We start from the raw sequence: 57,671 nt of genomic DNA, 5'->3' as shown, positions 1-57,671 counted from the left end.
GGAGTCGGGCGGTGAAGTGCAAGGCCTGCCGGCGCACACCTTCCCCACCGATGACGGTGGCGTGGACATGAAGTGCCCGACCGAGATCGCCATTTCCGACCGCCGCGAGGCGGAGCTGGCGAAGAACGGCTTCATGCCATTGCTGCACAAGAAGAACACCGACTTCGCCGCGTTCATCGGCGCCCAGTCGCTGCAAAAACCGGCTGAGTACGACGACCCGGACGCCACCGCCAACGCCAACCTGGCCGCCCGCCTGCCGTACCTGTTCGCCACCTGCCGCTTCGCCCATTACCTGAAGTGCATCGTTCGCGACAAGATCGGCTCGTTCAAGGAAAAGGACGAGATGCAGCGCTGGCTGCAGGACTGGATCCTGAACTACGTCGACGGTGACCCGGCGCACTCCAGCGAGACCACCAAGGCCCAACATCCGCTGGCTGCGGCCGAAGTGGTGGTGGAGGAAGTCGAGGGCAACCCTGGCTACTACAACTCGCGCTTCTACCTGCGCCCGCACTACCAGCTCGAAGGGCTGACCGTGTCGTTGCGCCTGGTCTCGAAGCTGCCTTCGGCCAAAGGGGCCTGAGCCTGAACCGGGGCCGCTGCGCGCCCCGCGATGGGCTGCGCAGCAGCCCCGATAGAACCGCCAACCGACGCGAAATACCGAGGACATCATGGCTGTAGATATTTTCATCAAGATCGGCGACATCAAGGGCGAGTCCGCGGACAAGGCCCACAAGGACGAAATCGACGTGCTGAACTGGAGCTGGGGCATGTCCCAGTCCGGCAACATGCACATGGGCGGGGGCGGCGGCTCCGGTAAGGTCAACATCCAGGACCTGTCGATCACCAAGTACGTGGACAAGTCCAGCCCCAACCTGATGGCCCACTGCTCCAGCGGCAAGCACATCGACAAGGTCAAGCTGACCGTGCGCAAGGCCGGTGGCGAGAGCCAGGTCGAGTACCTGATCATCAACCTCGAAGAGGTGATCATCAGCTCGCTGAGCACCGGCGGCTCGGGCAGCGATGACCGCCTCACCGAGAACGTCACCCTGAACTTCGCCAAGGTCACCGTGGACTATCAGCCGCAGAAGGCCGACGGCACCAAGGATGGCGGCGCGATCAAGTACGGCTGGAACGTGCGCCAGAACGTCAAGATCTGATAGCGGCGTCGACTGCTTCGCGGGCAATTCCGCTCCTCGTTTGTAGGAGCGGCGGTTCGCCGCTGCGACTTGCCCGCGAAGCAGTCGACACGATCCCGAATCCTTGAAGGAATCCATCCGTGGTAGCCGACATCGCCGCCCGTGACCGCCTGCAACCCTCGCTGCTGGATCGTCTGACCGACGACGACCCCGGCAACCCGCAGGAGGCCCCGGACAAGCGCGTGCTGTCGCTACAACAGCTCAAGGCTTCGGTGCTGCGCGACCTGGCCTGGCTGCTCAATACCACATCGCTGCTCGACAGCACCCGCACCCTGGATACCCCCGCAGGCACCTCGGTGATCAACTACGGCCTGCCCGCCCTGGCCGGCAACTGCGCGTCGAACATCGACCTGCTGGCCCTGGAGCGCATCATTCACCAGGCCATCGCCACCTACGAACCACGCATCCTCGCCCACACTCTCAAGGTGCGGGCCCTGGTCGCGCCCGGCGAAATGAACGCCAACGCCCTGAGCTTCGAGATCGAAGGCGATCTCTGGGCCCAGCCTGCGGCCTTGCCATTGCTGCTGCAGACCGACCTGGACCTGGAGTCCGGCCAAGTGCACGTGGCCCCCGCCGATCGCCGGAGACGCGCATGAACCCGCGCCTGCTCGAGCTGTACAACCAGGAACTGCGGCACATCCGCGAGAGTGCAGCGGAGTTCTCCCGCGAGTACCCGAAGATCGCCGGACGCCTCACACTGTCCGGCATCGATTGCGCCGACCCGTATGTCGAGCGCCTGCTCGAAGGCTTCGCGTACCTCACTGCACGCGTGCAGCTCAAGCTCGACGCCGAGTACCCGACCTTCACCCACAACCTGCTGGAAATCGCCTACCCGCACTATCTGGCACCGACGCCCTCGATGACCGTGGTGCAGTTGCAGACCGACCCCGACGAGGGCTCGCTCAGTGCCGGCTTCCCGCTGCCACGTGGCAGCGTGCTGCGGGCCAACCTTGGCCGCGACTCGCAGACTCCCTGCGAGTTTCGCAGCACCCAGGACGTGACCCTGTGGCCGCTGCAGGTGGCCCGCGCCGAATATTTCGGCAACCCCGGCACCGTGCTCGGCCGCCTCGCCGCCAGCGAACCCAAGGCCCGCGCCGCGCTGCGCCTGACCCTGCGCAGCGGTGCCGAGATCCCGCTGTGCAGCCTGCCGCTGACGCACTTGCCGCTGTACCTCAACGGCGCCGACGAAACGCCCTACCGTCTCTACGAACAACTGCTGGGCAGCGCCTGCGCCGTGTTCGCCCGCCAGCCCGGCGCTGATTGGGTCGAGCGCATCCCGCTGGAGCAGGCCCTGCGCCCCTGTGGTTTCGATGACAGTGAAGCCGCATTGCCAGTGGTGCCGCAGGCGTTTCAGGGCTACCGGCTGCTGCAGGAATACTTTGCCCTGCCGCAGCGCTTTCTATTTGTCGATTTCGCGGGCCTGGAACGGGCGGTCAAGCGCTGCAACGGGCAGGAGCTGGAGCTGCTGGTACTGTTCGAGCGCTTCGACTCGACACTGGAAAGCAGCGTCGGCGCCGAGCGCCTGGTGCCCTTCTGCACCCCGGCGATCAACCTATTCCCGCGCCGTGTCGACCGCATTCACTTGACCGACAAGGTCAACGAACACCATGTAATCGCCGACCGTACCCGCCCCACCGATTTCGAGATCCACTCGCTGCAGCACGTCACCGGCCACGGCACCGGTGCCGACCAGGAGTTCCTGCCCTTCTACGCCGTGCGCGACCCCTCGCGCTATGGCCGCGACCAGGCCTACTACATCGTGCGCCGCGAGCAACGGGTGCTGTCGAGCGAACAACGGCGCAACGGCACGCGCTCGAGCTACATGGGCAGCGAAACCTTCATCAGCCTGGTCGATGGCCAACAGGCGCCGCACCGCCACGACCTGCGCCAGCTGGGTATCAGCGCGCTGTGCAGCAACCGCGACCTGCCGCTGTTCATGAGCGTGGGCGACGGGCGCAGCGACTTCAGCCTCGCCGACAGCGCGCCCGTGTCTGCCGTACGTTGCCTGGCCGGCCCCAGCCGCCCCAAGGCCAGCCATGCCCATGACAACCGCGCGTGGCGCCTGATCAGCCAACTGTCGCTGAACTACCTGTCGCTGACCGAGCAAGGCCAGGGCGCAGCCGCCCTGCGCGAACTGCTGCGTCTGTACGGCGATAGCCAGGACAGCGCGCTGCACCTGCAGATCGACGGCCTGCGCGAAGTCAGCAGCAAGCCCTGCACCCGGCGCCTGCCCATGCCCGGCCCGATCGTCTTCGGCCGCGGCCTGGAAATCACCCTGGAGTTCGACGAAAACGCGTTCCGCGGCACCGGTGTGTTCCTGCTCGGCGCGGTGTTCGAACGCTTCCTGACCCGCTACGTGTCCATCAACAGCTTTACCGAAACCGTTCTGCGCACCCGCGAACGCGGCGAGATCATGCGATGGAAAGCCAAGCCCGGACGCAGGCCGACCCTGTGAACACACTCGAGGCCATGCAGGCCGAACCCTGGGCGTTCGACTTCTTCCAGGCGCTGCGTCGCCTGGAGGCCGAGCACCCCGAGCTGCCGCGCTTCGGCCACGCCCAGCGTTTGGCCGACGAACCGGTGCGCCTGGGCCAGCGCCTGGACTGCAGCTTCGCCCCGGCCACGCTGGCGTCGGTGACGCAAAACGACGAAGGCCCGGCACGCCTGGAGCAGTTCTTCTTCGGCCTCGGTGGCCCCAACGGCCCCTTGCCGCTGCACCTGACCGAGTACCTGCGTGAGCGCCAGCGCAACCACGCCGACCACACCAGCAAACGCTTTCTCGACATCTTCCATCACCGCCTGCTGAGCCTGTTCTACCGAGCCTGGGCCGAAGCACGACCGACTGTCAGCCACGACCGCCCCGGCGATGACTACTGGGCCGCACGCCTGGCTGCCCTGAGCGGTCGCGGCCAACCCGAGCTGCAGGCTCAAGGCCCGCTGCCGCATACCGCCAAGTTGCACTACTCCGGCCACCTCGCCGCGCAGACCCGCTACCCCGATGGCCTGTGCAGCATCCTGTCGGGCTACTTCGGCGTGCCGGTGCATGTCGAGGAGTACGTCGGACAGTGGCTTGAGTTGCCCGAGCGCAGTCGCCTCGGCGTGGACGCCAATCGCCTGGGTGTGGACCTGTGCCTGGGCCGCTACGTCTGGGATCGCCAGCACAAGTTCCGCCTGTGCCTCGGCCCGCTGACGCTGGAGCAGTACCACGCCCTGCTGCCCGGCGGGCAGGCCTTCATGGAACTGGCGGCCTGGGTCGCCGAGTACCTGGGCCACGAGCTGGACTGGGACCTGAACCTCATTCTCGCGCGCGAGCACGTGCCCGCGCTGGGACTCGATGCCGGCAGGCGCCTGGGTTTCGACACCTGGCTCGGCCGTCCACAACACGATGCCAACGACCTCAAGCTCGCTCGCTACTACGCCGCGCAGCCGGTCCAACCGCCATGCACAAGGAGTCAGGAACATGGGTGAAATCAGCCGCGCCGCGCTGTTCGGCAAACTCAACAGCGTCGCCTACAAGGCCATCGAGGCCGCCACGGTGTTCTGCAAGCTGCGCGGCAATCCCTACGTGGAGCTGGTGCACTGGCTGCACCAACTGCTGCAGTTGCAGGACAGCGACCTGCATCGCATCGTGCGCCAGTTCAATGTCGAGCCGGCACGCCTGGCCCGCGATCTGACCGACGCCCTCGATCGCCTGCCACGGGGCTCGACTTCGATCACCGACCTGTCCTCGCAGGTCGAAGAGGCAGTGGAACGCGGTTGGGTCTACGGCAGCCTGATGTTCGGCGAAAACCAGGTGCGCACCGGCTACCTGCTGGTCGGCATCCTCAAGACCCCGAGCCTGCGCAATGCCCTGCTGGGTCTGTCGAGCGAGTTCGCCAAGCTCAAGGTCGAGGCCCTGAGCGAGCGTTTCGACGAGTACGTCGGCGACTCCCCCGAGAACAATCTGGCCGCCAGCGACGGCTTCACCGCGGCAGCGCCGGGCGAAGCCAGCGGCGCCGTGGCCCCCGCGGCGATGGGCAAGCAGGAGGCACTCAAGCGCTTCACCGTGGACCTGACCGAGCAGGCACGCAGCGGCAAGCTCGACCCGATCGTCGGCCGCGACGAAGAGATCCGCCAACTGGTCGATATCCTCATGCGTCGCCGCCAGAACAACCCGATCCTCACCGGCGAAGCGGGCGTGGGCAAAACTGCCGTCGTCGAGGGCTTCGCCTTGCGCATCGTTGCCGGCGATGTACCGCCCGCGCTCAAGGATGTCGAGCTGCGCAGCCTGGATGTCGGCCTGCTGCAGGCTGGCGCCAGCATGAAGGGTGAGTTCGAGCAGCGTCTGCGCCAGGTCATCGAGGACGTCCAGGCCTCGCCCAAACCCATCATCCTGTTCATCGACGAAGCCCACACCCTGGTCGGTGCCGGTGGGGCGGCCGGGACCGGCGATGCCGCCAACCTGCTCAAGCCAGCACTGGCCCGTGGCAGCCTGCGCACCGTGGCAGCGACCACCTGGGCCGAGTACAAGAAACACATCGAGAAGGATCCGGCACTGACCCGCCGCTTCCAGGTGGTGCAGGTCGATGAGCCGAGCGAACCAAAGGCGCTGCTGATGATGCGCGGCGTGGCCTCGACCATGGAGAAGCACCATCAGGTGCAGATCCTCGACGAAGCCCTGGAGGCGGCAGTCAAGCTGTCGCACCGCTACATCCCCGCCCGGCAATTGCCCGACAAGTCGGTGAGCCTGCTCGATACCGCCTGCGCACGCGTGGCCATCAGCCTGCATGCAGTGCCCGCAGAGGTCGATGACAGCCGTCGGCGTATCGAGGCGCTGGAAGTCGAACTGCAGATCATCGCCCGCGAAGCGGCCATTGGTGTCGCCACCGAGCAACGCCAAGCCCAGGCCGACACCCTGCTGACCGAAGAGCGTCAGCGCCTGCTGGAGCTGGAAAACCGCTGGGCCGAAGAGAAAGCCCTGGTCGATCAGTTGCTGGCCACCCGCGCCCAGTTGCGTGAGCAGGTCGGGGTGGTCGATCAGGAGGTCGATGCCCAAGGCAGCCATGCGCTGCGCGAACAACTCATCGACTTGCAGCAGTGCCTGGGCACCCTGCAGGGCGAAAGCCCGCTGATCCTGCCGACCGTCGACTACCAGGCCGTGGCTTCGGTGGTTGCCGACTGGACCGGTATCCCGGTAGGGCGCATGGCACGCAACGAGATCGAGACGGTGCTCAACCTCGACAGCCACCTGGGCAAGCGCATCATCGGCCAGGACCACGCCCTGAAGATGATCGCCAAGCGTATCCAGACCTCCCGCGCCGGCCTCGACAACCCCAACAAACCCATTGGCGTGTTCATGCTTGCCGGCACCTCGGGCGTGGGCAAGACCGAGACCGCCCTGGCGCTGGCCGAGGCCATGTATGGCGGCGAGCAGAACCTGATCACCATCAACATGAGCGAGTTCCAGGAAGCGCACACCGTCTCCACCCTCAAGGGCGCGCCGCCCGGCTATGTCGGCTACGGCGAAGGCGGCGTACTGACCGAGGCCGTGCGCCGCCGCCCCTACAGCGTGGTGCTGCTCGACGAGGTGGAAAAGGCCCACCCCGACGTGCACGAGATCTTCTTCCAGGTGTTCGACAAGGGCGTGATGGAAGATGGCGAAGGGCGCCAGATCGATTTTCGCAACACCCTGATCCTGCTCACCACCAACGCCGGCACCGAGCTGATTGCCGATATCTGCAAGGACCCGCAGACCCTGCCCGAACCGGATGCGGTCGCCACCATGCTGCGCAAGCCGCTGCTGGAGATCTTCCCGCCCGCGCTGCTCGGGCGCCTGGTGACCATCCCCTACTACCCGCTCAGCGACGCCATGCTCAAGGCCATCACCCGTCTGCAACTGGAGCGCATCCGCAAACGTGTCGAGGCCACGCACAAGGTCGGCTTCGCCTACGACGACGCGGTGGTCGAGCTGATCGTCTCGCGCTGCACCGAGACCGAGAGCGGCGGGCGAATGATCGACGCGATCCTGACCAACGGCCTGCTGCCGGACATGAGCCGCGAGTTCCTCACCCGTCTGCTCGAAGGCAAGCCGCTGGCCAGCGTCAGTATCGGCGCGCGTGACAACGAACTGCACTATGACTTCAGCGCGGCCGGTTGAGCGCCGCGCAAACAGGATCACCCATGCTGTTCACGCAACTGACGCGCCTAGCGCAGATCAACAGCCCCCTGGGGCCGAACGTGCTGATCCTCAGCGAGATGGGCGGCAGCGAAGAGCTCGGCCGCCTGTTCGACTACGAGCTGCAGTTGACCAGCGACGACGCGGCCATCGACCTCAACCAGCTGCTGGGCAAACCCATGAGTCTGTCGCTGCAGATGAGCGGCGGGGGCTCGCGCCACTTTCATGGCATCGTCGCGCGCTGCAGCCAATCGGTCGATCGCGGGCAGTTCGCCAGCTACCGCGTCACCCTGCGGCCCTGGCTGTGGCTGCTGACACGCACCAGCGACTGCCGGATCTTCCAGCACCTGAGCGCACCGCAGATCATCAAGCAGGTGTTCCGCGACCTGGGGTTCTCGGACTTCGAGGACGCCCTGAGCCGCAGCTATCGCGAGCGCGAGTACTGCGTGCAATACCGCGAGACCAGCTTCGACTTCGTCAGCCGGCTGATGGAAGAAGAAGGCATCTACTACTTCTTCCGTCATGAACAAGAACGCCACGTCCTGGTGATGGCCGACGCCTATGGCGCGCACCAGAAGGCGCAGGGCTACGAGTCGGTGCCGTTCTATCCGCCCGACGGCCAGCACCGCGAGCGCGACCACATCAACGACTGGCACCTGGCGCAGGAGGTTCAGCCCGGCTCGCTGGAACTCAACGACTACGATTTCCAGCGCCCCAGCGCACGGATCGACGTGCGCTCGGCCATGCCACGCCCGCACCAGGCCGGCGACTACCCGCTGTACGACTACCCCGGCGCCTATGAGCAGACCCAGGATGGCGAGCACTATGCGCGCACCCGTCTCGAGTCGCTGCAGAGCCTGCATGAACGCGTGGAGCTGCGCGGCAACGCCCGTGGTCTTGGCAGTGGTCATCTGTTCAGCCTCAGCGGCTTCTCCCGCCAGGATCAGAACCGCGAGTACCTGATCGTCGCGGCCCGCTACTACGTGGTGCAAGAGCGCCTCGAAACCGGCGGCGGCAGCGGCTCGGCGCAGTTCGAGAGCAACCTGAGCTGCATCGACGCCCAGCAGAGCTACCGGCCGGTATCGAGCACCCTGCGCCCGCTGGTCAAGGGCCCGCAGACTGCCGTGGTGGTTGGCCCGGCCGGCGAGGAGATCTGGACCGACCAGTACGGTCGGGTGAAGGTGCACTTCCACTGGGACCGCCACGACCAGTCCAACGAGAACAGCTCGTGCTGGATCCGCGTATCCCAGGCCTGGGCCGGCAAGAACTGGGGCTCGATGCAGATCCCGCGGATCGGCCAGGAAGTGATCGTCAGCTTTCTCGAAGGCGACCCCGACCGGCCGATCATCACTGGCCGGGTGTACAACGCCGAGCAGGCGGTGCCCTACGACCTGCCCGGCAACGCCACCCAGAGCGGCATGAAGAGCCGTTCGAGCAAAGGCGGCAGCCCGGCCAACTTCAACGAGATCCGCATGGAGGACAAGCGCGGGCAGGAGCAGTTGTATGTGCATGCCGAGCGCAACATGGACACGGTGGTGGAGCAGAACGAAACGTTGTCGGTGGGCATAAGCCGGACCAAGAGCGTCGGAATGGTGGAGATGGTGACCATAGGCCAGGATCGAGTACGCGCAGTACGCCATCACGATACCTTGCTGGTTGGCGCCAGCAAGACCGACAGCATCAGCACCACCTACCTGATGGAGGCCGGGGAAAAGTTGCGTCTGGTGTGCGGCGACAGTGTGCTGGAGCTCAACGCCAACGGTCACATCAATCTCACAGGCGTACGCCTAAACATCAACGCCAGCGAACATGCACAGATCAATACCCCCAACGGCACGCTCGACCTGAACATCGGTGGAGCAGCAGGCACCACACCGGGCAGCCATGGTGACAAAGGCAGCATCGACGGTCGGGTCAGCGACAAATTCCCGCGCCAATGACGGACACCCGAATCATGAACTATCGCCTCAACGAATTTCGCTTCGACCTCCCAACCGATCAGGTGCGAGATACCAGCATCAACATCCTGCGTTTCGAGACACTGGGCACCTCACTGGTAGTCAGCCGCAGCCTGTTGAACGAAGGGGAAACGTTGCAAAGCAACTTCGACGACCAGATCCAGCGATTGCGCCAGCAGGTGCTGGATCTGCGCTTGCACACACCCCAGCCGGTGAAGCTGGGAGCAGATGGAAAACTGGAAGGCATCGAGTTGCAGAGCCAGTTCACCAAGGGCAAAGAGAAGGTTTACCAATATCAACTGGCGCTGTTGCTGCCGGGCTCGCGCAAGATGTTCGCCCTGAGCTACGTGAAGCCGCAGCCATTGGGTGAGGAGGAAGCGGCGCACTGGGCGGCTCTCAAACAGTCGCTCGACTTCGACAACCTCGGCTGAACGACAACCATGTCCGACGCACTCTGGGCTGCGCGCGAAGGCGACGCACTGATGCACACCTCGATGATGGCCGACATCGTCGGCGGTGTACTCGAAGTCGCCGCCACCATCGCCATCGGGGCCTTGGCCACGGCTGCGGTCGGGGCTGCGCTTGGCATCACTGCTGCTACCGGTGGTCTGGGCTGCGTTGTGCTGGGCGCGGTCGTGGGGGTGGTGGTCGGCGTGGCAATGGCCAGCACCGGAGCGGACACCGCACTGAGTCGGTTCTGCGAAGGTATAGGTAACGCGCTTTTTCCACCGACAGTGCAGGCCCACATTGCCAGTGGTTCGCAAAATACCTACATAAACTCAAAACCTGCAGCCCGGGCTGCAGGTGTGGTGTTGCCTCCTCCTGCCGCTGGCCAGGCTGATGAAGGAGAAGAAGAGCAAGAGCAAACCTTCCTCGACATGACGAAGGCGTTCTTCTCGCAAATGTGGCGGCCTACCGTAGCCTCGCCAGCCCCGAACACCGAACCTGCGGACGATGACAAGGTGCTGTGCACCAAGCATCCGGCGATGCCTCCCCAATATATCGCCGAGGGCTCTGGCAAGGTCAGCATCAATGGCCAACCAGCGGCGCGCAGTGGCGATCGCAGCACCTGCGACGCGGTGATCGTCGACTCCGGCCTGATATCGGACAACGTGCGCATTGGTGGCGAGAAAATCGTCGTACGAGAGATCCGCAGCGGTAAGACGCCAGGCATAGGCTTGGCCATCACCGCGCTGATGATGTTGCGTGGCCGTGGGGGCAAGTTCTACAGCAAGTTTGGCTGCATGCTGCTCGGTGGCGCCGCGAGTGTCGTCAGTAGCCAGGTGACGGGGGCACTCACACGTGCCATAACCGGTGCACCCAACCCGGTGCATGCAGCCACTGGCGCGAAAGTGTTGAGCGGCGAGCAGGAGCTGGACTTCACACTACCGGCGCTGATGCCACTGGTCTGGCAGCGCTTCTATAGCAGCCTGGACGAACGCCAGGACGGTTTGCTCGGCAGAGGTTGGAGCGTTCCCTACGAAGTCTGCGTGAACCTGATCGCCGATTCGGATGACGGAGAACGCCTGCTGTACACGGATGAGCAGGCGCGGATCATCGATATGGGCACGATCCCCCCCGGCGACGCAGTATTCAGTGCCGGCGAAGGTTTGAGCGTAAGACGCGCGGCTGATGGCGAGTTGTTGATCGAGGATATGGACGGCCTCTATCGATTATTCGAACCCTCCCCAATAGATCCCCAACGCCTGCGCCTGCGCCTGTTGGGTGACCGCAATGACAATCGGGTGCACCTTCGGTACGACGAGCATGGTCGCCTGATCGGGCTCGATGACACGTACGGCGCTACCAGAATGGAATTGCGCTATAGCTCCCGATGGCCCTCTCGCGTCTCCGAGATTGTTCGCGTGTACAGTGACGGGAGCAACGAACCGCTGGTTGTCTATGACTACGACGCGTTCGGGGAGCTGGCTGAAGTCAGGGATGGCAGCGGCCAAGTGCAGCGGCTTTTCGTCTATGGTGAACACCGACGGCTGATTGAACACCGGAACGCGTCGGGATTACGTTGTCACTATGAGTGGCAAGCCCTCGGCGATGAATGGCGCGTCTGTCGGCACTGGACTTCCGAGGGTGATCAATACCAGTTTTCCTACGACCTGATCGCCGGGCTGACCCATGTTACGGACAGCCTGCAACGCACTCATACGCATCGCTGGAACAACCAATATCAAGTCGTGGAACACACCGACGCCCTGGCGAACACCTGGCATTTCGAATGGAACGATGAACGTCAGCTGTTGGGCGCGGTAGACCCTCAAGGCGGACGCTGGCAATACTTCTATGATGAATCCGGCAACCTGACCGAAACGGTGGATCCGCTCGGGCGCAGCGAATCCACGTATTGGCTGGAACATTGGGCGCTACCCAGAGAGCAAGTCGACCGCGCTGGGAATCGCTGGAAATACCGCTATGACCCGCGTGGCAACTGCACCCGGGAAGAAGACCCTGAAGGACATCTGACGCGGTTTCGCCATGACCATCACGGCAGGATGGTCGAGATGGTCGACGCTGCGGGAAAAACAAGATCACAGCGGTGGAACGACCTGGATCAAGTCATCGAGACAGTCGATTGCACGGGTTCCGTTACTCATTACAGCTACGACCACCGCGGCCATCTAGCACAGGTGACGGATGCAGAGGGCTGCACGACTCGATACAGCCATGACGCACAAGGCAGGTTGCAGTCCATCACTCGGCCAGACGGTACGCACGAGCAGTACCAGCGTGCAGCCGATGGCGCCCTGATTGCCCATGTGAACGCGACTGGCCATACCACGCGCTACTCATACACAGCACGCGGACAGCTCAGCCGCCAAGTTGACGCGGCCGGCCGTAGCGTGCGTTTCGAGTACGATCACTACGGCCGACTGGTAGAGCTCGTCAACGAAAACGGCGAAGCTTATCGATTCTCCTGGGACGCGTGTGACCGCCTGGCAATGCAACGCGATCTGGGGGGTAGTCACAAGACCTATAGCTATGACGCTCTGGGCAATCTGATACGGCTGGTGTTCCACCCAGCGCCAGAGAGCCCCGATACTCCTGTCGCCCACCAGCTCGAACGCGATGCCATCGGTCGGCTCGTGGCCAAGATCACCTCCGATGGCCGCACGGAGTACCGGTTTGATGCCTTGGACCAGTTGCTCGCGGTGCAGACCATTGCCCTGGACGGTAACTCCCAGACGCTGAGCTATGCCTATGACAAGCTGGGGCATGTACTCGAGGAGCACACACCACAGGGCACACTTGGCTATTCCTACGACGAGCTGGGTAATCAGACCAGGCTCATCCTTCCCGATGGCCGTTCGATCAACCGCTTGATGTATGGCTCGGGTCATCTGCATCAACTGAACCTCGATGGGCACGTCATCGCCGACTTCGAGCGCGATCGGCTGCATCGAGAAATCAATCGTACCCAGGGACGCCTGCTGTACCGTAGCGATTACGACCAACTGGGTCGGCTTCGCAGCCGTGGCAATCACGCAAGCGATCCGACATCCGCCACTTTGGCTAACGCACGTCGGCACTACAGCTATGACGGCGCCGACAATCTGATCCAGGTGGAGGAGTTTCACGCCACAGGCAACACGCTTGAGACCATTGCCTACGACGTTACAGCCAGGGTGCGCTCAAGCTATGCCTCATCTGGTGGTCGTCAAGAACAGTTCAATTACGACCCCGCCGCAAACCTGCTCGACGGAATCAACAACTCTTCGGTTCAGTACAACCAACTGCTGAAGTATCAGGACAAGCGCTATCGCTACGACGGCTTCGGGCGCCTGATTGAAAAGGTCAGCAGCGCACGAGGCGTCCAACGCTTTCGCTACGACGCTGAGCACAGACTGGTGGAAGTCCACACCCTGCATGCCGGTCGAGAAACCTGCGTAAGGATGCACTACGACCCACTAGGCAGACGCGTTGCCAAGGAACAATACGATGTACGCGGCCTTCTGCTGGGAAGAACCGACTTCCTGTGGGATGGCCTGCGTCTGCTGCATGAGCGCCGCAACGGTCGAAACAGTCTGTACCTGTATGCAGACTCTGGCCACGAACCCCTTGCACGTGTCGATGGGAACGGCGCCCATCAACGCGTACTGCATTTTCACAACCACCTCAACGGGCTGCCATATCGTCAGACCGACGAAGACGGACAGACCCAATGGGAAGCTACCTATCGGGTGTGGGGCAACACTGCCGCCGAGCGCTGCAACCCAGACCAGGGCATGGAGCAGAACCTGAGGTTCCAAGGCCAGTACCTGGACCGTGAGACAGGACTGCATTACAACACCTTCAGATTCTATGATCCCGACATCGGACGCTTTACCCAGCCGGATCCGATAGGGTTGGCGGGGGGGTGGAACCTTTACCGCTATGCTCCCAATCCGTTTATGTGGATTGACCCGCTAGGGTGGGAGACTGTCCTCTACCGCTCCATGAGCATGGAAGAATATAACGGACTTATGCGAACCGGCACGTGGACAGCGAATGGCACCATGGAAGGAAAATGGTTTGCTGAGTCATACAAAGATGCTGTGACATGGGGTAAGACGATGGGCCACGGCGGAGACTTCAAAATCGTTCAGGTCAAGGTTCCTGACAAACTTGCCAATGCAGCGTTCTCCTCCAGCAATTTGGACAATATTGGCAAAGCCAGATACATAGAAATTGCAGATTTGAATCGTGCTCGCATCAAGCCACGTTGGACGCGGGGTATCTCTTGTGGAAAGTGATCAACCAATGAACAGACCTGTTCACGTAACCATATACTGGCGAAATGTAAGTGACGGCGGTAAGGCCCAGCTTCCCCTCAACCACCCCTACTACGTCATCACCGCTCCGATTGAAGGCCCTGACGGCTCACGGGCGGCCTGGAGTGTTGTACTTGAGGTCACGAAGAATCACCAATCACGTGACAGCAGAATAGGAACCGGAACCGCGCGCTTCCTTGCCCCCAATGCCCCCAGGGACCTGTTATGCCCTGGCAGTACGCTGGAAGTCTACGAGGGACGACGGGCCGTAGCGCGCCTCGAGTTTGACGCCAGGGGGACGCCCACCTGAACGTCCTCAAGTCGGCCAAGATCTATCTGCGCAATTCGGGCATCAGCAAGCTCAGTATCAGAAGATGTCGGTCGGGTACTCGACGAACATGGGAGCTTCGTTGCCGTCGTCGTTGTAGCGGTTCTGCCGTACCGCGTTGATTGCCCGAATTCCATGGGCATCCGATCTCGCAGGCAGACCACATGAGCTATCTGAAATAAAAATATGAACATCATCCAAACGATTGTGCAGCAACACGCACTGATGGCTCTGCGTATCCCTACCGGTTGGTCGATCTCGAAAAATGACTTCGTCGATATCGGCCCTGACATTCTGGAAACAATCGACGATGAGCATGTGCGCTTTCTGGTCACACAGAATTTTTTCGCCGATAACATATTCATGGCGAGCAGTGAGCGAACACTCGATAGCGGCGTCCCTATTTCCGCCACTTTGGACATCTGGTGCAGAGCACCGGATGAAGAACGCATGATCGAGTATCAGGCTTCGATAAATGTGTACAAAGGCAAGAAGTAAACGTCTATTTTCTCACTGACCTGCACCACTGAAAATCGTTATGAAGCACGAGAGATGATTGATCGCTGGGCCACCGCATTCACGTGGAAAGTCCTGTTTGAATTTGAAAGTGCAGGATTGCCGATCGAGCATTACTTTTCAGCCGAGCAACATCATTGAACAGGCCTGTTCATGTAATCATATACTGGCGAAATGTAAGTGACGGCGGTAAAACCCAGTTGCCCCTCAACCAACCCTGCTACGTCATCACCTCCCCGATTGAAGGTCCTGATGGCTCACAGGCCGCCTGGAGTGTTGTACTTGAGGTCACTGAAAATCACCAATCACGTGACAGCAGAATAGGAACTGGAACCGCGCGTTTTGCAGCGTTTCACCAATCAGGGTCTGGCGCCGAGCAGCTCGCGCTCGTCGGACTGGAGCTATCCGGTGGATTTCTGGACCGGGGCAAACGGCGTGGACGCCGACGCGATGAGATATTGGTTCGGCGACTATCCGCAACTGCTGGCGCAATAGCCTTGAAACAAAACAGCCCCGGCAAATGCCGGGGCTGTTTCGTTACGCCAGATCAGTATCAGAAGATGCTGATCGGGTACTCGACGAATACGCGAACTTCGTTGCCGTCGTCGTTGTAGCCGTTCTGCTGGACGGCGTTGTTGGTGCGAACCCACGAGCCGCGCAGCTTGACCGACAGGTCCTTGGCTGGACCTTCCTGAACCACGTAGCGCAGCTGGTTGAAGATTTCGCGCTCCTTGCCTTCGCCGAAGCCCTGAGGATTGCTCAGTTTGCGGGTGTTGATGTTGTCACCCACCACGTAAGCGATCTTGTAGGTCAGGCCCGGGATGCCGAAGGCACCGAAGTCCAGACCGTAGCCCAGTTGCCAGGAACGCTCGTCTTCGGCGTTGAAGTCAGACCAGTACGAGTTGGCCAGGTAGATGGTCGAACCGCCGTCACCCACGCCCCATGGCTGGTTCTTGTAACCGCCATAGTTGTAGCCGGTGCTGCCGGTGTTGCGCTGGTGCGCCAGGGTGATCGAGTGTGGGCCGAAGGCGTAGGTGGCCGCCAGGCTCCAGATGGTGTTGCTGTCGCCGTTCAGTTCGGCGCGCTGGACGAACTGCTTGTTCAGGCTCGACTTGTAGCCGTTGAAGTCCAGGGTCAGGGACTGGTCGGCCGCAATCGGGAAGACGTAGTTCAGACCCAGGTAATGCTTGCGCATCACGTCTTCGTTGTCGGCGGTGTACAGCGACGCGGTGAAGTTTTCGGTGAACTTGTAGCTACCACCGAAGACGTTGATCGACTTCAGTGCGCCGCTGTCACGGCCCTGGGCGCTCTTGCGCGCTTCCTGGGTGAAGCGACCTGCGTTCAGTTCCAGGCCCTTGATCTCCTTGGAGGTCAGCAGGGCGCCGGTGAAGCTTTCTGGCAGCAGACGCGAATCGTCGTACTGCAGAACCGGAAGAGCCGGCATCTGGTCACCGTACTTCAGCACGGTGTTGGAGATGCGGAACTTGATCGCCGCGCCGCCACGGGCCAGGTCGTTGGCTGCGGAGCTGCGGCCTTCAGCATCGACGGTGTTCTCACGCTTGAAGAAGTCGATACCGGCGCCGCCGTTACGACCCTTGCCACCATCCAGACGCACGGCGTACAGGCCGAAGGCGTCGACACCGACACCCACGGTGCCTTGAGTGAAGCCGGAGGAGAAGTTGGCGATCACGCCCTGGCCCCACTGAGACCGGTCGTTGGTGTTGTGCTTCTGGTCACGGTTGATGAAGGCGTTGCGCAGGAGGACGTTGGCGTGGCTGTCCTCGATGAAGCCCTTGCTTTCGGCCTGGTCGTTGGCCTGGGCCTGAGTGGCGGCGATGAGTGCCAGCGCTACCAGGCTGATCCTTGTATTCAACATGTTGTTTTCCTTATTACCGAATCAGAACGCTCTGCTACCTAAAACGCCAGGAACCAACGCCCCTTCGTAGGTTCGACGCTTGTATCCAAACTGAAAGCCCCGCTCCTTTTGCAGGTAGCGGGCTTCGTCCGGCGCTCGGCCAACTGATGGCCGGCAGGCGTAGAGGCCGAATCCTAGCCGCGTGTGCTTCTCAATGTCAAAAAAACGTGAAATGAAGGTTGATATAACCAAATTAAAGGCCAGAGCTGGTGCAAATCTGTGCTGAATCGCAGAACAGACAGTTATTCCCTCTCTTTTCTGTACTTTCGTACAGACAGCCTACTCTTGGTTGACTTGACAAAAACACGCGCATAAAAGCGAATAATTATCAGTTACAAATTGATACATTCGTAAATCTTCATCTTTACAAATAGGCAGGCAAGAGCAAATAGCAAGCATTAACATTCGCATCCTTTTCACAACAACCTCTGCTGGATGCCTGCCGATGCTTGCCCCCTGCCGCTTGTCTCCCCTGTCCCTGGGCCTGTCGCTGATGTTCAGCGTAGGCCTTGCCAGCGCTGCCACCACGACCCTGCCTGAGCTCTCGGTAACCGCCGAAAGCGAACGCGAGCGCGATAACCCGCGGGTCAAGGACGTCAGCACCGCCACCCGCACCTCGACCCCGGTGCGCTACGTCCCGCAGGCCATCGACACGGTGAAGACCGCCAACGTCCTGGACTACGGCACCAACAGCCTGGGCAAGGCACTGGAGGGCATCCCCAACGTCAGCAGCGGTGCCGACACTCGCTTCGACAGCCTGCGCATCCGCGGCTTCGACGCCAGCAACGACTTCTATCTGGACGGCGTGCGCGATGACAGCCAGTACGTGCGCGACCTGCACAACATCGAGCGCATCGAGGTCCTCAAGGGCCCGGCAGCGGTGCTCTATGGCCGCGGCAGCCAGGGTGGCATCGTCAACCGGGTGAGCAAGGCGCCGGAGCATGGCCGTCGCTCGACCCTCGAAGCCCAGGGCGGCAGCGAGGATCTGCGCAGCCTGTACGCCGACCTCAGTGCCGACCTCAACGACGACATCAGCGTGCGCCTGAACATGGGCAATCAGGACAACAACAGTTTCCGCGATGGGGTCGATGGCAACCGCCAACTGTTCGCCCCGTCGCTGAGCTGGCAACTGAGCCCCGACCTGAACTGGTTGGTGCAGTACGAATACAGCCGCTACAACCGCACCCCGGATCGCGGCATTCCGGGTGTCGGCGGCCGTCCGGCAGATGTCGGGCGCAGCACCACCTATGGCGACACGCAGCGCGACTTCATCGATGACAAGTCGCAGTCGCTGCGCTCGCGCCTGAACTACCAACTCAGCGACAACTGGCAACTGCGCCACACGCTGAGCCTGTTCAAGCTCGACAGCGATTTCGACAACACCTACCTCACCGGCTACACCCCGAGCACCAACCTGGTGACCCGCCAGCGCTGGCAGCAGGACTTGAACACCCGCAACCTGTTCAACAACCTCGAGGCCGAGGGTGATGTCAGCACCTGGGGTCTGGAGCACAAGCTGCTGCTGGGTCTGGAGTTCGGGAACCAGCGCCGCGACCCGCGCCTGTACACTGCCCTGGCGGCGAACGCCGGTGGCCAGGCAGTACCACCGCTGAACCTGAACAATCCCAACCGACGCCTGCAGCACAACGGCCCGATGGTGCCGTCGAGCTACAACCATACCGTGGTCGACAGCCGTGGCGTCTACCTGCAGGACCAGATCCGCCTCAACGACCAATGGCAGATCCTCGCGGGCGTGCGCTTCGACCAGTTCGAGGTGGAAACCACCAACAAGCTCCGAGGCATCTCGGAAAAACAGGACGACAACAGCACCAGCCCGCGCCTGGGCGTGGTCTATTCGCCCTGGCAGGAGCATTCGTTCTACGCCTCCTGGAGCAAGACCTATTCCCCGGTCGGCGGCGGCCTGATCGGCATCACCCCCGGCGCTGCCGGGAACACCAACGAAACCGCTCCGGAGAACACCCGCCAGAAGGAAATCGGGGTCAAGAGCGACTGGTTCGACGAGCGCCTGAGCACAACCCTTGCCGTCTACGAGCTGGAGCTCTACAACCGCCGCACCACCGATCCGGACAACCCAGGCATCACCATCCTCACCGGCCTGCAACGCTCGCGAGGCATCGAGCTGACGGCCCAGGGCAATGTGGTCGGCAACTGGTACGTGCGCGGCGGCATCGGCCTGCAGGATGCCATCATCGCCAAGGACAACGGCGGCCTGGAAGGCAACCGGGTAAACAACGTGGCGCGACGCAACGCCAGCCTGTTCGTGACCTGGAAGCCGGAGCTGGGCTGGTACGCCGAAACCGGCCTGACCCTGGTCGGCGACCGCTATGCCGACAACCAGAACACCACGGTGCTGCCAGGCTACGGTCGCTGGGATGCGCTGGCCGGGTTCCGCACCCACGACTGGGACGTTCGCGCTGCGCTGAACAACCTCACCGACAAGACCTACTACAGCTCGGCGACCAGCGCCGCGCAGATCCAGTTCGGCGATCCCCGCAGCCTGGTGGTGACAGGCACCTACAGCTTCTGACCGATGGGCTCTATCCAGAAGCGCGCCAACTAGGCTTCAATACGCGTTTTTTCGGACACCCCCAAGGATTCACCCATGGCCTCCAACACCAAGCAACAGAAACGCGCCAAGCGCGCCGCCTCCAAGGCCAAGCAGAACCGCATGGTCCGCGGCGGCCAGGCGGTCAAGGCCAGCGCGGGCGAGAGCACCAGCGTCGAGCAGGTGTACAGCAAGGCCATGGAATCCGGCAGCTATGACGCGCTGTTCAAGAAGATGAAGGAAGCCCAGGAAACCGGCCTGGTGGCGATGATCTCGGTGTTCCTGGTCGATCCGCTGCTGGCGCTGGTGCTCAAGGGGCACAAGGAAGAGCACGCCACCGACTACATCGTCCTGGTGTTTACCGCTTACCGCGCCTGGCTCGATGGCGCTGATGAAGCGGCCACCATGGCCTGGCTGGAAAGCGACGAGTTCCAGGACGCCTACGTGGCAGCGTCGGAGGCGGTGGCCAAGCAGCAGCAACAGCAGAAGCAGTTCGGCTGAAACTCGGCGTGCGCCCATAAAAAAACCCTCGGGTCGATCCCGAGGGTTTTTTTGTGTCGCGCGAAAACGATTACTGCAGGGAAGGCGCTTCGCCAGCTTCCTGCATGCGCTGCAGCTCCTGGGCATACAGGGCATCGAAGTTCACAGGCGACAGCATCAGCGCCGGGAACGAGCCGCGGGTGACCAGGCTGTCGAGGGTTTCACGCGCATACGGGAACAGGATGTTCGGGCAGAACGCCCCCAGGGTGTGGCTCATCGACGCCGCGTCCAGGCCCGAGATCAGGAAGATGCCTGCCTGCTGAACTTCAGCGATGAAGGCGACTTCTTCACCGTTCTTGACGGTAACCGACAGGGTCAGCACGACTTCGTGGAAGTCGCCTTCCAGGGCCTTCTGACGAGTGTTCAGGTCCAGCGCGACGCTCGGTTCCCACTGCTGGCGGAAGATCTGCGGGCTTTTCGGGGCTTCGAACGACAGGTCACGCACGTAGATGCGCTGCAGGGAGAATTGTGGATTGTTCTCTTCGGCGGCGCCGTTGTTCTGTTGGTCAGTCATGGCAGATCCTTTTCTGAAAATGGTTGAAAGAGGCGTGAATCAGGCCTCGAGCAGGGCGTCGAGCTTGCCCGAGCGCTCCAGCGCAAACAAGTCATCGCAACCGCCAACGTGGGTGCTGCCGATCCAGATCTGCGGCACCGAGGTACGCCCGGCCTTCTGCGCCATCTCGGCGCGCAGCTGCGGCTTGCCGTCGACGCGGATTTCCTCGAACGCCACCTGCTTGCTCGCCAGCAGCTGCTTGGCGCGCATGCAGTAGGGGCAGTAGTCGCTGGAGTAGACGATGACGGGCTTCATATCACTTCACCAGGGGCAGGTTATCGGCTTTCCAGCTGGACACGCCACCGCTGAGCTTGGCAGCGGTGAAGCCAGCCTTGAGCAGCTCACGGCAGACGGTGCCGGACTGCTGGCCCATCGCATCGACGATGATCAGGGTCTTTTCTTTGTGCTTTTCCAGCTCGGCAATGCGGCCGACGACTTTGTCCTGCGGAATGTTCAGCGCCCCGACGATGTGGCCGGCGGAGTATTCCTTGCTTGGACGGATATCGATCACCACGCCCTTCTCGGCGTTGACCAGCGCGGTCAGCTGGCCGTTGCTCAGGCTCTGGCCGCCGCGGCGGATTTCATTGACCAGCAGCAGGATCAGCAGGACGAAGAAGATCGCAACCAGGATGAAGTGATCTGTCGCGAATTGAATCAAGTGAGCAACCATCAGGGGTGTTCCAGGCGATTGAAAATGCCGGCCAGTATACACAGCCACCCATGCCCGCCAAAGCCCGCCGGGCCGGCTCGGAACCAGCCTTCATCTGCAACCCGTCGGGACGCTGGTCGTGCGAACCGACGAATATTCGCCGTCGCTGGCCGATTTGCCCTAAAATGCGTGTCTTTATCATCTTTGAACAACCGTGAGTTTGATTGATGACGAGCACGCCCAAGCCCCTGGTCCTGATCATCCTGGATGGTTTCGGTCACAGCGAAAGCCCCGAATACAATGCCATCTACGCCGCCAACACACCGGTCTATGACCGCCTGCGCGCCACCCAGCCGCATGGCCTGATCTCCGGTTCCGGCATGGATGTCGGCCTGCCGGACGGGCAGATGGGCAACTCCGAAGTCGGTCACATGAACCTCGGCGCCGGCCGTGTGGTGTACCAGGACTTCACCCGGGTCACCAAGGCCATCCGCGACGGCGAGTTCTTCGAAAACCCGGTGCTCACCGGCGCCGTGGACAAGGCAGTCGCCGCCGGCAAGGCCGTGCACCTGCTGGGCCTGCTCTCCGACGGCGGCGTGCACAGCCACCAGGACCACATCGTCGCCATGGCCGAACTGGCCGCGCAGCGTGGCGCCGAGAAAATCTACCTGCACGCCTTCCTCGACGGTCGCGACACCCCGCCGCGCAGCGCCCAGTCGTCCATCGAACTGCTCGATGCGACCTTCGCCAAGCTGGGCAAGGGCCGCATCGCCAGCCTGATCGGCCGCTACTACGCCATGGACCGTGACAACCGCTGGGACCGCGTCAGCGCCGCCTACAACCTGATCGTCGACAGCACCGCCGAGTACAGCGCCGACAGCGCCGTGGCTGGGCTGGAAGCAGCCTATGCACGCGATGAGAGCGACGAATTCGTCAAGGCCACCCGCATCGGCGAGGCGGTCAAGGTCGAAGACGGCGACGCGGTGATCTTCATGAACTTCCGCGCCGACCGCGCCCGCGAACTGTCGCGGGTGTTCGTCGAGGCCGACTTCAACGAGTTCCCGCGCGCGCGCCTGCCGAAGCTCGCGGCCTACATCGGCCTGACCCAGTATTCGGCGAAGATCCCCGCCCCTGCCGCCTTCGCCCCAGCCAGCCTGAACAATGTGCTGGGCGAGTACCTGGCCAAGAACGGCAAGACCCAGCTGCGCATCGCCGAGACCGAAAAGTACGCCCACGTGACCTTCTTCTTCTCCGGCGGGCGTGAAGAACCCTTCGAAGGCGAAGAGCGCATCCTCATTCCGTCGCCGAAAGTCGCCACCTACGACCTGCAGCCCGAAATGAGCGCACCGGAAGTGACCGACCGTATCGTCGAGGCCATCGAGCAACAGCGTTACGACGTGATCGTGGTCAACTACGCCAACGGCGACATGGTCGGGCACACCGGCGTGTTCAGTGCTGCGGTCAAGGCGGTCGAGGCGCTGGATGGCTGTGTCGGGCGCATCGTCCAGGCGCTGGACAAGGTGGGGGGCGAAGCGCTGATCACCGCCGACCACGGCAACGTCGAGCAGATGGAAGACGAGTCCACTGGCCAGGCGCACACTGCCCACACCACCGAGCCGGTGCCGTTCATCTATGTCGGCAAGCGCAGCGTCAAAGTCCGTGAGGGCGGCGTGCTGGCCGACGTGGCACCGACCATGCTCAAGCTGCTGGGCCTGGAAAAGCCGGCGGAGATGACCGGGACGTCGATTCTGCTCGACGCCTGAGCCCGCGCTGTAAAGAAAAGCCCGATGCCATGGCATCGGGCTTTTTCATTTTCGAAGGTTCTACCGGAAGTGGTAGCCGACGTTGACCATCATTGCATTGGTCCCCAGCAGCACCGCCTCCAGGCCGACAGGCCCCAGGCGCGTGCCCAGCGATGGAATGATCACGGGCGCGACACCGAAGCGATTGAGCGGAATCTTGTCCCGGTACTCCCCGCGATAGCCATGCAGCAGGCCCGCGCTGACCTTGGCATACACCGGCCAGTGGTCATGGTGCCAGGCCTTGCCGCCGTATGCGTACACCGAACGCTGCCGATACGAGTTGCGAAAGGTCGCCGCGCCGTACAACAGGCCATCGGCACGATTGCGTTCCAGGCCGATCAGTTCCTGACGCTCGCTGTGCTCGGGATTGGGATTGAAATGCCGGGTGTAGACGCTGGTCTGCAGGTACCAGCCATCCTCCTGCACCGCCAGCGCGGGCACCGATGTTGCGACCATGATCAGGACGGTGCCGCACAACAGCCAGCGGCGCGGGGGGGCGGAGCGTTTGGGCGTAGGCATGCTTGAGTCTCACACAACGATTGGCGGGCGGGCTTTGGGGGCGCCCAATCACAATGGTATCGAGCAAGACTCACGTAACCAGATACGTATGTTTCCCGTTTTTTCAGGGTTTAGTCCGATGCATCACCGGACTTTCCTGACAAACGCTTGCCTTGAGGCGCCGGGAGGCGTTTTTTTTGCGCGCCCGGGCGGGCATACTAGGCCAGTCTCCATCCCTGGTACGCCCGATTCCATGCGCCGCGCCCTCATACTCCTAGCCCTGTCATGCCTGCTCAGTCCGGCGTTCGCCGACGAGCGCGCGCAGACCCAGCAACAACTGGACGCCACGCGCCAGGACATCGCCGAGCTCAAGAAAATGCTGGGCAAGCTCCAGGAAGAGAAAGCCGGCGTGCAGAAAGACCTCAAGTCCACCGAGACCGATATCGGCAATCTCGAGAAACAGGTGGAGGGTCTGCAACAAGAGCTAAAAAAGACCGAGGGCGAGCTGGAGCGCCTTGACCACGAGAAAAAAAAACTCCAGAGCGCCCGCGTTGAACAACAACGACTGATCGCGATCCAGGCCCGTTCCGCTTACCAGAACGGTCGCGAGGAGTACCTCAAGCTGTTGCTCAACCAGCAGAATCCCGAGAAGTTCGCCCGCACCCTCACGTACTACGACTACCTGAGCAAGGCGCGCCTGGAGCAACTGCGCACCTTCAACGAAACCTTGCGCCAGTTGGCCAATGTCGAACTGGAAATTTCCGGCCAGCAGGAACAACTGATGGCCCAGCGCGCCGACCTCGACAGCCGCCGCCAGGCACTGGAGGCCGAGCGCAGCAAGCGCCAGCAGGTACTGGCCAAGCTCAACAGCGACGTCAAGGATCGCGACCAGAAGCTCCAGGCCCGCGAGCAGGACCAGGCCGACCTTGCCAAGGTGCTCAAGACCATCGAGGAAACCCTCGCCCGCCAAGCCCGCGAAGCCGAGGAAGCGCGGCAGAAGGCGCTGCTGGCCAAGCAGGAAGAAGAGAAGCGGCGCAAGGAGCAGGCCCTGGCCGACGCTCGCCGCGACGAGCAGCAAGAGCCACAAGCGCCACCGAAAAAGGCCCGCACCGTGCTCGGCCCGCTGGTGTCCAGCGATGGCGCCAACTACGGCGGTGCATTTTCTGCGGCCCGGGGAAAACTTCCATGGCCAGTCAATGGTCGATTGCTGGCACGCTTCGGCGACACGCGAGGCGGTGATGCCCGCGCCAAGTGGGACGGCGTGATGATCAGCGCCAGCGCCGGCACCCAGGTGCGCGCCGTACATGGCGGGCGCGTGGTGTTCGCCGACTGGTTGCGCGGCGCTGGACTTCTGGTCATTCTCGACCATGGTAATGGTTATCTCAGCCTGTACGGCCATAACCAGAGCCTGCTCAAGAGCGCCGGCGACATCGTCAAGGCCGGCGAAGCCATTTCCACCGTCGGCGACAGCGGTGGCCAGGACAGCGCAGGTCTGTACTTCGCGATTCGCCAGCAGGGGCGGCCTACCGACCCTGCGCAATGGTGCCGAGGCTAGGCACCGCAACATTTACGGTAAGGCCCGACAGCGGGCCGCACCGATGCTCCTCCGGGAGCGCCTACAGGATCAGGAGTTCGTTCGACATGCTGCACTCGTCTCGCCTCACCCCGCTGGCCCTGACCATCGCCCTGGTCGTCGGCGCGCCTCTGGCCAGTGCCGCAGAGCCGGTCAAGCCCGCCAAGGCGGCTGCCGTGCCGGCCACCGAGGTGACGGCCAAGGCGCCGCTGCCGCTGGACGAACTGCGCACCTTCGCCGAGGTCATGGACCGCATCAAGGCGGCCTACGTCGAGCCGGTGGACGACAAGACCCTGCTGGAAAACGCCATCAAGGGCATGCTCAGCAACCTCGACCCGCACTCGGCCTACCTCGGCCCTGAAGACTTCCAGGAGCTGCAGGAAAGCACCAGCGGCGAGTTCGGCGGCCTGGGCATCGAGGTTGGCATGGAGGACGGCTTCGTCAAGGTGGTCTCACCCATCGACGACACCCCGGCATCACGCGCCGGCATCGAGGCAGGCGACCTGATCGTCAAGATCAACGGCGCCCCGACCCGCGGCCAGACCATGACCGAAGCGGTCGACAAGATGCGCGGCAAGATCGGCCAGAAAATCACCCTGACCCTGGTACGCGATGGCGGAACACCATTCGATGTGACGCTGGCCCGCGCGGTCATCCAGGTCAAGAGCGTGAAGAGCCAGCTGCTCGAGAACGACTACGGCTATATCCGCATCACCCAGTTCCAGGTCAAGACCGGCGAAGAGGTCGGCAAGGCGTTGGCCAAGCTGCGCAAGGATAACGGCAAGAAGCTGCGCGGCCTGGTCCTGGACCTGCGTAACAACCCCGGCGGCGTCCTGCAGTCGGCCGTGGAAGTGGCCGACCACTTCCTCACCAAAGGCCTGATCGTCTACACCAAGGGCCGTATCGCCAACTCCGAGCTGCGCTTCTCCGCCGACCCGGCCGACGCCAGCGAGGGTGTACCGCTGGTGGTGCTGATCAACGGCGGCAGCGCCTCGGCTTCGGAGATCGTCGCCGGCGCCCTGCAGGATCAGAAACGCGGCGTGCTGATGGGCACCGACAGCTTCGGCAAGGGCTCGGTACAGACCGTGCTGCCACTGGCCAACGACCGTGCGCTGAAGCTCACCACCGCGCTGTACTTCACCCCCAACGGACGATCGATCCAGGCACAGGGTATCGTGCCGGACATCGAAGTACGCCAGGCCAAGCTCACGGCCGAAGCCGACACCGACAACTTCAAGGAAGCCGACCTGCAAGGGCACCTGGGCAACGGCAACGGCGGCGCCGACCGCCCGACCGGCAGCAGCAAGCGTACCGAGCGCCCGCAGGACAACGATTTCCAGCTCAGCCAGGCACTCAGCCTGCTCAAGGGCTTGAACATCACCAAGGGTGATTGATACCTGCATGCGTTTTCTGCTGTTCACGCTGTTCTGCCTCATGGCCGGTGTCGCACATGCGGCGCCGGCCTACATGAGCATCATCATCGACGACCTGGGCCAGAACAGCGAACGCGACAGCCGCACCCTCGCCCTGCCCGGGCCGGTCACCCTGGCGATCATGCCTGACACCCCGCACGCTACCGATTTCGCCCGCCAGGCCCACAAGGCCGGGCGTACGGTGATCCTGCACATGCCCATGGACCCGGCCACCGGCCCCTACGCCTGGCACCCGGGCCTGCCCATCGAAGAACTGGCCCGCAGGCTCGATGCAGCCCTGCTCAAGGTGCCGTTCGCCGCTGGCATCAACAACCACATGGGCAGCCGCATGACCGCACAGCGCGACGCCATGGCCTGGTTGATGGGCAACCTGCAGGAGCGCGAGCTGTTCTTCGTCGACAGCCGCACCAGCGCTGCCACGGTGGCGGCGGCCCAGGCCCAGGCGATCGGATTGGCGCATGTCTCGCGGGACGTATTCCTGGATGACGTGCGCACCCCCGAAGCCATCGCCGCTCAATTGCGCCAAGGCATCGAGCTTGCACGCAAGCAAGGCTCGGCGGTGCTGATCGGCCACCCCTACCCGCAAACCCTCGAAGTGCTCGAACGAGAGATGCCGGGGCTCAAGCGCCAGGGCATCGAGTTGATCGAACTGCGCCAGATGATCGCCGAGCGCAGCAACCAGGCCATGCCGGCGCACGGTCGCAACGGTCGATACAGCAACCGTTGATCCGCGCGCCGTTCAGAGCGCCTACAGGCTGTTGAAGGGAATGATGTCCTTGGCCTGGGCGTAGGTCAGGTTGCCCCGGTAGATGCTCAGCACCTGCCCCTCGCTCGCGGCCCTCATCTGCTCCCTATAGCCCATCTTGCGCTGGCTCCAGAGCTTCAGGTGGCCCTTGCCGAACGCGGTGGGCGCCGCCTGGGAGTCAGCGAAGTGGAAGTGCGCAGCCCACAGGGGTCGGCCCTTGCTGTCAGCGGACGACTTGAGCAGGTTGATGCGGTACTCATCCAGGAAACCATCCGAAACCGGCTTGCGCGGCCCCACGTACTCGACCGCGATCAAGCCTTGCTGATGGAGGAAGCTCAACCCATGGGCGCCGGGATAGCGCGTCTTGGTATAAAGCTCGACCAGGCATTCGCGCTTCTGCTCGCGTAACCGGATCACAGCGTCATCCAGGCGACCCAGCAGGCTGTCGGTGCTATCCACGTCCGCCAACTGTTCGCGCAAGTCCAGCACCTCGGCGATCTGCGCATCGAGCATCGAGATCAACCCGCTGTCCTGCGCGTCGTTGGCCACCAATGCCTTGGCCTGTTCGATGACGCTCTCGTTCTGCGCCAGTATGCCCTCAGCCAGTTCACGGCTTTTCCTCTCGGATTCCGGCGTCGAGGCCCGCGATTGCGGCTCAGGTGCTGTGCTCGCGACCTCTTCGAACCGTGCACCGCCTGTCTTGTGAAAACGGTGTTGGACCTGGGCGCTGAACGCGCCCTTGACCTGCAATTCCGACTTCCCATCGACCATGACCTCGGTACCCAGCACTGTCTGGCCTGCATGGGTGCGCGCCACTTGCAATGCACGCAGCGGATAAACCGCACGACGCGGCGCCTGGGCTTGCCCGGCTGCCTGCTCACGCATGGCTTCGACCAGCGACTCGCCTGCCATTGTCTTCAACAGCACCATCTGCTCTCTGTAGGATGCCAGGCGCTGGATATCGACCAAGCGTCTGCCCAGCTTGGTGATGCGGTCGCAGTTGAGGATCGCTGCCAGGTACTCATCCCAGGCACCTTGCAGCACCTCGATGCGCTCGGCGATCGGCAGCTCGCAGAACATCGAGAGATGGTGGGAGTTGGCGGCAACACGCAAACGGTAACTGGCGATCGCGTCACGGAAGATCGTGTAATGCTGGTTGGTGGCTCCTTCTTTCAAGCGAAGGGCCAGTTCGACCAGGCTCATGGCCTGGAAGAAGCGGATCATGACCGTAGACGTCTTGCGAGCGGCGATGACTTGCGCAACGGTGACACGGCCCCTGCTCGATTCGATCTCCATACCGATATCGCTGACCGCCAGCACACGATCCATCTGGCTGGAGACCTCCATGATCCTTGGCTGGTCCAGCACCAGCCCCTCAAGCAACTCCCGGCACCTGACATAGAGGGCTGCGCGGGCTTGCGGCGTGGCCCCGCTCAAACTGCTGGCAATCCGGTCATACTCATGGAAGTTACCCACCGCCACCGCTTCATCGAGGATGAACACGCCATAGCTGATCAGGTCTCGACGCACATTCGTGAGGGTTTGTCGCTGGTCCCTGTCGTGGGCGGTCGTGCGGGTATAGTTAGGGTTATCCAGCAGCGTGACAATGCTGTTCTCTGCGTTGACGTAGTGCTCGAACATGGAATACACCAGTTCGATACGCTGCCGGCGCAGGCCGTTCATCTCGCGCATCAGTGCATCGCGTTTTGCGGTGTACAGTTCGGTCAACGTGTTGAACCGGGAAAGGTTGTCCGGATCCGTGGGAGGCGGTTGGTCGAGTGTTTCTTTCACCTTGACGAGCTTGGTCCGCAGCTCCTCAAGCTTGGCGTTTTGCCTCCCCTGCATCAGGTCACGCGATATCTACCGCCCACACCCTCTCTTGTCGGAACAGGCTGCTGCGTGTCCCCACAACGGAGCCTACTGATGCCCTCACTATCTCCCTGGAGCCTCGCCGCCCTGCTCGGTGCATTAGCCCCTGCAGCCCTCATGGCAGAACCTGCAAGCACACCAAGCCCCGTGTTGAATGCCCAGGCGCAACATGCGCACTGGAGCGGAATCGGCCGATTGACCATGGACAACGGCAGACTGTGCATCGCCACCTTGATCGACAGCCGCGACAACCCGCCCACGACCGACAGCGGCCCCGCCTACATCCTGACCAGCGGCCACTGCGTGGACACGCGCAATGGCCGCATCGGCCAGGACCAGCCGACACACGGCAGCATCGCCTTCAACTACTTCATCGACACCCAGGAGCAGCGCAAGACCTTCGCTCTCAAGCGCAGCCTGTGGAACAGCATGCAGGGCACCGACCTGGCACTGCTTGAGCTGGACGCCACGCTCGATGAAGTCATGTCGCAAGGCATCATGCCGCTGCGCATGGGCAGCAACCCGGCCAAAGAAAAACCGGTTGTGGTCATTGGTGAACCCGGCAGCATCGGCAAGGGCCTGCGCGTGGCAAGCTGTACCGAGCACCCCGCCGACTTTGCCCTGGAGCACCCCTGGGTCTGGCGCAACATACGCGTCAACGACTGCCCCGGGGTCAGTGCCGGTGCCTCAGGCAGCCCCGTGATAACGCCAGACGACCAGCAGGTGATCGCAGTGATCAACAGTGTCACCAGCGACGCCAGCGCGCCCTGCGCTACAAACAGCCCTTGCGTAAATGCGCAAGGCTCGCAAGACGCCCCGCCACGCAACATCGCCATGCCGCTGAACAGGGTCCTCGGCTGCTTCAAGCAAGGTGTGGCCGACCTGGCACTGGACAGCTGCCAGCTACTGCCCGGCTTCTCGGCAACGGTGACCAAGCGGCCTCGCTTTCTCGAAAAGATCGCCAGCGATGAGCAAGGGCAGTACACCCCGCCCGGCTGGAACCTGCACTTCACCCTCGACACGCCCCGCTATCGCTTCAAGACCACGACCGACCCACTGGCCTGCGAAGAGCCGACCGGCTACAGCGGCACCATCGCTGCGGGGGAAGTGCCGATCGACGCCCCCGTCGGCCCAGAGCCCGGCTGGCACTTTCTCTGCCTGATCGGCGTGAATACCCCCGAGCAGGCGCCCTCGTTCGCGCTGATGGCCAACAGCCTGACGCTGGCGACGGAACTGTTGCCCGCCAAGGACGTGCCCTTCCCCGACGTGACCTATGCGTATCAGGACAATGGTGGCGTGCGAGTCACCTGGACACGCCATCCACCGGACGTGGTCCACTACCGGGTCAAGCAAGGCCCGGCAGCGAAGATCGACTGTGACGACCCCAAGGGCTTTGGCCTCCTGCGTCACACCCACTTCACCTTCGAGGCCAGCAAGCTGCCGCTGAAGATCTGCACCCGAGGCGAGGACATCATCCGCCAACAATCTGCGGTCCGCACCGACGTGATTGCGCCTGTAGCTCGCTGAGGCAAACAAAAAGGCCCTGTCGTGTGACAGGGCCTTTTCATGACAGCACGCGTAGGGGCGATCAGCTGTAGACACGCCCCAGCAACTGGCGATGGCTTTCGAACTGATCGAGCACATCGCGCACGATCTGCTCGGGCAGGAAGCCCATCAGGTCGTACTCCTGGCTACCGTTGTGCAGGTACACCTCGGCGCGGTAGAAGCGCTGGCGCACTTCAGGCTCGCCCCCGGCAGATGCCTCGCTCGGTGCCGCCAGATAGCCGTCCAGGCTGACTTCATAGACGAAGGGGTTGCCCTCTTCCATCATCACCCGCACACCCATCATGTTGCGCGACTGACCGACGCGGGTCTCCACCTCGAAGCCCTGGGCGCGCAGTTGTTCAGCCGCCTCCTTGAGGGCCGGGCTGACCTGCTTGTCCATGAAGCGCTGCACCACCGCCTGGGTCGGCTCGAGCTCCAGTTGCGTGAGGCGCTCGCTGAAGCCACGACGGCCACGGGCAGCCAGCTCCGCACGTTCCTGCTCGACCGCGACATCCTGCTTCATCGCCTTGTACAAGCCGAACATGAACAGCACCAGCACCACCGAGAACGGCAGGCCGGCCAGCACCACCATGGTCTGCATGGCTTCGAAGTTGCCGGCGAACAGCAGGCCGATGGTGACCAGGGTGATGATCACCGACCAGAACACCACCATCCAGTGCGGCGCGTCCTCGTCGACCTGGCCACCTTTGCACGAAAGGTTGGCCATCATCACCGCACCCGAGTCGGCCGGGGTGAGGAACAGCACGAAGCCGACGAACACCGCCACACCGATCACCACCTTGGCCGCCGGGAAGTATTCCAGCAACTGGTAGATCGACATCGACGGCTGTTCCAACGCGGTCTTGCCCAGCTCCACGGCGCCCTGGTTGATTACCAGGTCCAACGCGGTGTTGCCGAAGATCGACAGCCACGCCAGGGTGAAGCCCAGCGGGATCAGCAGCACGCCGCTGACCAGCTGGCGTACGGTACGGCCCTTGGAGATACGGGCGATGAACATGCCGACGAACGGGCCCCAGGAGATCCACCAGGCCCAGTAGAACACGGTCCACAAACCCAGCCAGCGCTCGGATTTGCCCGCCTCGCCCTCGTAGACGTAGAGGTCGAAGGTCTTGAGCACGATGCCGTTGAGGTAGTCGCCGACGTTCTGCACGAAGCCGTTGAGCAGGTGCAGGGTGTTGCCGCCAAGCAGGACGAAGATCAGCAAGCCGCTGAACAGCATGATGTTCAGGTTGGACAGGCGGCGAATGCCGTTTTCCACCCCCGACACGGCGGCGACGGTGGCCACCCCAGCCATCACCAGAATGACCACCAGCAGGTTGGTCTTGCTGTGGTCCATGCCGAACAGGTATTCCAGGCCCGAAGACACCTGCATCGAACCGATACCCAGGTTGGTCACCAGGCCCAGCAGGGTGACGAACATGCCGAAGATGTCCACGGCGTTGCCCGCCGCGCCCTTGACCCAGCGCTCACCGACCAGCGGGTACAGCGCCGAACGCAGCGCCAGCGGCTGGTTGTGGCGGTAGGCGAAGTAGCCCACGGCCAGGCCCACCAGGGCGTAGATCGCCCAGCCATGCAGGCCCCAGTGCAGGAAGGTCAGTTGCAGGCCCTGGCGCGCCGCTTCGAGGCTCGCGGGGGTGCCTTCGGGCGGGTTGAAGTAGTGGTCCAGCGGTTCGGATGCGCCGAAATACAGCAGCGAGATACCGATACCGGACGAGAACAGCATGCCGGCCCAGGCGCCATAGCTGAAGTCGGGCTGGTCATCCTTGCCGCCCAGCTTGAGCTTGCCGTAGTCGGAGAAGGCCAGGAAGACGACGAACACGAGGTAACCACAGATCACCAGCATGTAGTACCAGCCGAAGGTGCGCGTCAGCCATCTCTGGGCCACGCCCAGCACCTGGCCGGCGGTTTCGGGTACAGCGATAAGCAAGGCAGTCAACGCGAGGACCAGCAGCGCGGAGGTGAAGAACACCACGCGGTTGACCCGAACCCTCTCGGCGGGGGGCTTTGTCAGGGAGGCAGAACTCATTGCACGAATGCTCCGGGCAGTAAGGCTGTGGAGGCTAATCAGTCAGTTCCCGCGCAATTGGTGCAATAGCCCCACTGCGTCAGGTGTTATAAAAGCACCCTGGAAACCGTGATCCCGAATCGAAACGCTGCAATTAAACAGACCGGCGGGCACTGCCTGAACGCTGCCATCCTTGCTGGATGCGCGCATTCGTCACAGCTCGCCTGACCCGCTCCAAGGGTCGTCCGCGCGGTCATCGACCGCTCGGCAGAATCTGCCCATGCATCGTTCTTGCCCGTCAACGCCTTGTATTCCGGGGGTTACACGTTTTCCTGGGGTGTCAATCCGTGCTTTCTCGACCGCCTGAAAAACTGTCAATGGCACAAATTGTCGCAGAGCTTATTCTTTATTGATTGAACGTTCAATCAAAACAAAATAGACTGGCCCTTGCCGAGTCGGATGCAGGTCGTCCGCTCGCAGGCCTGAGGAGATAGCAAGATGCCCAAGGTCGGTATGCAACCCATCCGCCGCCAGCAGTTGATCGACGCCACATTGCAGGCTGTCGACCAGGTCGGTCTGGGAGATGCCAGCATTGCGCTGATTGCCCGTTTGGCCGGTGTGTCGAACGGCATCATCAGTCACTACTTTCAGGACAAGAACGGCCTGATCGCAGCGACCATGCGCTACCTCATGAACGCGTTGAGCGAAGGCACCGTCGCCCGCCGACAAGCCCTCACAGACGACAGCCCGCGGGCGCACCTGAGAGTGATCGTCGAAGGCAACTTCGACGCAAGCCAGGTCAGCGGCCCGGCAATGAAAACCTGGTTGGCCTTCTGGGCCGCCAGCATGCACCAGCCGTCCTTGCACAGGTTGCAGCGGATCAACGATCACCGCCTTTACTCCAACCTGTGCTGCCAGTTCCGCCGTGTCTTGCCGCTCTACCATGCGCGCAAGGCCGCTCGCGGGCTGGCGGCCCTGATCGACGGCCTGTGGCTGCGCGGTGCGCTCTCGGGCGACGCGTTCGACACAGAGCAGGCAATACGGATCGCCTACGAATACATGGATCTACAACTGGCTAAGCAGCACGACCTGGATTCCAACCCCCAGGCGGCTGAACGATCGCACGCAGCGACTGCCCAATCGGCAGGAGCACGACGCGGCTAGCCAATCACACACTGCACTTGCGAGGACTCTATGGCCCGTTTCGGAACGCAAAAACTCTACATCGATGGTGGTTATGTCGACGCTGGCAGCGATGCCACCTTCGAGGCCATCAACCCGGCCACCGGCGAAGTCCTTGCCCACGTCCAGCGTGCGACCGAGGCTGACGTCGAGCGCGCCGTCGAGAGCGCCGAACGTGGCCAGAAAGTCTGGGCCGCGATGACAGCCATGCAGCGTTCGCGCATCCTGCGCCGCGCCGTCGACATCCTGCGCGAGCGCAACGACGAGCTGGCCATGCTGGAAACCCTGGACACCGGCAAGTCGTACTCCGAAACCCGCTACGTCGACATCGTCACCGGTGCCGATGTACTGGAGTACTACGCAGGCCTGGTCCCGGCCATCGAAGGTGAGCAGATCCCGCTGCGCGAATCGTCCTTCGTCTACACCCGTCGCGAGCCACTGGGCGTGACTGCCGGTATCGGCGCGTGGAACTACCCGATCCAGATCGCCCTGTGGAAGTCCGCGCCTGCCCTGGCCGCTGGCAACGCGATGATCTTCAAGCCGTCGGAAGTCACCTCGCTGACCACCCTGAAACTGGCCGAGATCTTCACCGAAGCCGGCCTGCCGGATGGCGTGTTCAACGTCCTGACCGGTAGCGGCCGTGAAGTCGGCACCCTGTTGACCGAGCACCCGCGCATCGAGAAAGTCTCCTTCACCGGCGGCACCACCACCGGCAAGAAGGTCATGGCCAGCGCCTCGAGCTCCTCGCTCAAGGAAGTGACCATGGAACTGGGCGGCAAGTCGCCGCTGATCATCTGCGACGACGCCGACCTGGACAAGGCCGCCGACATCGCCATGATGGCCAACTTCTACAGCTCCGGTCAGGTCTGCACCAACGGCACCCGCGTGTTCGTCCCGGTCGCGATGAAAGCGGCGTTCGAAGCCAAGATCGCCGAGCGCGTCGCCCGCATCCGCATCGGCAACCCGGAAGACGAGAACACCAACTTCGGCCCGCTGGTCAGCTTCCAGCACATGGAAAGCGTCCTGGGCTACATCGCCAAGGGCAAGGAAGAAGGCGCCCGCGTGCTGTGCGGCGGTGAGCGTCTGACCGAAGGCGCGTTCGCCAAGGGCGCCTTCGTCGCCCCGACCGTGTTCACCGACTGCCGCGACGACATGACCATCGTCAAGGAAGAAATCTTCGGGCCGGTGATGAGCATCCTCACCTACGAAACCGAAGAAGAAGTCATCCGCCGCGCCAACGACACCGAGTACGGCCTGGCTGCGGGCGTATGCACCAACGACATCACCCGCGCCCACCGCATCATCCACAAGCTCGAAGCCGGTATCTGCTGGATCAACGCCTGGGGTGAATCGCCAGCCGAAATGCCGGTTGGCGGCTACAAGCAGTCGGGCGTCGGCCGTGAGAACGGCGTCAGCTCGCTGGCTCAATACACTCGCATCAAGTCGGTGCAGGTCGAGCTGGGCGGCTACAACTCGGTCTTCTAAGACCGGTCTGGCCACGCCCGTGCCTTTGCGCACGGGCACTCCCGCCCCCTGAACACTGCCAACGAGGGTACTTTGCATGTCCCAAGAATACGATTACATCATCGTCGGTGCCGGTTCGGCCGGTAACACCCTGGCCACCCGCCTGACCGAAGACGCCAGCGTCTCGGTGCTGCTGCTGGAAGCCGGCGGCCCCGACTACCGCTTCGATTTCCGCACCCAGATGCCAGCCGCCCTGGCCTTCCCGCTGCAGGGCCGCCGCTACAACTGGGCCTACGAGACCGACCCTGAACCGCACATGGATGGCCGCCGCATGGAATGTGGCCGCGGCAAGGGCCTGGGTGGCTCCTCGCTGATCAACGGCATGTGCTACATCCGCGGCAACGCCATGGACTTCGACGGCTGGGCCGAACTGCCAGGCCTGGAAGACTGGACCTACCTGGACTGCCTGCCCTACTTCAAGAAAGCCGAAACCCGCGACATCGGCCCGAACGACTACCACGGTGGCGACGGCCCGGTCAGCGTTGCCACGCCAAAAGCCGGCAACAACCCGCTGTTCCATGCCATGGTCGAAGCCGGTGTACAGGCCGGTTACCCACGCACCGAAGACCTCAACGGCTACCAGCAGGAAGGCTTCGGACCGATGGACCGTTCGGTGACCAAGAACGGTCGTCGCTCCAGCACCGCCCGCGGCTACCTGGACCAGGCCAAGAAACGCCCGAACCTGACCATCGTCACTCACGCCCTGAGCGACCGCGTACTCTTCGAAGGCAAGCGCGCCGTGGGTGTGACCTATCTGGTCGGTGACAGCGAAGAGCGCGTCGAAGCCCGTGCCCGCAAGGAAGTCATCGTCAGCTCCGGCGCCATCGCTTCGCCGCAGTTGCTGCAGCGCTCCGGTGTCGGCCCGCGCGCCCTGCTGGAGAGCCTCGACATTCCGGTGGTCCACGACCTGCCGGGCGTCGGCGAGAACCTGCAGGACCACCTGGAACTGTATCTGCAGTACGCCTGCACCCAGCCGGTGTCGCTGTACCCATCGCTGCTGTGGTGGAACCAGCCGGCCATCGGTGCCGAGTGGCTGTTCAACGGCACCGGCATCGGCGCCAGCAACCAGTTCGAGGCCGGTGGTTTCATCCGCACCCGCCCTGAGTTCGAGTGGCCGAACATCCAGTACCACTTCCTGCCGGTGGCGATCAACTACAACGGCTCCAACGGCGTGAAGGAACATGGCTTCCAGGCGCACATGGGCTCGATGCGTTCGCCAAGCCGTGGCCGCATCCAACTCAAGTCCAAGGACCCGCGCCAGCACCCGAGCATCCTGTTCAACTACATGGCCACCGAACAGGACTGGCAAGAGTTCCGCGACGGCATCCGCCTGACCCGCGAGATCATGGCCCAGCCTGCGCTGGACCCGTATCGCGGTCGCGAGATCAGCCCGGGCGCGCACGTGCAGACCGATGAAGAGCTGGACAAATTCATCCGCGAGCACGCCGAAACCGCGTTCCACCCATCCTGCTCGTGCAAGATGGGCACCGACGACATGGCGGTGGTCGATGGCGAAGGCCGCGTGCATGGCATGCAAGGCCTGCGTGTGGTCGATGCGTCGATCATGCCGATCATCATCACCGGCAACCTCAACGCCACCACGATCATGATCGCCGAGAAAATCTCCGACAAGATCCGTGGCCGCAAGCCACTGCCACGCAGCACGGCCAAGTACTACAAGGCCAACGGTGCGCCGGTGAAGGGCAAGCCGATGCGTGAGGTGAAGCAGGCGTAATCCTGCACCGGGCTCTTCGCGGCGGTTCGTCGCCCCGACAAGCCAGCTCCCCACAGGTACTGCACAAGTCTTCATGCCTGTGGTGAATCTGTGGGAGCGGGCTTGCCCGCGAAAGGGCCCGCATAGGCAACACAACAAAAGGCACCCACCGCGGTGCCTTTTGTACATCTGCAGAAACGCTTTACATGCTGGCAATTCATCAGGTTAGAATCGATTGGCACGCGACTTGCGAGTCAAGTCATCTTTCCGCGATATCCCGGAGTACCTGCCTTTGGATGCCAGCACCATCAACAGCCTGTTTCTGATCGGCGCATTGCTGGTGGGCGCAAGTATCCTGGTCAGCTCTCTGTCGTCGCGTCTGGGCATCCCTATCCTGGTCATCATCCTCGCGGTCGGCATGGTCGCCGGTGTCGATGGTGGCGGCATCATCTTCAACAACTACCCGACCGCCTACCTGGTGGGCAACCTCGCGCTTGCCGTGATCCTGCTCGACGGCGGCCTGCGCACGCGGGTAGCGAGTTTCCGCGTAGCCCTGTGGCCAGCCTTGTCGCTGGCCACGGTGGGCGTGCTCATCACCACGGGCCTGACCGGCATGGTCGCTGCCTGGCTGTTCGACCTGAGCCTGATCCAGGGCCTGCTCATCGGTGCCATCGTCGGCTCTACCGACGCCGCGGCGGTTTTCTCGCTGCTCGGTGGCAAAGGCCTGAACGAACGGGTCACGGCGACGCTCGAGATCGAGTCGGGCAGCAACGACCCGATGGCGGTGTTCCTCACCGTCACCCTGATCGACATGATCGCCAGCGGCCAGACCGGCCTGCACTGGAGCCTGCTGACCCACCTGATCCGCGAGTTCGGCATCGGCGGCCTGCTGGGCCTGGGTGGCGGCTGGCTGATGCTGCAACTGGTCAACCGCATCAACCTGGCCGGTGGCCTGTACCCGATCCTGGTGATCGCCGGGGGCCTGGTGGTGTTCTCCCTGACCAACGCCCTGCACGGCAGCGGCTTCCTTGCCGTCTACCTGTGCGGCCTGGTGCTGGGCAACAAGCCGATCCGCAGCCGCCACGGCATCCTGCACATGCTCGACGGCATGGCCTGGCTGGCGCAGATCGGCATGTTCCTGGTGCTGGGGCTGCTGGTCACCCCGCACGACCTGCTGCCCATCGCCCTGCCCGCCCTGGGCCTGGCGCTGTGGATGATCCTCTTCGCCCGCCCACTGTCGGTGCTGGCCGCACTGCTGCCGTTCAAGGCGTTCCACGGCCGCGAAAAGGGCTTCATTTCCTGGGTTGGCCTGCGCGGCGCGGTACCGATCATCCTTGCGGTGTTCCCGCTGATGGCGGGCCTGCCCGATGCGCAGTTGTTCTTCAACCTGGCGTTCTTCATCGTGCTGGTGTCGCTGCTGGTGCAAGGCACCAGCCTGCCGTGGATGGCCAAGCTGCTGAAGGTCACGGTGCCGCCAGATCCAGCGCCGATCTCGCGCTCGGCGCTGGAGGTGCACATCACCAGCGAATGGGAGCTGTTCGTCTACCGCCTGGGCGCGGAAAAATGGTGCATCGGCGCAGCCCTGCGCGAGCTGAAGATGCCCGAGGGCACGCGCATTGCCGCGCTGTTCCGTGGCGAGCAGTTGCTGCACCCCTCGGGCAGTACCGTGCTGGAGGTCGGCGACATGCTCTGCGTGATCGGCCATGAGCACAACCTGCCAGCCCTGGGCAAACTGTTCAGCCAGGCGCCACAGCGCGGCCTGGACCTGCGCTTCTTCGGTGACTTCGTCCTCGAAGGCGATGCCGAGCTCGGCGCGGTGGCAGCACTTTATGGCCTGAAGCTCGACGGGCTGGATGCGAAAATGCCGTTGGCGCAGTTCATCCGACAGAAGGTCGGAGGCGCTCCAGTCGTAGGCGACCAGGTCGAATGGCACAGCACGATCTGGACAGTCGCGACCATGGACGGGAACAAGATCCAGAAAGTGGGCGTCAGATTCCCCGAAGGAACCCGGCCCGGCCCGGGGTTGTTCCTCTAAACTCCGTTCGTGCCCTCTCGCAAGTAGTCTGCCTATGTCCCTGCGCGTGTATGTCCGCGCAGCCCTGCTGGGGCTGTGCCTTTCCCTGTCGTTCGCCGCCGTGGCGGCCGAGGTGCCGGCCGCTCCCGGCATCCAGAACAGCCTCGACAAGATTGCCGAGCGCAAGCTGCCGGAGCCCGAGCAGAAGGCGCTCCAGCAGGTGCTGGAGCAGACCCTCGCGTTGATCGCCAGCAAAGAGGATAGCGAGAAGAAACTCGCCGACCTCAAGCAGCAATTGGCCGGCGCCCCTCAGGAAACCCGCGACAGCCAGCGCGAACTGGCCAAGCTCAAGGACACTAAGGTCACGCCCGTGGCCCAGCGCTATGCCAGCCTCAGCGTGCCGCAGCTCGAGCAGATGCTCAGCGAACGCAGCACCCAGCAGGGCGAGCTGCAAAAGGCGCTGTCCGAAGCCAACAGCCTGATCATCAACTCCCAGACCCGCCCCGAACGTGCCCAGGCCGAGATCAGCAACAACCAGACCCGCGCCCAGCAGATCAACAACGCGCTGAAATCAGGCAAGGACAACGGCAAGGCGATTTCCGTCGACCAGCGCAACCAGCTCAACGCCGAACTGGCCTCGCTCAACGCCCTCACCCTGCTGCGCCGCCAGGAGCTGGCCGGCAACAGCCTGCTGCAGGATCTGGGCAACGCCCGCCACGACCTGCTGATCGAGCGTGCCACACGCCTTGAGCAAGAAATCCAGGACCTGCAGACACTGATCAACGAGAAACGCCTGGCACAGTCGCAACAGACCGTCACCCAGCAGTCGATCGAAGCGCAGAAGGCCGGCGGCAGCACCCTGCTGGCCAACGAGAGCGCCGCCAACCTCAAGCTCTCCGACTACCTGCTGCGCAGCACCGACCGCCTCAACGAACTCACCCAGCAGAACCTGCAGACCAAGCAGCAGCTCGACACCCTGACCCAGGCCGACCAGGCGCTGGACGAGCAGATCAACGTACTCAAGGGCAGCCTGCTGCTGTCGAAGATCCTTTACAAGCAGAAGCAGGCGCTGCCGCACCTGAAGGTGGATCGCGACCTGGCCGACCAGATCGCCGATATCCGCCTGTACCAGTTCGAGGTCAACCAGCAGCGCGAGCAGATGAGCAGCCCGGTCAGCTATGTCGACAAGCTGCTGTCCACCCAGCCTGAGCAGGACGTCACCCCGCAACTGCGCAAGGCACTGCTGGAAGTCGCCATCACCCGCAGCGACCTGCTCGAGCGCCTGAACCGCGAGCTGTCGGCACTGCTCAACGAATCCATCACCCTGCAGCTCAACCAGAAGCAGCTGCTGGGCACCGCGCAGAATCTGCGCACCACCCTCGATGAGCAGATGTTCTGGATACCCAGCAACAAGCCGCTGGACTGGGACTGGCTGCGCTATGTGCCCGAGCGCTTCGCCGACCAGGTCGCCAGCCTGCCCTGGGGTTCGGGCATCAAGGAACTGGCCGACGGCCTGAGCCAGCGCCCACTGCTGTTCCTGCCGCTGCTGCTGGTGATCGGCGCACTGCTGTGGAGGCGCAAGTACCTGTACCAGCGCCTGGGCAAGGTGCACCAGGATATCGGCCACTTCCGTCGCGACAGCCAGTGGCACACCCCCCAGGCGATCCTGATCAACATCCTCCTGGCCATGCCGGTAAGCCTGGGCCTGGCACTGTGCAGCTATGCCTTGCAGATCGACGCCCGCGGCCAGAACGCCAATCTCGGCGCCGCGCTGTGGCAACTGGCCCAGGCCTGGCTGGTGTTCTACACCGCCTACCGCGTGCTGGCCCCCGGAGGCGTGGCCGAGGTGCACTTCCGCTGGCACAAGCCGCAGGTCGAGTTCCTGCGCGGTTGGGTACGCAGGCTCGGCACGGTGGTGCTGGCCCTGGTGGGTGTGGTCGCGGTGGCCGAACACCAGCCTTCGGCGCTGGCCGACGACGTGCTGGGCATCGGCGTGGTGCTGGCCTGCTATGCGCTGATGGCCTGGCTGCTCAGCCGTCTGCTGCTGAGCAGCCCGGCACACCGTGACACATCGCTGTTCCGCAAGGCGGTCGGGGTAGCGTTCACCGCGCTGCCGATCGCGCTGTTCGTCGCGGTGTGCTTCGGCTACTACTACACCGCACTGAAACTCACCGACCGCCTGATCTACACCCTCTACCTGCTGCTGTTCTGGCTGGTGATCGAGGCGGCGTTCGTTCGCGGCCTGTCGGTGGCGGCGCGACGCCTGGCCTACCAGCGCGCGTTGAGCAAGCGCGCGGCCGCCAAGGAAGGCCTGGACGGCGAAGTCATCGTCGAGGAACCGACCCTGGACATCGAGCAGGTCAACCAGCAGTCCTTGCGCCTGATCCGCCTGGCCCTGCTCGGCGGCTTCATCGGTGGGTTGTACTGGGTATGGTCGGACCTGATCACCGTATTCTCCTACCTCAACAACGTCACCCTGTACGAATACGCCAGCGGCACCGGCGCAACGGCCAGCATGGTGCCGATCAGCCTCGGCGACCTGCTCGGTGCACTGGTCATCGCCGGCATCACCATCGCCCTGGCCAGCAACCTGCCGGGCCTGCTGGAAGTGCTGGTACTGTCGCGCCTGAGCCTGGCCCAGGGCAGTGCCTACGCGATCACCACGCTGCTGTCCTACGTGATTGTCGGCGTGGGCATCGTCAGCACCCTGGCCACCCTCGGGGTGAGCTGGGACAAGCTGCAATGGCTGGTCGCCGCCCTGTCTCTGGGCCTGGGCTTCGGCATGCAGGAGATCTTCGCCAACTTCATCTCCGGCATCATGATCCTGTTCGAGCGCCCGGTGCGGATCGGCGACACCATCACCATCGGCAACCTGTCCGGCACGGTGAGCAAGATCCGCATTCGCGCCACGACCATCACCGACTTCGACCGCAAGGACATCATCGTCCCCAACAAGACGTTCATCACTGGCCAGTTGATCAACTGGTCGCTGACCGACACCGTTACACGGGTGACGCTCAAGCTGGGCATCGACTACGGCTCCGACCTGGACCTGGTGCGCGAGCTGCTGCTCAAGGGCGCCCATGAAAACCCACGTGTGCTCAAGGACCCTGAGCCGATCGTGTATTTCCTGCAGTTCGGCGAAAGCTCGCTGGATCATGAGTTGCGCATGCACGTGCGCGACCTGGGCGACCGCAACCCGACGCTGGACGAGATCAACCGCTATATCAACCGTGAGTTCAAGGCCCACGACATCAAGATCTCGGTCCGCCAGGTGGAGGTGTTCCTGATGGACACCAAGGGCGGCAAGCAGCAGATGATCCCGCTGGAGCAACCGAAATCCGATGGCACTGCATCGGTCTGAGTGCACTCGAATACTTTATTCTGTGCAGAATCCCTGCGAGGGCTGCGCCCTCGTTCGCGGGCAAGCCCGCTCCTACAGAGACCGCGCATTACCTGTGGGAGCGGGCTTGCCCGCGAAGGGCCGCAAGGCGGCCCCGATGTCCAGACTTCAGGAGCCGGCCCCGTGAAAGCCCTCGACCAACTCACCTTCGATAACCGCTTCGCCCAACTCGGCGACACCTACTCCACCCAGGTGCTGCCCGAGCCGATTGCCGAGCCGCGCCTGGTGGTCGCCAGTGAATCGGCCATGGCCCTGCTCGACCTCGACCCAGCCCAGGCCGATGAGCCCGTGTTCGCCGAGCTGTTCAGCGGCCACAAGCTCTGGGAAGAAGCCGACCCACGGGCGATGGTCTATTCCGGCCATCAGTTCGGCTCTTACAACCCGCGCCTGGGGGACGGCCGCGGCCTGCTGCTGGGCGAGGTGCTGAACGATGCCGGCGAGCATTGGGACCTGCACCTCAAGGGCGCCGGCCAGACACCGTACTCGCGCATGGGCGACGGCCGCGCGGTGCTGCGCTCGTCGATCCGCGAGTTCCTTGCTTCAGAAGCACTGCACGCCCTGGGCATCCCCAGCAGCCGGGCGCTGTGCGTGGTGGGTTCGAGCACCCCGGTGTGGCGCGAGACCCGTGAAAGCGCGGCCATGCTGCTACGCCTGGCGCAGAGCCACGTGCGCTTCGGTCATTTCGAATACTTCTACTACACCCAGCAGCCCGAGCAGCAACGCGTGCTCATCGACCACGTGCTCGAACAGCACTACCCCGAGTGTCGCGACGCCGAGCAGCCCTACCTGGCGATGTTCCGCACCATCGTCGAGCGCAACGCCGAGCTGATCGCGCGCTGGCAGGCCTATGGTTTCTGCCACGGGGTGATGAACACCGACAACATGTCGATCCTGGGCATCACCTTCGATTTTGGCCCCTATGCCTTCCTCGACGACTTCGACGCCAACTTCATCTGCAACCACTCCGACGACCGCGGCCGCTACAGCTACGCCAACCAGGTGCCGATCGCCCACTGGAACCTGAGCGCCCTGGCCCAGGCCCTGACCAAGGTGATCGAAGTAGATGCGCTCAAGGAAACCCTGGGGCTGTTCCTGCCGCTGTACCAGGCGCACTACCTGGACCTGATGCGCCGACGACTGGGCCTGACCACCGCCGAAGACGGCGACATGGCCCTGGTCGAACGCCTGCTGCAACGCATGCAGAGTGGCGGCGTGGACTACACCCTGTTCTTCCGCCGCCTTGGCGAGCAACCTGTGGAACAGGCACTGCAGGTGGTTCGCGATGACTTCATCGACCTCGCCGGCTTCGACGCCTGGGGCGCCGACTACCTGGCGCGCTGCCAGCGCGAAGCGGGTAACGCGCAGGGTCGGCGTGAGCGCATGCATGCGGTCAACCCGCTGTACATCCTGCGTAACTATCTCGCGCAGCGCGCCATCGAAGCGGCAGAGGGCGGGGACTACAGTGAAGTGCGACGCCTGCACCAGGTCCTGTGCAAGCCGTTCGAGGAGCAGCCCGGGATGCATGCCTATGCCGAGCGGCCACCGGAGTGGGGCAAGCACCTGGAAATCAGCTGCTCTTCCTGAACTACGACTGACCTGGACTGCCCCCAAGGGTTGGATTGGTGTCCAACTTCTTGGGGGCAATCCATCCCTGTGGGAGCGGCGGTTCGGCGCCCCGACTTGCCCGCGAACACCGGCAAAGCCGGTGCCATTCACCGCGCAGCGGGGGCGTTTCCACTCCAGTCATTGCTGGAGTGGGTGCGCAGGCAAGGGATCTAAGCGTTTTCTTCGAGCAGCGAGTGCAGCTCGACAAACTGCTGTGTCAGCTTGTGCCGCGGCTCCAGGTGAATCAGCGGCAGGCTGGCGTGGTGGGATTCGCGCATCTTCACCGAGCTGCCCAGGTACACCGGCAGCACCGGCAGGCCCTCGGCGAGCAGCTCGTCGAGCATCTGCTGAGGCAGGCTGGCCCGTGACTGGAACTGGTTGACCACGATGCCCTCTACCTGGAGGTCTTCGTTGTGGTCGTCCTTGAGTTCCTCGATCTCGGCCAGCAGGCCGTACAGGGCCTGGCGCGAGAAGCTGTCGCAATCGAAGGGAATCAGCACACGATCTGCGGCGATCAACGCGGAAACCGCATAGAAATTCAACGCTGGCGGGGTGTCGATGTAGATCCGCTCGTAGTCTTCGTCCAGCTCATCGAGCAATTTGCGCAGCTTGTTGATCTTGTGCTTGGCCTCGAGCTTGGGCTGCAGGTCGGCCAGCTCGGCGGTGGCGGTGACCACGTGCAGGTTGTCGAAGGGCGTTTCGTAGATATCGACCTTGTTCTTCTTGCTGAACGGCCCGCTGGACAGGCTCTGCTTGAAGAAATCGGCAATACCCATGGGGATATCGTCACCCGTCAAACCGGTCAGGTACTGGGTCGAGTTGGCCTGGGCATCCAGGTCGATCAACAGGGTCCGGTAGCCTTCGTTGGCACTGACCGCCGCCAGGTTGCAGGCGATGCTCGACTTGCCCACGCCACCTTTCTGATTGAACACCACGCGCCGCATGACTGACCTCCGTGTATCAGGGAATGCCCGAGTATGTGTCCGGCGCGGCGGTTTAGCCAGCACCTTCGGGCTTTTCCAACCCCGCCAGCAGATCGACGAATGCCCTCGCCATCGCAGAGCCCGCGCCCTCGCGGCGCACCAGCCAGACCGCACTGCTCGCCTGCTCGTCGAGCAGCGTGCGGTACACCACGCCATCGATGCGGATGCGCTGGAACGACGCTGGCAGCACCGATACCCCGAGGCCCGCCGAGACCAACCCGATGATGGTCAGCGCCTCACCGGCTTCCTGAGCAAAATGCGGGCTGAAGCCAGCCTGGCGTGCCAGGTCCATCAATTGCGCATACAGACCGCTGCCGTAGCTGCGTGGGAAGAATACGAACGGCTCGTGAGCCAGGTCCCGCATATACAGGCCCTGCTCGCCGCCCAGCGCCAGCGGATGGGAGGCATTGAGCACCACGACCAGCGGCTCGCGAAACAACTCGGTGACCGCCAGCCCTTCCGGCACCGGCAGCGGACGCATCAGGCCGACCTCGATGGATTCGTCGAACACCGCGTCGACCACCTCGCGGCTGCTCATCTCCTTGAGGTGCAGGTGCACCGCCGGGAAGCGCTGGCGGAAGGCGTGGATCGCCTGGGGAATCCTCGAGGTGAAGGGCGCCGACGAGGTGAAGCCAATCTTCATCTCGCCCAGTTCCCCCAACTGCGCACGACGCGCCACATCGGCCGCCTTGTCGACTTGCGCCAGCACCTGGCGTGCCTCCTCGAGAAACAGTCGTCCAGCCTCGCTCAGCTCGACTCGACGATTGGTGCGCTCGAACAGACGCGCGCCCAACTCCTGTTCCAGCGCCTGTATCTGCTGGCTCAAGGGTGGCTGGGAGATGCCCAACTGTTGGGCTGCACGGCCGAAGTGCAGTTCTTCGGCGACGGCGATGAAGTAACGCAGATGACGCAGTTCCATGATCGGCCCCAAATAAGTCGCTAAAGCTATCAAATAGGTCGAACAATATATTGGATCTAATCATTAGCCAGCTATATGCTTTTTTCATTGCGCCAGAGGTATCACCCGTGAAAACTGCTGTAGCCCTCCTTCCTGCCGAACCCGAAGTGCCTCCCCTGAACGACGTGTGGATCGAAAAAGGCACCCCAGCCTTCATGAAAACCGTGCTGGCGCTGTTCAGCGGCGGGTTCGCCACGTTCGCCCTACTCTACTGCGTGCAACCGATGATGCCGCTGCTGTCGCAGGAGTTCTCGATCAATGCTGCGCAGAGCAGCCTGGTGCTCTCGGTGTCCACCGCCATGCTGGCGTTCGGCCTGCTGGTCACCGGGCCTATTTCCGATCGCATCGGGCGCAAGCCGGTGATGGTCTCGGCCCTGGTGTGCGCTGCCCTGGCGACACTGGCCAGCGCAGTGATGCCGACCTGGGAAGGCGTGCTTGCCACCCGCGCACTGGTCGGCCTGTCGCTGAGCGGCCTGGCGGCGGTGGCAATGACCTACCTGAGCGAGGAAATCCACCCGCAGCACATCGGCCTGGCCATGGGCCTGTACATCGGTGGCAATGCCATCGGCGGGATGAGCGGACGGCTGATCACCGGGGTGCTGATCGACTTCGTCAGCTGGCACACCGCGATGCTGGTGATCGGCAGCCTGGCGCTGCTGGCCGCGGTAGTGTTCTGGAAGGTGCTGCCGGAATCGCGCAACTTCCGCGCGCAGTCGCTGAAGCCGCGCAATCTACTCGACGGCTTCCTCATGCACTTCAAGGATGCCGGCCTGCCCTGGCTGTTCCTCGAAGCCTTCCTGCTGATGGGCGCCTTCGTCACTCTGTTCAACTACATCGGCTATCGCCTGCTGGCCGAGCCCTATCACATGAACCAGGCGCTGGTCGGCTTGCTGTCGGTGGTGTACCTGTCGGGCATCTACAGCTCGGCGCAGGTTGGCGCGCTGGCCGATCGGCTGGGGCGTCGCAGGGTGTTCTGGGCGAGCATCCTGGTGATGGCCGGTGGCATGCTGATGACTCTGTTCACCCCGTTGCCAGTGGTGATCGTCGGAATGCTGGTGTTCACCTTCGGCTTCTTCGGCGCCCATTCGGTGGCCAGCAGCTGGATCGGCCGACGCGCGCTCAAGGCCAAGGGGCAGGCGTCTTCGTTGTACCTGTTCTGCTATTACGCAGGATCGAGTGTCGCCGGGACGGCGGGCGGGATGTTCTGGCATTACGCCGGGTGGAATGGCATCGGCCTGTTCATCGGCAGTTTGCTGGCAGTGGCATTGCTGGTGGCGTTGCGCCTGAGCAAGTTGGCACCTAAGTCGGTGTGAGGCATTCGCGGCGGTTCGGGGCGCCGAACCGCCGCGAAGCAGCCTTCGTCAGTTGACGATCTCAACGATATCCACATCCACCTCACGGCTCATCAGGTGTTTCTCCACCTCGCCGGTCAGCTTGACCTTGGTCTTGTCGTTGAACGGCGTCGGCGGCAGGTCTTCGTTGTCGATTTCGACGGTGATGGTGCCGGTGTTGTCCTTGAACTCATACTTGTCGTCGTTGTTGATCTTCTTGGTCACGTAGCCCTGCAGCACCACGGGAGTGTCGTCAGCGGCTTCCTTGGCGGCGGCGACAGTAGTCACCGCTTGGGCACCTGGGCCGGTGTAACTGGAAGCCAGGGCGGCGGTGCTGAACAGAGGGGCGAGGATGAGGGCGAGATAGCGAGCTTTCATGATGATCGGGTCCTGTTTGCGTTTTGATGGCACCAGATTACCGACGATCGCTGAATTCAAGCTTAATGAAGCAAAAAGCCCGGCACAGGGCCGGGCTTTTTGCCGAACACGCCGATTCTACTGGTGATATTGCGCCGAGAACTCGTGCACGGCGTTGATGAACACACCGGCATGTTCCGGGTCCACCTCCGGCGTGATGCCATGACCCAGGTTGAACACATGGCCGCTGCCCTGCCCGTAGCTGGCCAGGATCCGCTGCACTTCGTTGCGGATCGCCTCAGGCTTGGCGTACAGCACGGTCGGGTCCATGTTGCCCTGCAGCGCGACCTTGTCGCCGACGCGACGACGGGCGTCGCCGATCTCGCAGGTCCAGTCCAGCCCCAGCGCGTCGGCACCGGCCTCGGCGATGCTTTCCAGCCACAGGCCGCCGTTCTTGGTGAACAGGATGACCGGCACCTTGCGCCCTTCATGCTCGCGAATCAGACCGCTGACGATCTTGCGCATGTAGGCCAGGGAGAACTCCTGATAGGCCGCTGCCGACAGCGCCCCGCCCCAGGTGTCGAAGATCTGCACGGCCTGGGCGCCGGCCTTGATCTGGCCGTTGAGGTAGCTGGTGACCGACTGCGCCAGCTTGTCGAGCAGCAGGTGCATGGCCTCGGGCTGGTCGTACAGCATCGCCTTGGTCTTGCGGAAGTCCTTCGACGAGCCGCCCTCGACCATGTAGGTCGCCAGGGTCCAGGGGCTGCCGGAGAAGCCGATCAGTGGCACGCGCCCGTTGAGCTCACGGCGGATGGTGCTGACCGCGTCCATCACATAGCCCAGGTCCTTGTGCGGATCGGGGATCGGCAGCGCCTCGATATCGGCCAGGGTGCTGACGACCTTCTTGAAACGTGGACCTTCGCCCGTCTCGAAGTACAGGCCCTGGCCCATGGCATCGGGGATGGTGAGGATGTCGGAGAAGAGGATTGCGGCGTCGAGCGGGTAGCGGTCCAACGGCTGGAGCGTCACCTCACAGGCGAACTGCGGGTTCATGCACAGGCTCATGAAGTCGCCGGCATTGGCGCGGCTGGCGCGATACTCCGGCAGGTAGCGGCCCGCCTGGCGCATCATCCACACCGGGGTCACGTCTACGGGTTGCTTGAGCAGTGCACGCAGGAAACGATCGTTCTTCAGGGCAGTCATGTCGGCATCCAGCAAAAAAGTGCGGGCATTTTCTCAGACGCCAGCACAAAAGGCACGGCCAGGGCCATGCGTTTTGTCTATCGGGTGCCATGGATCAAGGTTTTTTGTATACAAAATGCATCGCGGGGCAAGCCTGCTCCTGCAAAGGGATGCGTGGTCCCTGCAGGAGCGGGCTTGCCCCGCGATAGCGATCGATCAGACTTCGAGGTAGTCCAGAATCCCTTCAGCAGCAGTACGCCCTTCGAAGATCGCCGTCACCACCAGGTCCGACCCGCGCACCATGTCGCCACCGGCAAAGACTTTCGGGTTGCTGGTCTGGTGCTTGAACTTGCCTTTCTCCGGAGCCACGACGCGGCCCTGGCTGTCCATCTGGATGCCATGCTGCTCGAACCACGGCGCCGGGCTCGGGCGGAAGCCGAAGGCGATCACCACGGCATCGGCCGGCAGGATCTCTTCGGAACCCGGGATCGGCTCGGGGCTGCGGCGGCCACGGGCGTCCGGCTCGCCGAGACGGGTTTCGACCACCTTGACGCCCTCCACCTTGTCCTCGCCGACAATGGCGATCGGCTGGCGGTTGTAGAGGAACTTCACGCCCTCTTCCTTGGCGTTCTTCACCTCTTTGCGCGAGCCAGGCATGTTGGCCTCGTCGCGACGATAAGCGCAGGTCACGGCCTTGGCGCCCTGGCGGATCGAGGTGCGGTTGCAGTCCATCGCGGTGTCGCCACCGCCGAGCACCACGACCTTCTTGCCCTGCATGTCGATGAAGTCTTCTGGCGACTTCTCGAAGCCCAGGTTGCGGTTGACGTTGGCGATCAGGAAGTCCAGGGCGTCGTGCACACCTGGCAGGTCTTCACCCGGGAAGCCACCCTTCATGTAGGTGTAGGTGCCCATGCCCATGAACACTGCATCGTAGTCGGCGAGCAGCTGTTCCATGGTGATGTCCTTGCCCACCTCGGTGTTCAGGCGGAACTCGATGCCCATGCCGGTGAAGACTTCGCGGCGATTGCTCAACACGGTCTTTTCCAGCTTGAACTCGGGGATGCCGAAGGTCAGCAGGCCACCGATCTCGGGGTTCTTGTCGAACACTACCGGCGTCACGCCAGCACGCACCAGCACGTCGGCACAGCCCAGGCCCGCGGGGCCGGCACCGATGATCGCAACGCGCTTGCCGGTCGGTTTGACCTTGGACATGTCCGGACGCCAGCCCATGGCGAAGGCGGTGTCGGTGATGTACTTCTCCACCGAGCCGATGGTCACTGCGCCGAACCCGTCGTTCAGGGTACAGGCACCCTCGCACAGACGGTCCTGCGGGCATACGCGGCCGCACACTTCCGGCAGGGTGTTGGTCTGGTGCGACAGCTCCGCCGCCGCCAGGATGTTGCCTTCGGACACCAGCTTCAACCAGTTGGGGATGAAGTTGTGTACCGGGCACTTCCACTCGCAATAGGGGTTGCCGCAGCCCAGGCAGCGGTGCGCCTGCTCCACGGACTGCTGCGGCTTGAAGGGTTCGTAGATCTCGACGAACTCCTTCTTGCGCTGGCGCAGCAGCTTTTTCTTCGGGTCCTTGCGGCCCACTTCGATGAACTGGAAGTCGTTGCTCAGACGTTCAGCCATTTTTCAAAACCTCTTAACAGCAGCTGCAAGCTACACGCTGCAAGCCGCAAGACGATCACTTAAGCCGGGCGAACCGCACGCTGCCTCTGCGTGCAGCTTGCAGCTCGCCACTTGCAGCTGCTCTTACTGCGGGTTGGCACGGGTGCTGGACAACAGTTGCTTCAGATTGGCCGCCTTCGGCTTGACCAGCCAGAAGCGCCGCACATAGTCGTCCAGGTTCTCGGAGAGCTCACGCCCCCACTCACTGCCGGTTTCTTCCACGTACTCGCCCAGGACCCGCGCCAGGTGGCTGCGGTAGGCCTCCATCGCCTCGCCACTGATGCGCTGGATTTCCACCAGCTCGTGGTTGAGTTTGTCGACGAAGGTGTTGTCCATGTCGAGCACGTAGGCGAAGCCGCCCGTCATGCCAGAACCGAAGTTGTAACCGGTCTTGCCCAGAACGCAGACAAAGCCGCCGGTCATGTATTCACAGCAGTGATCACCGGTGCCCTCGACCACAGCGTGGGCGCCGGAGTTACGCACAGCGAAGCGCTCGCCCGCGGTACCGGCGGCGAACAGCTTGCCGCCCGTGGCGCCGTACAGGCAGGTGTTGCCGACGATGGCGCTGTGCTGGGTTTCGAACGGGCTGCCGGCAGGCGGCACGATGGTGACCTTGCCACCGGTCATGCCCTTGCCGACGTAGTCGTTGGCATCGCCTTCCAGGTGCAGGTTCAGGCCACCGGCGTTCCACACGCCGAAGCTCTGACCCGCCGTCCCCTTGAAGCGGAAGGTGATCGGGTTAGCCGCCATGCCCTGGTTGCCATGCAGGCGGGCGATCTCGCCAGAGATACGCGCACCGATGGAACGATCGCAGTTGCAGATGTCGAGGGCGAACTCGCCACCGGCCTGGTCGCGGATTGCCGGCAAGGCCATCTCGACCATCTTCTCGGCCAGTTCGCCCTTGTCGAACGGCGGGTTCTTGTCGACTTCGCAGAATTGCGGCTTGTCGGCCGGAATGTGCGAGCTGCCCAGCAGCGGCGTGAGGTCCAGGTGGTGCTGGCGCTCGGTGTCGCCCGGCAGCACTTCGAGCAGGTCGGTACGACCGATCAACTCGCCGAGGCTGCGCACGCCCAGCTTGGCCAGCCACTCACGGGTCTCTTCAGCGACGAAGGTGAAGAAGTTGATCACCATGTCGACAGTGCCGATGTAGTGGTCCTTGCGCAGCTTGTCGTTCTGCGTGGCGACACCCGTGGCGCAGTTGTTCAGGTGGCAGATGCGCAGGTATTTGCAGCCCAGGGCGATCATCGGCGCAGTGCCGAAACCGAAGCTTTCGGCACCGAGGATCGCGGCCTTGATCACGTCCAGGCCGGTCTTCAGACCGCCGTCGGTCTGTACCCGCACCTTGCCGCGCAGGTCGTTGCCACGCAGGGTCTGGTGGGTTTCGGCCAGGCCCAGCTCCCACGGGGCACCGGCGTACTTGATCGAGGTCAGCGGCGAGGCGCCGGTGCCACCGTCGTAGCCGGAGATGGTGATCAGGTCGGCATAGGCCTTGGCCACACCGGCAGCGATCGTGCCGACACCGGCTTCGGCCACCAGCTTGACCGACACCAGCGCCTGCGGGTTGACCTGCTTGAGGTCGTAGATCAGCTGCGCCAGGTCTTCGATCGAATAGATGTCGTGGTGCGGTGGCGGCGAGATCAGGGTCACGCCCGGCACCGCATAGCGCAGCTTGGCGATCAGGCCGTTGACCTTGCCGCCAGGCAGCTGGCCGCCCTCGCCGGGCTTGGCGCCCTGGGCAACCTTGATCTGCAGGACCTCGGCGTTGACCAGGTATTCCGGGGTCACACCAAAGCGGCCAGTGGCCACCTGCTTGATCTTCGAGCTCTTGAGAGTGCCATAGCGGGCCGGGTCTTCGCCGCCCTCACCGGAGTTGGAGCGCGCGCCCAGGCGGTTCATCGCCTCGGCCAGCGCTTCGTGGGCTTCCGGCGACAGCGCACCCAGGGAGATACCGGCAGAGTCGAAGCGCTTGAGGATCGCCTCCAGCGGCTCGATCTGGTCCAGCGCCAGCGCCTGATCGGCAACCTTGACCTTGAGCAGGTCGCGGATCATCGACACCGGACGCTGATCGACCAGCGTGGTGTATTCCTTGAACTTGGCGTAGTCGCCCTGCTGCACTGCAGCCTGCAGGGTGTTGACCACGTCCGGGTTGTACGCGTGGTATTCACCGCCGTGGACGAACTTGAGCAAGCCGCCCTGCTGGATCGGCTTGCGCGCGCTCCAGGCTTCGGCGGCGAGCAGCTTCTGGTCGCTCTCCAGGTCTTCGAAACGCGCACCCTTGATACGGCTGGACACGCCCTTGAAGCTCAGGCCGACCACTTCGTCCGACAGGCCGATGGCCTCGAAGAGTTGCGCGCCACGGTAGGAGGCGACGGTCGAGATGCCCATCTTCGACAGGATCTTCAACAGGCCCTTGGAGATGCCTTTGCGGTAGTACTTGAACACTTCATCCAGATCGCCCAGCACTTCGCCGGTGCGGATCAGGTCGGCCAACACCTCGTACGCCAGGTACGGATAGACAGCCGAGGCGCCGAAGCCCAGCAGCACGGCGAAGTGGTGCGGGTCACGGGCGGTGGCGGTTTCCACAAGGATGTTGCTGTCGCAGCGCAGGCCCTGCTCGGTCAGGCGGTGATGCACTGCACCAACGGCCAGCGAAGCGTGCACCGGCAGCTTGCCCGGCGCGATGAAACGGTCGCTCAGCACCAGTTGGGTCTTGCCGCTGCGCACCGCTTCTTCGGCCTGGTCGGCGATGTTGCGAATGGCCGCTTCAAGGCCGACATCCTGCTCGTAGTTGAGGTCGATCAGGTGACGGTCGAAGCCTTCGCGCTCCAGGCTCATCAGCGAGCGCCACTTGGCGGGCGAGATCACTGGCGAACTGAGGATCACTCGGGAGGCGTGCTCCGGGGACTCCTGGAAGATGTTGCGCTCGGCGCCCAGGCAGATTTCCAGGGACATCACGATCGCCTCGCGCAGCGGGTCGATCGGCGGGTTGGTCACCTGGGCAAACTGCTGGCGGAAGAAGTCGTACGGCGAACGCACGCGCTGCGAAAGCACGGCCATCGGCGTGTCGTCGCCCATCGAACCGACTGCTTCCTGGCCCTGCTCGCCGAGCGGGCGCAGCACCTGGTCACGCTCCTCGAAGGTGACCTGGAACATCTTCATGTATTGCTTGAGCTGGTCGGCATCGTAGCTGGCCACGCCCTGGTCGTCGGTCAGCGTCGCCTGGATGCGGGTGGCGTGCTGACGCAGCCAGCGCTTGTAGGGATGGCGCGACTTGAGACGGTTGTCGATGGCGTCGGTGTCGAGGATCTGACCGGTTTCGGTGTCCACGGCGAAGATCTGACCCGGGCCGACACGACCCTTGGCGATGACGTCCTCAGGCTTGTAGTTCCACACGCCGATTTCCGAGGCGAGGGTGATGTAGCCGTTCTTGGTGGTCACCCAGCGCGCCGGACGCAGGCCGTTGCGGTCGAGCAGGCACACGGCGTGGCGGCCTTCGGTCATGACGATGCCGGCCGGGCCGTCCCACGGCTCCATGTGCATGGAGTTGTATTCGTAGAAGGCGCGCAGGTCGGCGTCCATGGTCTCGACGTTCTGCCAGGCCGGTGGCACGAGCATGCGCACACCACGGAACAGGTCGATGCCGCCAGTGACCATCAGCTCGAGCATGTTGTCCATGCTGGAGGAGTCGGAGCCGACACGGTTGACCAGCGGACCGAGCTCTTCCAGATCGGGGATCAGGTCGTTGGCGAACTTGGTGCGACGGGCCATGGCCCAGTTGCGGTTGCCGGTGATGGTGTTGATCTCGCCGTTGTGGGCGAGGAAGCGGAATGGCTGTGCCAGCGGCCATTTCGGCAGGGTGTTGGTGGAGAAGCGCTGGTGGAAGACACAGATGGCGGTCTTCAGGCGCTCATCGCCCAGGTCCGGATAGAAGGCGGTGAGGTCCGCCGGCATCATCAGGCCTTTGTAGATGATGGTCTTGTGCGAGAAGCTGCAGATGTAGTGGTCGGCGTCGTGGGCGTTGGCCACGGACGAACGGCGACGGGCACTGAACAGCTTGATGGCGAATTCCTGGTCGGTCAGACCTTCACCGCCGATGAACACCTGCTCGATCTGCGGCAGACGTTCGAGGGCCAGGCGACCGAGCACGCTGGTGTCGATCGGCACTTTGCGCCAGCCGACCAGTTGCAGGCCGGCAGCGAGGATCTCGCGGTCCATGTTGGCGCGCGCAGCCTCGGCTTTCACAGGGTCCTGATTGAAGAACACCATGCCGACGGCGTACTGCTTGGGCAGTTCGACGGCAAAGTGCTCCTGGGCCACGGCACGCAGGAACTGATCGGGCTTCTGCATCAGCAGGCCACAACCGTCACCGGTCTTGCCATCTGCGTTGATCCCACCACGGTGGGTCATGCAGGTCAGAGCCTCGACGGCAGTTTGCAGAAGGTGGTGACTCGGCTCGCCCGTCATATGGGCGATCAGGCCAAAACCACAGTTATCCTTGAACTCTTCGGGATGGTACAGACCTGTTTTCATAGACACTTTCTCACCAGGTTCGCCTCTCAACCAAGGCAAATCTCTTTTTAGTACAACCACTTACCATCCACGCCGATCGAATGCCAGCTTTTTTGCGGTGGGTATAGGGAAACCATTGTTGCACAGCGACAGGGAGGCCCACAAATTTTCACGACGAATCGTTGAAAGTTTATGTCGCATTTTTGAATGTTTTTGCGTCATGCGCCGTGATAGCGGCTTGACTCGAGTCTGAAGCGTTTCAGCCGTGACTGCAACAGAAGGCTTGTGGCCGGCAGTCTGGGACAGAAAAGCCTGCCGCGCATCAGCACAGCAGGCTTTGTCGAGTCCGGGATTCGCTCAGCAACTGGGCGGCGGGGGTGGTGCCGCCCGGAAGGATCAGCGGGCCGTGGCCAGCTCTTGTTGAACGCTGCCGACGGTACGAGGCCAAGGTTTACCAGCCTGGACCTTCGCTGGCAAGTTCTTGATTGCCGCAGCTGCGGCATCGCGGCTGCCGAAGTTGCCGTAGGTCACCACGTACAGCGGCTTGCCCTGCAGGGTTTTCTTGAAGTAGCGATAGTCGCCACCCTGCTCCCTGACGAACGATTGGGCAGCGGATTCATTGCTGGTACCGAACACCTGAACCACATAGTTGCCCGGCTTCTGGCCGCTGTACCAGCCGCTGTTGCCTGCGCCTCCGGCGGCGGGTTTCTCGGCAGGCTTGGCTGCGGGCTTGGCGGTGGCCACCTGGGTCGGAGCCGGCGCTGGCTTGGCAGCAGGCGCAACCGGTTTTGCCGGCTGGGTTGCGACAGGTTTCTGTGCAGGCGCAACCGGCTGGGCAGGCACGCTGGCTACTGGCTGGGCTGGAGCAGGTGCAGGGCCAGCAGCGACACCTTGGGGCGGCGCAGTGGTGGTGACGGTGGGAGGAACGGCAGCCGAAGGCGCTGAAGGCTGCAGTGCAGTATTACCGGCAGGGCCAGCCTCGTCACCATCGCCCATGCCTGCGGCCTGGGCCAGCGGCTCACGCATGACCGGCTGCGACTGCCCCACCAGCGGCAGCGGCATGGGCTGCGACGAACCGGAGAATTCGACGGTCGGGCCGCCATTGCCCGACTGCCCCAGTGGCAACTGGGCCTGGGCAGCAGGCGCGTCGGTCGGCGCCTTGTCGCCTTTCTTGGGCATCAGGACCGCGGCAGCGACAGCGACCACAACGACAGCGGACAGCGCGAGCACATGTTTCTTAGGCATTTTGAACCCCATGGATGGTCGCTTTTCCGTACTGCGGGTAGCGATCATGGCTTCGATCAAGGTATCGCGGGCAACCTGGTTGATGTTTCCTGGCCAGCCGTCGGAGTTTTCGTGGATATCGGCGATCTGTTCGGCGCTGAACACCTCAAGGCCCCGGCCAGCACCTTCCAGACGCTGCTCCAGATACTCCCGAGTCTCTTCTTCGCTGTAGGGGGCAAGCTCGATGATGTGGAAGCGTTCTTCCTCGACACTGAGTTCGTCCAACCCGGCAATCAGCGAAGGCTCACCGAACAGGAACACATGCGGGCGCCCTTCCGGAACGCCTGCCGCCAGCTCCAGCAACGCTTGGAGTGCCGACTCGTCGAGTTGTTCCGCATCGTCCACTAGCAGATAGACTTCCTGCCCGGTCAGAGCCAACTGGACGACCTGGGACAGGATCGCCTGCACTTCCGGCTGCGCGACGTTCAGCGCCTGGGCTACCTGGCCCAGCACGCTGGCAGCATCGCTTGCGCCGCGCGCAGAAACGACCACGCTCTGCACCGACTGCTTGTTGGTGCTGGCCACCAGGGCCTGGCGCAGCAGGGTCTTGCCGCTGCCCAACGGTCCGGTCACCACGAGCATCAGGTGGCTGTAACGCGCCAGGTGATGCAGTTGACCCAACACCGGCTTGCGCTGGGCAGGGAAGAACTTGAACCCGGGCACCCGAGGTGCGAACGGATCGTGACTCAACTGGTAGTGATCGAGGAACGCCTCATCGGCATGCAAACTGGTCATCGCGCTGTCACAACCTCAAAGCTGCGCCACGATCGCGCGGTAATCCGCTGCAAGCGTGGCCTGAAGAATCTCTTTCGGATAGTCGTCGGTGATCACGGCCTCGCCCATCTGGCGCAACAGCACCAGGCGCAGGCGTCCGTCGAGCACCTTCTTGTCGACCGCCATATGTTCCATGAAATGCGCCGGGGTCATTTCCTGTGGGGGCACCACCGGCAAGCCTGCATCCTGCAGCAGGCGAATTCCGCGATCACGCGCCGACTGGTCGATCCAGCCCAGGCGCATGGACATCTCCAGGGCCATGACGGTCCCGGCAGCGACGGCCTCGCCATGCAACCATACCCCGTAACCCATGTGGGTTTCGATGGCATGGCCGAAGGTATGGCCGAGGTTCAGGGTGGCACGCACACCGGACTCACGCTCGTCGGCGCCCACCACCGCCGCCTTCGCCGCACAGGAGCGGCGGATGGCTTCGGTCAGCGCCACGGAATCGAGCTTGCGCAGCGCCGCCATGTTGTCTTCCAGCCAGCCGAGGAATGGCTCGTCGCAGATCAGGCCGTACTTGATCACTTCAGCGAGACCTGCCGACA

Annotated in this window: 40 protein-coding genes (2 of these 40 cut by a window edge); 25 read left to right on the top strand and 15 right to left on the bottom strand. The window is 63.1% G+C overall.

The window, feature by feature from the left end:
- The 11 genes from tssC to AC2CGW_RS20485 form a co-directional block, all read left to right on the top strand.
- Positions 1 to 580 carry the final stretch of a type VI secretion system contractile sheath large subunit gene (gene tssC / locus AC2CGW_RS20535; protein ID WP_186711087.1) on the top strand. Its footprint begins 914 nt before the window's first position, so only the last 580 of its 1,494 coding nucleotides appear in the window; its start codon lies off the left edge, out of view; the stop codon is at positions 578 to 580.
- A gap of 88 nt (positions 581 to 668) precedes the next feature.
- Complete coding sequence (locus AC2CGW_RS20530) at positions 669 to 1,157, top strand: Hcp family type VI secretion system effector (RefSeq protein WP_186665673.1); 489 nt, start codon at positions 669 to 671, stop codon at positions 1,155 to 1,157.
- Between the two features lie 119 nt (positions 1,158 to 1,276).
- Positions 1,277 to 1,792 (top strand): type VI secretion system baseplate subunit TssE, encoded by a 516-nt coding sequence (tssE, locus tag AC2CGW_RS20525; RefSeq protein ID WP_186665671.1) that lies wholly within the window; start codon positions 1,277 to 1,279, stop codon positions 1,790 to 1,792.
- Entirely contained in the window at positions 1,789 to 3,651 is a 1,863-nt protein-coding gene (gene tssF / locus AC2CGW_RS20520) for a type VI secretion system baseplate subunit TssF (RefSeq protein ID WP_186665669.1), read from the top strand. The genes tssE and tssF overlap by 4 nt, the downstream gene beginning before the upstream one ends.
- Entirely contained in the window at positions 3,615 to 4,664 is a 1,050-nt protein-coding gene (gene tssG, locus AC2CGW_RS20515; RefSeq protein ID WP_186665667.1) for a type VI secretion system baseplate subunit TssG, read from the top strand. Before tssF ends, tssG begins: the two co-directional genes overlap by 37 nt.
- Positions 4,657 to 7,332 carry a type VI secretion system ATPase TssH gene (gene tssH, locus AC2CGW_RS20510; RefSeq protein ID WP_484574496.1) on the top strand — a complete coding sequence of 892 codons (2,676 nt, stop codon included), beginning with the start codon at positions 4,657 to 4,659 and terminating at the stop codon, positions 7,330 to 7,332. Before tssG ends, tssH begins: the two co-directional genes overlap by 8 nt.
- Before the next feature lie 23 nt (positions 7,333 to 7,355).
- Positions 7,356 to 9,290 (top strand): type VI secretion system Vgr family protein, encoded by a 1,935-nt coding sequence (locus AC2CGW_RS20505; protein WP_484574495.1) that lies wholly within the window; start codon positions 7,356 to 7,358, stop codon positions 9,288 to 9,290.
- A gap of 14 nt (positions 9,291 to 9,304) precedes the next feature.
- A complete protein-coding gene (locus AC2CGW_RS20500) occupies positions 9,305 to 9,739 on the top strand; it encodes a DcrB-related protein (protein ID WP_484574494.1) in 435 nt (144 codons plus the stop codon).
- Positions 9,740 to 9,748: 9 nt separating this feature from the next.
- A complete protein-coding gene (locus AC2CGW_RS20495; RefSeq protein WP_484574493.1) occupies positions 9,749 to 14,053 on the top strand; it encodes an RHS repeat-associated core domain-containing protein in 4,305 nt (1,434 codons plus the stop codon).
- A 532-nt stretch (positions 14,054 to 14,585) separates the two neighbouring features.
- Positions 14,586 to 14,897, top strand: a complete 312-nt coding sequence (locus tag AC2CGW_RS20490) for a hypothetical protein (RefSeq protein WP_484574492.1) — start codon at positions 14,586 to 14,588, stop codon at positions 14,895 to 14,897.
- Positions 14,898 to 15,257: 360 nt separating this feature from the next.
- The gene (locus AC2CGW_RS20485; RefSeq protein WP_288376498.1) at positions 15,258 to 15,410 is read left to right on the top strand and encodes a hypothetical protein; all 153 of its coding nucleotides are present in this window, start codon (positions 15,258 to 15,260) and stop codon (positions 15,408 to 15,410) included.
- Positions 15,411 to 15,468: 58 nt separating this feature from the next.
- Here the strand turns inward: AC2CGW_RS20485 and AC2CGW_RS20480 are convergent, their stop codons facing one another.
- On the bottom strand, positions 15,469 to 16,791 hold the full coding sequence (locus AC2CGW_RS20480; protein WP_288376496.1) for an OprD family porin: 1,323 nt from the start codon (positions 16,789 to 16,791) through the stop codon (positions 15,469 to 15,471).
- 484 nt (positions 16,792 to 17,275) lie between these two features.
- Here AC2CGW_RS20480 and AC2CGW_RS20475 point away from each other — a divergent pair, with 484 nt between their 5' ends.
- Both AC2CGW_RS20475 and AC2CGW_RS20470 read left to right on the top strand, forming a co-directional pair.
- Positions 17,276 to 19,378, top strand: coding sequence for a TonB-dependent receptor (locus tag AC2CGW_RS20475; RefSeq protein WP_186710776.1), 2,103 nt, complete (start codon positions 17,276 to 17,278; stop codon positions 19,376 to 19,378).
- 75 nt (positions 19,379 to 19,453) lie between these two features.
- Positions 19,454 to 19,897, top strand: a complete 444-nt coding sequence (locus tag AC2CGW_RS20470; protein ID WP_186665657.1) for a hypothetical protein — start codon at positions 19,454 to 19,456, stop codon at positions 19,895 to 19,897.
- A 70-nt stretch (positions 19,898 to 19,967) separates the two neighbouring features.
- Here the strand turns inward: AC2CGW_RS20470 and secB are convergent, their stop codons facing one another.
- From secB to AC2CGW_RS20455, 3 genes are read right to left on the bottom strand one after another with little or no spacing between them, the layout of a single operon-like run.
- Positions 19,968 to 20,450 carry a protein-export chaperone SecB gene (gene secB / locus AC2CGW_RS20465; RefSeq protein WP_186665655.1) on the bottom strand — a complete coding sequence of 161 codons (483 nt, stop codon included), beginning with the start codon at positions 20,448 to 20,450 and terminating at the stop codon, positions 19,968 to 19,970.
- Between the two features lie 39 nt (positions 20,451 to 20,489).
- Positions 20,490 to 20,744 (bottom strand): glutaredoxin 3, encoded by a 255-nt coding sequence (gene grxC / locus AC2CGW_RS20460; protein ID WP_054891214.1) that lies wholly within the window; start codon positions 20,742 to 20,744, stop codon positions 20,490 to 20,492.
- 1 nt (position 20,745) lies between these two features.
- Positions 20,746 to 21,159 carry a rhodanese-like domain-containing protein gene (locus AC2CGW_RS20455; protein WP_186711900.1) on the bottom strand — a complete coding sequence of 138 codons (414 nt, stop codon included), beginning with the start codon at positions 21,157 to 21,159 and terminating at the stop codon, positions 20,746 to 20,748.
- Positions 21,160 to 21,365: 206 nt separating this feature from the next.
- Between AC2CGW_RS20455 and gpmI the strand changes: the two genes are divergently transcribed.
- Complete coding sequence (gene gpmI, locus AC2CGW_RS20450; protein WP_186665652.1) at positions 21,366 to 22,901, top strand: 2,3-bisphosphoglycerate-independent phosphoglycerate mutase; 1,536 nt, start codon at positions 21,366 to 21,368, stop codon at positions 22,899 to 22,901.
- 60 nt (positions 22,902 to 22,961) lie between these two features.
- On the opposite strand, the gene AC2CGW_RS20445 is transcribed toward gpmI, so the two are convergent.
- Positions 22,962 to 23,396, bottom strand: coding sequence for a sn-glycerol-3-phosphate transporter (locus tag AC2CGW_RS20445; RefSeq protein WP_484574514.1), 435 nt, complete (start codon positions 23,394 to 23,396; stop codon positions 22,962 to 22,964).
- Positions 23,397 to 23,691: 295 nt separating this feature from the next.
- Here AC2CGW_RS20445 and AC2CGW_RS20440 point away from each other — a divergent pair, with 295 nt between their 5' ends.
- From AC2CGW_RS20440 to AC2CGW_RS20430, 3 genes are all read left to right on the top strand, one after another.
- Positions 23,692 to 24,993 (top strand): murein hydrolase activator EnvC family protein, encoded by a 1,302-nt coding sequence (locus AC2CGW_RS20440; protein WP_186665650.1) that lies wholly within the window; start codon positions 23,692 to 23,694, stop codon positions 24,991 to 24,993.
- Positions 24,994 to 25,079: 86 nt separating this feature from the next.
- Positions 25,080 to 26,405, top strand: a complete 1,326-nt coding sequence (locus tag AC2CGW_RS20435) for a S41 family peptidase (RefSeq protein ID WP_186665649.1) — start codon at positions 25,080 to 25,082, stop codon at positions 26,403 to 26,405.
- A gap of 7 nt (positions 26,406 to 26,412) precedes the next feature.
- A complete protein-coding gene (locus AC2CGW_RS20430; protein WP_186665648.1) occupies positions 26,413 to 27,171 on the top strand; it encodes a divergent polysaccharide deacetylase family protein in 759 nt (252 codons plus the stop codon).
- Between the two features lie 21 nt (positions 27,172 to 27,192).
- Here AC2CGW_RS20430 and AC2CGW_RS20425 read toward each other — a convergent pair whose 3' ends face one another.
- Positions 27,193 to 28,917, bottom strand: a complete 1,725-nt coding sequence (locus tag AC2CGW_RS20425; RefSeq protein ID WP_484574491.1) for a hypothetical protein — start codon at positions 28,915 to 28,917, stop codon at positions 27,193 to 27,195.
- A 195-nt stretch (positions 28,918 to 29,112) separates the two neighbouring features.
- Here AC2CGW_RS20425 and AC2CGW_RS20420 point away from each other — a divergent pair, with 195 nt between their 5' ends.
- Positions 29,113 to 30,585, top strand: coding sequence for a trypsin-like serine peptidase (locus AC2CGW_RS20420; protein ID WP_484574490.1), 1,473 nt, complete (start codon positions 29,113 to 29,115; stop codon positions 30,583 to 30,585).
- 61 nt (positions 30,586 to 30,646) lie between these two features.
- Here AC2CGW_RS20420 and AC2CGW_RS20415 read toward each other — a convergent pair whose 3' ends face one another.
- A complete protein-coding gene (locus AC2CGW_RS20415) occupies positions 30,647 to 32,593 on the bottom strand; it encodes a BCCT family transporter (RefSeq protein ID WP_346655478.1) in 1,947 nt (648 codons plus the stop codon).
- A 534-nt stretch (positions 32,594 to 33,127) separates the two neighbouring features.
- On the opposite strand from AC2CGW_RS20415, the gene betI reads away from it, so the two are divergent.
- From betI to selO, 6 genes are all read left to right on the top strand, one after another.
- On the top strand, positions 33,128 to 33,793 hold the full coding sequence (gene betI / locus AC2CGW_RS20410; protein ID WP_186665643.1) for a transcriptional regulator BetI: 666 nt from the start codon (positions 33,128 to 33,130) through the stop codon (positions 33,791 to 33,793).
- A gap of 30 nt (positions 33,794 to 33,823) precedes the next feature.
- Positions 33,824 to 35,296 (top strand): betaine-aldehyde dehydrogenase, encoded by a 1,473-nt coding sequence (betB, locus tag AC2CGW_RS20405; RefSeq protein WP_186665641.1) that lies wholly within the window; start codon positions 33,824 to 33,826, stop codon positions 35,294 to 35,296.
- Positions 35,297 to 35,372: 76 nt separating this feature from the next.
- Positions 35,373 to 37,070 (top strand): choline dehydrogenase, encoded by a 1,698-nt coding sequence (gene betA / locus AC2CGW_RS20400; protein ID WP_186665639.1) that lies wholly within the window; start codon positions 35,373 to 35,375, stop codon positions 37,068 to 37,070.
- Positions 37,071 to 37,341: 271 nt separating this feature from the next.
- Positions 37,342 to 39,084: a potassium/proton antiporter gene (locus tag AC2CGW_RS20395; RefSeq protein ID WP_186666100.1), complete on the top strand. Its 1,743-nt coding sequence runs from the start codon at positions 37,342 to 37,344 to the stop codon at positions 39,082 to 39,084.
- A gap of 34 nt (positions 39,085 to 39,118) precedes the next feature.
- Positions 39,119 to 42,427: a mechanosensitive channel MscK gene (gene mscK, locus AC2CGW_RS20390; RefSeq protein ID WP_411383452.1), complete on the top strand. Its 3,309-nt coding sequence runs from the start codon at positions 39,119 to 39,121 to the stop codon at positions 42,425 to 42,427.
- 162 nt (positions 42,428 to 42,589) lie between these two features.
- Positions 42,590 to 44,050 carry a protein adenylyltransferase SelO gene (gene selO / locus AC2CGW_RS20385; protein ID WP_186665635.1) on the top strand — a complete coding sequence of 487 codons (1,461 nt, stop codon included), beginning with the start codon at positions 42,590 to 42,592 and terminating at the stop codon, positions 44,048 to 44,050.
- Positions 44,051 to 44,241: 191 nt separating this feature from the next.
- Here the strand turns inward: selO and AC2CGW_RS20380 are convergent, their stop codons facing one another.
- Together AC2CGW_RS20380 and AC2CGW_RS20375 are read right to left on the bottom strand one after the other, a co-directional pair.
- Positions 44,242 to 45,015: a ParA family protein gene (locus AC2CGW_RS20380; protein WP_054891199.1), complete on the bottom strand. Its 774-nt coding sequence runs from the start codon at positions 45,013 to 45,015 to the stop codon at positions 44,242 to 44,244.
- A gap of 52 nt (positions 45,016 to 45,067) precedes the next feature.
- Positions 45,068 to 45,973 (bottom strand): LysR family transcriptional regulator, encoded by a 906-nt coding sequence (locus AC2CGW_RS20375; protein ID WP_186721463.1) that lies wholly within the window; start codon positions 45,971 to 45,973, stop codon positions 45,068 to 45,070.
- A 107-nt stretch (positions 45,974 to 46,080) separates the two neighbouring features.
- On the opposite strand from AC2CGW_RS20375, the gene AC2CGW_RS20370 reads away from it, so the two are divergent.
- Positions 46,081 to 47,325, top strand: coding sequence for an MFS transporter (locus tag AC2CGW_RS20370; RefSeq protein ID WP_186721465.1), 1,245 nt, complete (start codon positions 46,081 to 46,083; stop codon positions 47,323 to 47,325).
- Between the two features lie 48 nt (positions 47,326 to 47,373).
- Here the strand turns inward: AC2CGW_RS20370 and AC2CGW_RS20365 are convergent, their stop codons facing one another.
- The 6 genes from AC2CGW_RS20365 to aroB all read right to left on the bottom strand — a co-directional run.
- On the bottom strand, positions 47,374 to 47,721 hold the full coding sequence (locus tag AC2CGW_RS20365; RefSeq protein ID WP_186665630.1) for a YgiW/YdeI family stress tolerance OB fold protein: 348 nt from the start codon (positions 47,719 to 47,721) through the stop codon (positions 47,374 to 47,376).
- Positions 47,722 to 47,838: 117 nt separating this feature from the next.
- On the bottom strand, positions 47,839 to 48,903 hold the full coding sequence (gene hemE, locus AC2CGW_RS20360) for a uroporphyrinogen decarboxylase (protein ID WP_186665628.1): 1,065 nt from the start codon (positions 48,901 to 48,903) through the stop codon (positions 47,839 to 47,841).
- A 195-nt stretch (positions 48,904 to 49,098) separates the two neighbouring features.
- Entirely contained in the window at positions 49,099 to 50,517 is a 1,419-nt protein-coding gene (locus AC2CGW_RS20355; RefSeq protein ID WP_484574489.1) for an FAD-dependent oxidoreductase, read from the bottom strand.
- A 123-nt stretch (positions 50,518 to 50,640) separates the two neighbouring features.
- On the bottom strand, positions 50,641 to 55,086 hold the full coding sequence (gltB, locus tag AC2CGW_RS20350; RefSeq protein WP_186665625.1) for a glutamate synthase large subunit: 4,446 nt from the start codon (positions 55,084 to 55,086) through the stop codon (positions 50,641 to 50,643).
- Between the two features lie 375 nt (positions 55,087 to 55,461).
- Positions 55,462 to 57,084 carry an AAA family ATPase gene (locus tag AC2CGW_RS20345; protein ID WP_186665623.1) on the bottom strand — a complete coding sequence of 541 codons (1,623 nt, stop codon included), beginning with the start codon at positions 57,082 to 57,084 and terminating at the stop codon, positions 55,462 to 55,464.
- 15 nt (positions 57,085 to 57,099) lie between these two features.
- Positions 57,100 to 57,671 carry the 3' portion of a 3-dehydroquinate synthase gene (gene aroB, locus AC2CGW_RS20340; RefSeq protein WP_186708690.1) on the bottom strand. It continues 526 nt past the right edge of the window, so the window shows 572 of its 1,098 coding nt (coding positions 527–1,098); the start codon falls outside the window, past its right edge; the stop codon is at positions 57,100 to 57,102.

This window comes from Pseudomonas sp. SYWMCR5, from assembly GCF_057197165.1.
This window is presented reverse-complemented; position numbering and strand designations above follow the sequence as displayed.

Excerpts from the sequence above, each read along its gene's own strand:
- AC2CGW_RS20530 (WP_186665673.1), top strand. The coding sequence starts at position 669 with ATGGCTGTAGATATTTTCATCAAGATCGGCGACATCAAGGGCGAGTCC.
- tssF (WP_186665669.1), top strand. The coding sequence starts at position 1,789 with ATGAACCCGCGCCTGCTCGAGCTGTACAACCAGGAACTGCGGCACATC.
- tssG (WP_186665667.1), top strand. The coding sequence starts at position 3,615 with ATGGAAAGCCAAGCCCGGACGCAGGCCGACCCTGTGAACACACTCGAG.
- tssH (WP_484574496.1), top strand. The coding sequence starts at position 4,657 with ATGGGTGAAATCAGCCGCGCCGCGCTGTTCGGCAAACTCAACAGCGTC.
- AC2CGW_RS20505 (WP_484574495.1), top strand. The coding sequence starts at position 7,356 with ATGCTGTTCACGCAACTGACGCGCCTAGCGCAGATCAACAGCCCCCTG.
- AC2CGW_RS20500 (WP_484574494.1), top strand. The coding sequence starts at position 9,305 with ATGAACTATCGCCTCAACGAATTTCGCTTCGACCTCCCAACCGATCAG.
- AC2CGW_RS20495 (WP_484574493.1), top strand. The coding sequence starts at position 9,749 with ATGTCCGACGCACTCTGGGCTGCGCGCGAAGGCGACGCACTGATGCAC.
- AC2CGW_RS20490 (WP_484574492.1), top strand. The coding sequence starts at position 14,586 with ATGAACATCATCCAAACGATTGTGCAGCAACACGCACTGATGGCTCTG.
- AC2CGW_RS20480 (WP_288376496.1), bottom strand. The coding sequence starts at position 16,791 with ATGTTGAATACAAGGATCAGCCTGGTAGCGCTGGCACTCATCGCCGCC.
- AC2CGW_RS20475 (WP_186710776.1), top strand. The coding sequence starts at position 17,276 with ATGCTTGCCCCCTGCCGCTTGTCTCCCCTGTCCCTGGGCCTGTCGCTG.
- AC2CGW_RS20470 (WP_186665657.1), top strand. The coding sequence starts at position 19,454 with ATGGCCTCCAACACCAAGCAACAGAAACGCGCCAAGCGCGCCGCCTCC.
- secB (WP_186665655.1), bottom strand. The coding sequence starts at position 20,450 with ATGACTGACCAACAGAACAACGGCGCCGCCGAAGAGAACAATCCACAA.
- grxC (WP_054891214.1), bottom strand. The coding sequence starts at position 20,744 with ATGAAGCCCGTCATCGTCTACTCCAGCGACTACTGCCCCTACTGCATG.
- AC2CGW_RS20455 (WP_186711900.1), bottom strand. The coding sequence starts at position 21,159 with ATGGTTGCTCACTTGATTCAATTCGCGACAGATCACTTCATCCTGGTT.
- gpmI (WP_186665652.1), top strand. The coding sequence starts at position 21,366 with ATGACGAGCACGCCCAAGCCCCTGGTCCTGATCATCCTGGATGGTTTC.
- AC2CGW_RS20445 (WP_484574514.1), bottom strand. The coding sequence starts at position 23,396 with ATGGTCGCAACATCGGTGCCCGCGCTGGCGGTGCAGGAGGATGGCTGG.
- AC2CGW_RS20440 (WP_186665650.1), top strand. The coding sequence starts at position 23,692 with ATGCGCCGCGCCCTCATACTCCTAGCCCTGTCATGCCTGCTCAGTCCG.
- AC2CGW_RS20435 (WP_186665649.1), top strand. The coding sequence starts at position 25,080 with ATGCTGCACTCGTCTCGCCTCACCCCGCTGGCCCTGACCATCGCCCTG.
- AC2CGW_RS20430 (WP_186665648.1), top strand. The coding sequence starts at position 26,413 with ATGCGTTTTCTGCTGTTCACGCTGTTCTGCCTCATGGCCGGTGTCGCA.
- AC2CGW_RS20420 (WP_484574490.1), top strand. The coding sequence starts at position 29,113 with ATGCCCTCACTATCTCCCTGGAGCCTCGCCGCCCTGCTCGGTGCATTA.
- betI (WP_186665643.1), top strand. The coding sequence starts at position 33,128 with ATGCCCAAGGTCGGTATGCAACCCATCCGCCGCCAGCAGTTGATCGAC.
- betB (WP_186665641.1), top strand. The coding sequence starts at position 33,824 with ATGGCCCGTTTCGGAACGCAAAAACTCTACATCGATGGTGGTTATGTC.
- betA (WP_186665639.1), top strand. The coding sequence starts at position 35,373 with ATGTCCCAAGAATACGATTACATCATCGTCGGTGCCGGTTCGGCCGGT.
- mscK (WP_411383452.1), top strand. The coding sequence starts at position 39,119 with ATGTCCCTGCGCGTGTATGTCCGCGCAGCCCTGCTGGGGCTGTGCCTT.
- AC2CGW_RS20380 (WP_054891199.1), bottom strand. The coding sequence starts at position 45,015 with ATGCGGCGCGTGGTGTTCAATCAGAAAGGTGGCGTGGGCAAGTCGAGC.
- AC2CGW_RS20375 (WP_186721463.1), bottom strand. The coding sequence starts at position 45,973 with ATGGAACTGCGTCATCTGCGTTACTTCATCGCCGTCGCCGAAGAACTG.
- AC2CGW_RS20365 (WP_186665630.1), bottom strand. The coding sequence starts at position 47,721 with ATGAAAGCTCGCTATCTCGCCCTCATCCTCGCCCCTCTGTTCAGCACC.
- hemE (WP_186665628.1), bottom strand. The coding sequence starts at position 48,903 with ATGACTGCCCTGAAGAACGATCGTTTCCTGCGTGCACTGCTCAAGCAA.
- AC2CGW_RS20355 (WP_484574489.1), bottom strand. The coding sequence starts at position 50,517 with ATGGCTGAACGTCTGAGCAACGACTTCCAGTTCATCGAAGTGGGCCGC.
- gltB (WP_186665625.1), bottom strand. The coding sequence starts at position 55,086 with ATGAAAACAGGTCTGTACCATCCCGAAGAGTTCAAGGATAACTGTGGT.
- AC2CGW_RS20345 (WP_186665623.1), bottom strand. The coding sequence starts at position 57,084 with ATGACCAGTTTGCATGCCGATGAGGCGTTCCTCGATCACTACCAGTTG.